The organism is Actinospica sp., assembly GCF_035552695.1.
Taxonomy (GTDB): Bacteria; Actinomycetota; Actinomycetes; order Streptomycetales; family Catenulisporaceae; genus Actinospica.
Window position 1 is genome coordinate 1 of sequence record NZ_DASZKT010000107.1, and the last position, 47,971, is coordinate 47,971.

37 protein-coding genes and 1 pseudogene are annotated in these 47,971 nt (G+C 68.1%); 12 read left to right on the forward strand and 26 right to left on the reverse strand.

The window, feature by feature from the left end:
- Positions 1 to 15: 15 nt before the first annotated feature.
- The gene (locus tag VG296_RS13010; RefSeq protein ID WP_325565934.1) at positions 16 to 873 is read right to left on the reverse strand and encodes an alpha/beta hydrolase; all 858 of its coding nucleotides are present in this window, start codon (positions 871 to 873) and stop codon (positions 16 to 18) included.
- A gap of 309 nt (positions 874 to 1,182) precedes the next feature.
- Here VG296_RS13010 and VG296_RS13015 point away from each other — a divergent pair, with 309 nt between their 5' ends.
- Together VG296_RS13015 and VG296_RS13020 are read left to right on the forward strand one after the other, a co-directional pair.
- Entirely contained in the window at positions 1,183 to 2,709 is a 1,527-nt protein-coding gene (locus tag VG296_RS13015) for a M48 family metallopeptidase (RefSeq protein WP_325565935.1), read from the forward strand.
- A 238-nt stretch (positions 2,710 to 2,947) separates the two neighbouring features.
- On the forward strand, positions 2,948 to 3,859 hold the full coding sequence (locus VG296_RS13020) for a hypothetical protein (protein ID WP_325565936.1): 912 nt from the start codon (positions 2,948 to 2,950) through the stop codon (positions 3,857 to 3,859).
- A gap of 202 nt (positions 3,860 to 4,061) precedes the next feature.
- On the opposite strand, the pseudogene VG296_RS32830 reads toward VG296_RS13020, so the two are convergent.
- A pseudogene (locus VG296_RS32830) lies at positions 4,062 to 4,250 on the reverse strand (transposase); the annotation flags it as partial.
- A 342-nt stretch (positions 4,251 to 4,592) separates the two neighbouring features.
- Here VG296_RS32830 and VG296_RS13025 point away from each other — a divergent pair.
- Entirely contained in the window at positions 4,593 to 6,824 is a 2,232-nt protein-coding gene (locus tag VG296_RS13025; RefSeq protein ID WP_325565937.1) for an alpha-galactosidase D, read from the forward strand.
- A 106-nt stretch (positions 6,825 to 6,930) separates the two neighbouring features.
- On the opposite strand, the gene VG296_RS13030 is transcribed toward VG296_RS13025, so the two are convergent.
- The 6 genes from VG296_RS13030 to VG296_RS13055 all read right to left on the reverse strand — a co-directional run bounded on the left by VG296_RS13030 (position 6,931) and on the right by VG296_RS13055 (position 11,453).
- A complete protein-coding gene (locus VG296_RS13030; protein ID WP_325565938.1) occupies positions 6,931 to 7,851 on the reverse strand; it encodes an aminoglycoside phosphotransferase family protein in 921 nt (306 codons plus the stop codon).
- Between the two features lie 97 nt (positions 7,852 to 7,948).
- Positions 7,949 to 8,302, reverse strand: a complete 354-nt coding sequence (locus VG296_RS13035) for a hypothetical protein (RefSeq protein WP_325565939.1) — start codon at positions 8,300 to 8,302, stop codon at positions 7,949 to 7,951.
- Positions 8,303 to 8,358: 56 nt separating this feature from the next.
- On the reverse strand, positions 8,359 to 8,769 hold the full coding sequence (locus VG296_RS13040; protein WP_325565940.1) for a class I SAM-dependent methyltransferase: 411 nt from the start codon (positions 8,767 to 8,769) through the stop codon (positions 8,359 to 8,361).
- A gap of 18 nt (positions 8,770 to 8,787) precedes the next feature.
- A complete protein-coding gene (locus VG296_RS13045) occupies positions 8,788 to 9,123 on the reverse strand; it encodes a hypothetical protein (RefSeq protein ID WP_325565941.1) in 336 nt (111 codons plus the stop codon).
- Between the two features lie 151 nt (positions 9,124 to 9,274).
- On the reverse strand, positions 9,275 to 9,700 hold the full coding sequence (locus tag VG296_RS13050) for a tautomerase family protein (protein ID WP_325565942.1): 426 nt from the start codon (positions 9,698 to 9,700) through the stop codon (positions 9,275 to 9,277).
- Between the two features lie 190 nt (positions 9,701 to 9,890).
- Positions 9,891 to 11,453, reverse strand: a complete 1,563-nt coding sequence (locus VG296_RS13055; RefSeq protein ID WP_325565943.1) for a multicopper oxidase family protein — start codon at positions 11,451 to 11,453, stop codon at positions 9,891 to 9,893.
- Between the two features lie 803 nt (positions 11,454 to 12,256).
- On the opposite strand from VG296_RS13055, the gene VG296_RS13060 reads away from it, so the two are divergent.
- A complete protein-coding gene (locus tag VG296_RS13060; RefSeq protein WP_325565944.1) occupies positions 12,257 to 13,963 on the forward strand; it encodes an arabinofuranosidase catalytic domain-containing protein in 1,707 nt (568 codons plus the stop codon).
- 22 nt (positions 13,964 to 13,985) lie between these two features.
- Positions 13,986 to 15,197, forward strand: a complete 1,212-nt coding sequence (locus tag VG296_RS13065) for an ROK family transcriptional regulator (protein ID WP_325565945.1) — start codon at positions 13,986 to 13,988, stop codon at positions 15,195 to 15,197.
- Positions 15,198 to 15,205: 8 nt separating this feature from the next.
- On the opposite strand, the gene VG296_RS13070 is transcribed toward VG296_RS13065, so the two are convergent.
- The 8 genes from VG296_RS13070 to VG296_RS13105 all read right to left on the reverse strand — a co-directional run bounded on the left by VG296_RS13070 (position 15,206) and on the right by VG296_RS13105 (position 25,275).
- Positions 15,206 to 16,015 carry an enoyl-CoA hydratase/isomerase family protein gene (locus VG296_RS13070; RefSeq protein ID WP_325565946.1) on the reverse strand — a complete coding sequence of 270 codons (810 nt, stop codon included), beginning with the start codon at positions 16,013 to 16,015 and terminating at the stop codon, positions 15,206 to 15,208.
- A gap of 146 nt (positions 16,016 to 16,161) precedes the next feature.
- Positions 16,162 to 18,066 carry an arabinofuranosidase catalytic domain-containing protein gene (locus VG296_RS13075; RefSeq protein ID WP_325565947.1) on the reverse strand — a complete coding sequence of 635 codons (1,905 nt, stop codon included), beginning with the start codon at positions 18,064 to 18,066 and terminating at the stop codon, positions 16,162 to 16,164.
- A gap of 432 nt (positions 18,067 to 18,498) precedes the next feature.
- Entirely contained in the window at positions 18,499 to 19,509 is a 1,011-nt protein-coding gene (hpaD, locus tag VG296_RS13080) for a 3,4-dihydroxyphenylacetate 2,3-dioxygenase (RefSeq protein WP_325565948.1), read from the reverse strand.
- Positions 19,506 to 20,987, reverse strand: coding sequence for a 5-carboxymethyl-2-hydroxymuconate semialdehyde dehydrogenase (hpaE, locus tag VG296_RS13085; RefSeq protein ID WP_325565949.1), 1,482 nt, complete (start codon positions 20,985 to 20,987; stop codon positions 19,506 to 19,508). The genes hpaD and hpaE overlap by 4 nt, the downstream gene beginning before the upstream one ends.
- Positions 20,984 to 21,916, reverse strand: a complete 933-nt coding sequence (dapA, locus tag VG296_RS13090; RefSeq protein ID WP_325565950.1) for a 4-hydroxy-tetrahydrodipicolinate synthase — start codon at positions 21,914 to 21,916, stop codon at positions 20,984 to 20,986. The genes hpaE and dapA overlap by 4 nt, the downstream gene beginning before the upstream one ends.
- Complete coding sequence (locus VG296_RS13095) at positions 21,913 to 23,337, reverse strand: fumarylacetoacetate hydrolase family protein (RefSeq protein ID WP_325565951.1); 1,425 nt, start codon at positions 23,335 to 23,337, stop codon at positions 21,913 to 21,915. Before VG296_RS13095 ends, dapA begins: the two co-directional genes overlap by 4 nt.
- The gene (hpaB, locus tag VG296_RS13100) at positions 23,337 to 24,788 is read right to left on the reverse strand and encodes a 4-hydroxyphenylacetate 3-monooxygenase, oxygenase component (RefSeq protein WP_325565952.1); all 1,452 of its coding nucleotides are present in this window, start codon (positions 24,786 to 24,788) and stop codon (positions 23,337 to 23,339) included. The genes VG296_RS13095 and hpaB overlap by 1 nt, the downstream gene beginning before the upstream one ends.
- A gap of 31 nt (positions 24,789 to 24,819) precedes the next feature.
- A complete protein-coding gene (locus VG296_RS13105) occupies positions 24,820 to 25,275 on the reverse strand; it encodes a flavin reductase family protein (RefSeq protein ID WP_325565953.1) in 456 nt (151 codons plus the stop codon).
- A gap of 233 nt (positions 25,276 to 25,508) precedes the next feature.
- On the opposite strand from VG296_RS13105, the gene VG296_RS13110 reads away from it, so the two are divergent.
- Positions 25,509 to 26,051 (forward strand): MarR family winged helix-turn-helix transcriptional regulator, encoded by a 543-nt coding sequence (locus VG296_RS13110; protein WP_325565954.1) that lies wholly within the window; start codon positions 25,509 to 25,511, stop codon positions 26,049 to 26,051.
- On the opposite strand, the gene VG296_RS33195 is transcribed toward VG296_RS13110, so the two are convergent.
- Together VG296_RS33195 and VG296_RS13115 are read right to left on the reverse strand one after the other, a co-directional pair.
- Positions 25,959 to 26,243: an acyclic terpene utilization AtuA family protein gene (locus tag VG296_RS33195; RefSeq protein WP_414641090.1), complete on the reverse strand. Its 285-nt coding sequence runs from the start codon at positions 26,241 to 26,243 to the stop codon at positions 25,959 to 25,961. The genes VG296_RS13110 and VG296_RS33195 overlap by 93 nt on opposite strands.
- 276 nt (positions 26,244 to 26,519) lie before the next feature.
- A complete protein-coding gene (locus tag VG296_RS13115; RefSeq protein ID WP_325565955.1) occupies positions 26,520 to 27,566 on the reverse strand; it encodes an aldo/keto reductase in 1,047 nt (348 codons plus the stop codon).
- 163 nt (positions 27,567 to 27,729) lie between these two features.
- On the opposite strand from VG296_RS13115, the gene VG296_RS13120 reads away from it, so the two are divergent.
- Positions 27,730 to 28,218, forward strand: coding sequence for a MerR family transcriptional regulator (locus VG296_RS13120; RefSeq protein ID WP_325565956.1), 489 nt, complete (start codon positions 27,730 to 27,732; stop codon positions 28,216 to 28,218).
- On the opposite strand, the gene VG296_RS13125 is transcribed toward VG296_RS13120, so the two are convergent.
- Positions 28,175 to 30,289 (reverse strand): hypothetical protein, encoded by a 2,115-nt coding sequence (locus VG296_RS13125; protein ID WP_325565957.1) that lies wholly within the window; start codon positions 30,287 to 30,289, stop codon positions 28,175 to 28,177. The genes VG296_RS13120 and VG296_RS13125 overlap by 44 nt on opposite strands.
- 528 nt (positions 30,290 to 30,817) lie before the next feature.
- Here VG296_RS13125 and VG296_RS13130 point away from each other — a divergent pair.
- Positions 30,818 to 31,006: a hypothetical protein gene (locus VG296_RS13130; RefSeq protein WP_325565958.1), complete on the forward strand. Its 189-nt coding sequence runs from the start codon at positions 30,818 to 30,820 to the stop codon at positions 31,004 to 31,006.
- Between the two features lie 259 nt (positions 31,007 to 31,265).
- Here VG296_RS13130 and VG296_RS13135 read toward each other — a convergent pair whose 3' ends face one another.
- The 6 genes from VG296_RS13135 to VG296_RS13160 all read right to left on the reverse strand — a co-directional run bounded on the left by VG296_RS13135 (position 31,266) and on the right by VG296_RS13160 (position 38,566).
- Positions 31,266 to 32,552 (reverse strand): MFS transporter, encoded by a 1,287-nt coding sequence (locus VG296_RS13135; RefSeq protein WP_325565959.1) that lies wholly within the window; start codon positions 32,550 to 32,552, stop codon positions 31,266 to 31,268.
- Between the two features lie 65 nt (positions 32,553 to 32,617).
- Positions 32,618 to 33,628, reverse strand: a complete 1,011-nt coding sequence (locus VG296_RS13140) for a LacI family DNA-binding transcriptional regulator (RefSeq protein WP_325565960.1) — start codon at positions 33,626 to 33,628, stop codon at positions 32,618 to 32,620.
- A 217-nt stretch (positions 33,629 to 33,845) separates the two neighbouring features.
- Complete coding sequence (rhaS, locus tag VG296_RS13145; RefSeq protein WP_325565961.1) at positions 33,846 to 34,949, reverse strand: rhamnose ABC transporter substrate-binding protein; 1,104 nt, start codon at positions 34,947 to 34,949, stop codon at positions 33,846 to 33,848.
- 11 nt (positions 34,950 to 34,960) lie between these two features.
- Positions 34,961 to 36,004, reverse strand: a complete 1,044-nt coding sequence (locus VG296_RS13150; RefSeq protein WP_325565962.1) for an ABC transporter permease — start codon at positions 36,002 to 36,004, stop codon at positions 34,961 to 34,963.
- Positions 35,997 to 37,043 carry an ABC transporter permease gene (locus tag VG296_RS13155; protein ID WP_325565963.1) on the reverse strand — a complete coding sequence of 349 codons (1,047 nt, stop codon included), beginning with the start codon at positions 37,041 to 37,043 and terminating at the stop codon, positions 35,997 to 35,999. Before VG296_RS13155 ends, VG296_RS13150 begins: the two co-directional genes overlap by 8 nt.
- Positions 37,040 to 38,566: a sugar ABC transporter ATP-binding protein gene (locus VG296_RS13160; protein ID WP_325565964.1), complete on the reverse strand. Its 1,527-nt coding sequence runs from the start codon at positions 38,564 to 38,566 to the stop codon at positions 37,040 to 37,042. The genes VG296_RS13155 and VG296_RS13160 overlap by 4 nt, the downstream gene beginning before the upstream one ends.
- Before the next feature lie 268 nt (positions 38,567 to 38,834).
- Here VG296_RS13160 and rhaI point away from each other — a divergent pair, with 268 nt between their 5' ends.
- From rhaI to VG296_RS13180, 4 genes are all read left to right on the forward strand, one after another.
- Complete coding sequence (gene rhaI, locus VG296_RS13165) at positions 38,835 to 40,001, forward strand: L-rhamnose isomerase (RefSeq protein WP_325565965.1); 1,167 nt, start codon at positions 38,835 to 38,837, stop codon at positions 39,999 to 40,001.
- 4 nt (positions 40,002 to 40,005) lie between these two features.
- Entirely contained in the window at positions 40,006 to 42,042 is a 2,037-nt protein-coding gene (locus tag VG296_RS13170) for a bifunctional aldolase/short-chain dehydrogenase (RefSeq protein WP_325565966.1), read from the forward strand.
- A complete protein-coding gene (locus VG296_RS13175; RefSeq protein WP_325565967.1) occupies positions 42,039 to 43,514 on the forward strand; it encodes a rhamnulokinase family protein in 1,476 nt (491 codons plus the stop codon). The genes VG296_RS13170 and VG296_RS13175 overlap by 4 nt, the downstream gene beginning before the upstream one ends.
- A gap of 298 nt (positions 43,515 to 43,812) precedes the next feature.
- Positions 43,813 to 46,227: a family 43 glycosylhydrolase gene (locus VG296_RS13180; protein WP_325565968.1), complete on the forward strand. Its 2,415-nt coding sequence runs from the start codon at positions 43,813 to 43,815 to the stop codon at positions 46,225 to 46,227.
- 376 nt (positions 46,228 to 46,603) lie between these two features.
- On the opposite strand, the gene VG296_RS13185 is transcribed toward VG296_RS13180, so the two are convergent.
- A partial coding sequence (locus tag VG296_RS13185; RefSeq protein WP_325565969.1) for a glycosyl hydrolase family 18 protein occupies positions 46,604 to 47,971 on the reverse strand: 1,368 nt, incomplete at its 5' end.

Below are 47,971 nucleotides of genomic sequence, written 5' to 3' on the forward strand. Positions count from 1 at the left end.
CCCCGGACACTTCCATCAGTCCAGGAAATCCCTGATGGCTTGGAGCCATGCCTCGGGTTGGTCGATGTGGGTCATGTGCCCTGCCTGGTCGAGGACGACTGCACGGGCGTTGGGCATTTCGGCCGCGGTGCGCTCGGCCAGGACTGCGGGAAAGGTCATGTCCTGCTGGCCGTGCAGGAGCAGTATGGGGATCTCGAGGGCGGCGAGTCGGGTAAGGGAGTTGTCCGGGCGGCCGGACGGGACGGGGCCGGCGAGGAGCGCCCGAGCCCACTCGGCGGAGAAGCGCACAGTCTCGAGTCGCCGGTGCAGTATTTCGCGGGATTCGGGCTTCCAGACGCCGGCCGGGATGGCGGCGAAGGCGTGGGCGCGGGTGGCTTCGGGGCTGGGGTTGGCTGCCAGGTCGGTCCAGGCGGCGTTTCCTTCCGCTTGGAGTTGCGCTACCTCGGGCCAGTGGTCGTAGGCGTCGTCGGGTACCGGCGGGATGCTGCTGGAGGCGATGATCAAGCGTCGGACTCGCTGTGGCGCGGTGAGGGTGAAACGCTGTGCGAGCAGCCCGCCGTAGGAGAATCCGAGCACGTCGGCGCGTTCGACCCCAAGGGCGTCGAGCAGCGCTAGCAGGTCGGCGGTTGCGGCGTCCGGATTGTAGGCGTCATCGGGAAGCCCCATGGTCGATCGACCACACCCGCGCAGGTCGGCGAAGACAAGTTGGCGAGATTCGGCGAGGTCCACGAGGGGTTCACGCAGGTAGGTGTGGTCCCAGTCGGGCCCACCGTGGATGACGAGCAGCGCGGTCCCGGTTCGTGCGGTACTGCGGGCGGTGAACAGGTCGACCCGCGGGTCTTGACGCACCGATACGTACGCTTCGATCAGCATCCGGTCAGTCTTTCAGCCCGGTGACAGGCACAGTCGGGAGATACGCCGGACACGCTCGCCCTCGGAGCGCTTACAGGCGGACTCGGGCAACCACGGCAGTCACTGTGTGGCTGCGATCGATAGTCGGCCGCTGGGATCGATAGGTGGCCCCGGATCCGCTCTCGTCTCGCTGTTCTCCACCTTTCAGGAGTGGACACGGTCTATCAGGGGTGCCGAGGTCGATGGGTGGCACTCAGCTCTCGCGCTGGTAGCCTTTCGCGCGGGAGGGTGATGGTTGTGGGCATAGGTGTACGTGCGGCAGCGGCTGTCATGCTGCTGATTGGCTTCTACGTTCTGGGCATAGGGTTGCTCGCCGCGGTGGTGGGGCTGAATGTGGTCATGCTGTACGGCCACGCACCCCTGTTCGACCTGCTGATGGGGGCGCCGTTCACCGCTGCAGCGTTCTTCCTGGTAGGCCGGGCGTTCCACGCCTCGCTCATGTTGCGTGGTCGCGAGATGACCGGCGTCGCGGTGCTCGAGTCGGAACAGCCTGCCCTGTGGTCCGCGGTCCGCGAAGCGGCGGCAGCGGCCGGAACCGCGCCGCCGGAGTTCCTGTGGATCGACTCGCGCTTCAATGCGTCAGTGTTCGAGCAAACCCGGTGGCTCGGATTGCGGTCGGGCCCACGGAATCTGGTCATCGGCGCACCGATGCTTATCGCGCTCTCCCCCACCAAGCTCGACGCCGTGCTCGCGCACGAGTTCGGCCACTTCGCGAATCGCGACACGCGCCTGCTGCCCGTGATCATGCGCGGCCGGTCAGGCCTGGCCGGGGCCTTGCACACCGCCAGCTTCTTCACCACCACCTCGGTGAACAACGGTAGATGGCTGATACACCTGCAGATGCTGATTGTCCGGCTGATCCGCGGTTACGCCGTCCGCTTCCTCACCGTCACCCAGAAGATCAGCCGAGCTCAGGAGTACGCGGCCGACCGGATCAGCGCCGAATTGTGCGGGCGCGACACCGCGGCCTGCGTGATAGCCGAGATCCCGGCGTACCACGCGGCCTACCGGTACTTCAGGGATCGCTTCGCCGATGCTGCCACGGGCCTTGGCCTCGTGCCGCAACCCGAAGCGCTGTTCGCGGGCTTTGGCCGCATGCTCGACGAGCCCCGCTGGCAAGGTGTCGTCGAATCGGAACGACGCAGTCCCTCGGCGCAGACGCCCACCCCCTTCGATTCCCACCCGCCGATCCCGGACCGAGTCTCCGCGCTTCGCGCATTGCCCGACGACGGCCGAATCCAGGACACGTCCCAAGCGCGGGCAGTCGACCTCTTCGACGGCGCACAGGCCCTACTCGCGACGGTCGCGCGCCGCGAAGCACACTTCGTCGACCACCGGCCCGTGGATTGGGACACGCTGGTAGACGCCGTGGCCAGAGCGCACATTCGCAAGGATGCACGACCCCTTGTCGATGCCATGCACCTGATCAAAGAAGCCCCGCCCGCCCTGGCCGATTTCTTCGACCACGTCGAAGCCGGCCAGATGGAAGCGGTGCTGTATTGCTTGCTGACTCCGACGCAAGCGGGCTACACGCGAGCGAACCCTTCGGTGGCACTCGAGATCGGCGCGAACGCCCTGGCGCCCGCGCTCCGGGCCTGGATCACGGTCGAACTGGCCGAACTCGGACTGGTGCGATGGAAGCATTCCTGGTCCAAGGTGGCGATCCGCGACCCGGAAGACGCACCCGAGGGTATCGGCGAGGCGCTCGACGCTCTTCTCAACACCCAGCCGTCCCAGGCCGCTCCCGCTGCCGCAGCCCTGCGCGAAATCCTCAAGAACGCGGGAGTTCCCGGGTAATCGGCGCCGGGCGCGCCAATCCGGGCCACCTATCGATCCCACGGACCAACTACCGGCCACAGGCTCAACAATGTGACCACCAGCGGTAGTTGCGAAAAACCAGCGATAGTTGGACTTGATCACCGCAAGTCATCGAGGGCATCTGACGACTGGCGGTCGTTGCAGAAAATGGAGACAACCGCGAAGAAGATTGACAGGCTGGCTGTGTCTGTGCAGCCGGGCTGGGATACTGGTCATCGTGCTCGATGATGCCTCGCTCGCCGACTGGTGTGACCGCCACCTCGGCGCCCGGCCGGCACGCGAACTGTTCCGCTGCGGGCATCTATCCCAGGTCTTCGCCGCCGAGCTCGCAGACGGCAGACGGGTGGTGATCAAGGGCCGGTCCTCTGATCCGCGGATCGCCGGCTGCGTTGCGGTCCAGGAGCACCTGTCCCGCACCGGGTTTCCATGCCCTGTGCCCCTGACCGGTCCTGTGGAACTCGGCGGGCTCACGGTCACGGCTGAGACACTTGTGCCCGGCGGCAGCCAACTTCCGGTGGACGGCGGTGCAGAGCCCTTCGCGGCGCTGCTCGCCCGCCTCATCAGCTGTGCACCCAGCGCGGCCGCTGTTCCCTCGCTTGCGCCGTCGCCGCCGTGGACCGGATGGGATCACCCGGGGGCACGGCTATGGCCGGACCGCGACGACCGGGGCGGCGATCTCAACACCAGCCCCGGGCCTGCGTGGGTCGACGACGCCGCCCGCCGTGTCCGGGAGCGGCTAAACGCCTGCGTCGCTCCCGTGCGGATCGGCCATGGCGACTGGGAATCCCAGAACATCCGGTGGTCCGGCAGCAATCCCTTGGCTGTGCACGACTGGGACAGCGTCATCGCCCAGCCCGAGCCGGCGATCGTGGGTCTGGCAGCCGCCGTGTGGCCGGCCGCCGGGGCACCAGGCGAGGCCGCGACGGTCGCCCAGAGCGCAGAGTTCATCGCCGCCTACCAGCGGGCGGCCGATAGGCGGTGGAGCGAGCCGGAGGTCCGAGAGGCCTGGGCGGCCGGGCTGTGGGTGCGCCTGTTCAACGCCAAGAAGGACGCGGTCGACGGAGGCGGACCGCAACTCGATCGGCTCGCCGACGAGGTGGGAGAGCGGCTGGCCTTGGCAGCCCTCTAACAGGCAATCGTGGGCACCACCCTCCCGACTTATTCTCTACGAGCGAGGCAGTCTCGGAGGTCACGCGGCGCCCGCAGGCGCCTGGGCCGTTGCGGGCGTACTCCGCGAGAGATCTCCGACTGGTGCAAGTGCTTAGCCCGACACGATCCGTCCCTCCCGCGCGCCGCGTGGGAGGGACGTGACCCGAACGGCCGCGGCGATGCCACGCCCCGTCCGGGTTGGCGGCGATGCCGAGCAGGCGCACGTACAGGGTCTCGAGTTCGATGACGAAGAACACGTAGACGCGCTTGAGGGTGACCGCGCAGTCGACGTGCACGAAATCGCGGGCGAGCGCGGTGGGTGCGTGGGCTTGGAGGAACCTGCGCCAGGTGATCTGGTCACGTCTGGGTGCCACCAGCTGGGCTGCGCCGTAGGCTCCGAGAACCTCGCCGTTATCCTGCTCGGCACCGGACGCCTGGCCGAAGCCCGCAAGGCATGGTCCCAACCCGAGGAACTGCTCCGCGAACTCGGCGACACGACCGTAGCCCGATCAGGACCAAGCCCCGCGCCCAGTTCACCCAACCCGGGCACGTGACGCCGGCCTTACGACCGGATACCCGGATCGCGGTGGTGGTGGAACGGAAATATTCACCCGCACCGCGGTGCATCCGCCCCGCCAGGCAGATACAACTACAAGGAGGAGGGCCGGGCTCCCACACGCCCGGGCCGCATACCCACGAGAGGCACCTCCACGATGAGGAAACGCAGCACACTCCAACGTTTCGCCGCCGCGGTGGTCGGCGGGGCGCTCGCCGCGACCGGGCTGGCCGCGCTCGGCGCCCCTGCGGCACAGGCCGGGACCGTGACCACTCCGGTCAGGGCCGCGGCTTCGACCGGCACGGCTCAGACCCCGTACATGGGCTGGAGCAGTTGGAGCCTGGAGAGCACCACGTACGGCAGCTACAACTCCAAGGGCACCGCCGGCTTCCTGACCGAAGCGAACGTGATGACCCAGGCCCAGGCCATGGTCAACGACGGGCTGACGAAAGTCGGCTACGACTACGTCAACATCGATTCCGGCTGGTCCGCCGACTTCAGCTGGAACGGGCACATCGACGGCTACGGCCGCCCCGCGCAGGACACCACTCGGTTCCCCGACTCGATGGCCACGGTCGCCGGCAACCTGCACTCCATGGGTCTCAAGGCCGGAATCTACCTCGCCAGCGGCATGGCGTCCGCGGCGTACAACGCCGACGACCCGGTCTACGGCAGCACCGACGGGTGCACCACCCAGAAGGCCGTACTCAAGGACTCCAGCGGCAACCCCGTCGCCCTGCACAACCAGTGGAGCGGCTTCTACGCCATGGACTTCTCATCCGGCAACGACTGCGGATACGAGTACGTCTACTCCCTCGCCCAGATGTTCACCAGCTGGGGCTACGACCTGATCAAGCTCGACGGAGTCACGCCCGGCTCGACGAACAACAGCCCGAGCCCGCTGACCGACAGCAGCTACTACGAGGTCGCCGCCTGGCATCAGGCGCTCGCCTCCCTCGGCTGGGGCGGTCAGCTCGTGCTGTCCTACTCCCTCCCCGTGTCGGACGCCTCCTACTGGCAGCAGAACGCCAACGGCGCCCGGATCGACAACGACGTGGAGTGCTACTGCTCCACGATCATCGGCGGCTGGACCGGCTCGCTCTCCGAGCGCTGGAACGACGTCGTGCCGTGGATCTCCTATGCCGGACCCGGCTTCTGGCCCAACCTCGACTCCCTCGACGTGGGCAGCGGCACCATCGACGGTCTGACCGACGACGAACGCCAGACCTACATGACCCTCTGGGCCCTGGAATCAGCGCCCTTGTTCACCGGAGACGACCTGACCCAGCTCGACCCCTACGGCCTGTCGCTGCTCACCAACACCGACGTCATCGCACAGGACCAGGAGGGGGTGCCGGGCAAGCCGGTGAATCAGAGCTCGAGCCAGCAGGTCTGGTACGCCAAGAACCCCGACGGCACCACGACAGTCGCGCTGTTCAATCTCTCCGGCTCCTCCACGAGCGTGACGGCCAACTGGAGTGATGTCGGCCTCTCCTCCAGCCAGTCCGCCGACGTCCATGACATGTGGAGCCACGCGGACCTGGGCGACTCCACCGGAAGCTTCACCGCCACCCTGCCGGCCTACGGCTCGAGGCTGCTCAAGCTCGCTCCGGGAGTTGGAGCAACCACCTACCACGCCGATGCCTCGGGCAACGCCCTCGCGGGCGGCGCCGCCGTGCAGACCTGCTCGGGCTGCTCCGACGGAAAGGACGTCGGATACATCGGTGAGAGTGGCACCCTGACTTTGAACAGCGTCACCGTGCCGCGGACCGGCGCCTATCAGGCCACGATCACCTACCTCGACGGCGACTCCGCCGGCAACGGGCGCACCGCGGACGTTGCCGTCGACGGCGGCAGCCCACTCAGCTTCACCGCCAACGGAAACGGCAGTTGGAGCACACCGCAAACCACCGACATCACCCTCAATTTAAACCAGGGTACGAATACCATCGAGTTCTCGAACCCGAGCACGTGGGCACCCGACATCGACTCCATCGTCATCAGCGGCCCGACCACTTACGTAGCCGACAGCACAGGTACGCTCGCCGGCGGCGCCATGGCGCAAAGCTGCTCAGGCTGCTTTGACGGCAAGGACATCGGATACCTCGGCGTGGGCGGCACCCTGACGTTCAGCAATGTCTCGAAAGCCGCATCGGGCACGTACCCGATGACCGTCACCTATGTCGACGGCGACGGAGCGGGCAACGGCCGCCCCGCGGACATCACCGTCAACGGTGGTACGCCCATCGCCGTCACCGCCAACGGAAACGGCAGTTGGAGCACACCGCAGACCCTGACCGTGAACGTACCGCTCAATGCCGGAGCCAACACCATCGAGTTCTCCAACCCCAGCACCTGGGCTCCAGACATCTACTCGATCACGCTCTGAACCTGAGTGCGTGCTTCTGATCCCGGCTTGCCGTTGCCGAGTTGAGTTTCGAGCTCCAGCTAGGGAGGTTACGTGGGTGCGAGCTTGGCGAATCCAGAGTGGTGCTCTAGGCGAGCACCTGCGCGAGGTGGTCGGCCAACTGTGTGAGCAGGTCGGGTGATGCGCTGCCCCGGGCACGAGGGAAACGGTGTCGTCGTCGCCAGAATGCTGACTCGACTGCGTGGAACTGGGCCCAGCGGCGCACGTGTTCGGCATCGAGCTCGGCGGCGTCGGCGAACATCTGTAGGCAACGCACCACGGCCCGATCGGGCTCGTCTTCTTGGAGCAGGGCGAACGCATGTGTCTTGAGGAATGTGCCGCCGTCGTAAGCCGGGTCTCCGACGAGCCCTTTCGGGTCGACAGCCAGCCATGGCTCGCGCTCGGAGTTGAGAATGTTGCGCGCGTGCAAGTCCCCGTGGATGACGAGGTCTGGTTGATCGCTTCCGAGTTCGCGGGCGGTCGCGATTGCTTTGTCCACGACGGGCCGCGGCAGCGCGTGGGCGAAATCCCCGGCATCTTGGTGCAGGGATTCCTCCGACTGCGCCATGCGGTCGCGCAAGCGTGGTAGGCCGGGAGGGGCCGGGATGGCCAGCCGCTTGTTGATCTGCCCGGCGATCCTCACGACCTCGTCTTTGTCGTGTAGTTCTGCGAGGGTGCGTGAGCCGGCTCGCTCGAGCAGCATCGCGAAGCACTCATCCGCGCGCTCGTAGAGGTGCACTGCCCCACGGCCCTTCCATGCCTCGTACGCGTCCGGCTCGCGGACGTTGCCGGGGTGAGGGACAGAGATCTTGACGACAGCGGGCCTTTGATCGTGGAGTACCGGGATGATGATGCCGATTTCGCCGTGCATGGCCGGACCGTCGCACAGACACCCCCACCGCTCGAACAGCGTTGTGACGAGATCCGGCAGCGCGGCCAACCATTGCGCACCGCGCTCTCCCTCGCGATCGAGCGTGCCTCGTACGAATGCTTCCGGGATCTCGATCACGCGAGCACCCTACGCGCGTAGAAACGTCCGAGAGCTGCCGCAAAGCAGAGCCGCCCCTGGACAGCGCCTTTGCCGTGCGGGTGGTGAGGAAGGGTCGTTACTTGCGTCCCCAGAACTGGCGGCATGCCCTCGGGAAGACGAAGGTGCCGTCCTCGGTTCGGCAACGTGACACCGCGTCCTCCAGTTCCGACCGGACTCGGCTGGTGGCGACGCCGTCGAGGGCGGCGAACGCTCTGGCGAAGGGAATCGGTGCGGACGCGACCTGCCACACGAGATTGAACGAGGGCAGCGGGATGGCCCAGCGGAACAGTTCCGAGTGCAGTTGCTCCAGTCCCGACTCGCGTAACACCTGCTCGCGCAGACCGGGCGCCGCCAACCGTGTCAGGTAGTCGAATTCCGGCAAGGTCTCCGGCGGCACGTGTCCGGCGAGAGTACGCACGATCGTGGACATGAGCGTGTTCAAAGCCATGTCGTCGAAGGCCGCGAGGCTGAACGGCGCGCCGGGGCTCAGTACCGGCTGAGCTCGTTGCTCGAGACCGCGATGTCGCCTTCCTGCAGCAGGCCGAAACGGGAGACCGCGGCTTGCATGCTCTGGTCTGCCGGGTCCAAATGGTCGATGGACATGACCTCGAAGCGGACGTTGCGCACTGAGTTCTCGCGCGCCGCGAGCCGAGCCTCGTCGATGAGCGCCGGAGTCACGTCAACACTGATGACCTGAAGTTCGGGACGGTCCTGGGCGAGCACGAAAGCGGGCTGGCCGGTACCGCAGGCGAGGTCGAGGACGAGCGCGCCTGCCGGTAGATCCTCCGGCAGCCGCTTGAGGATGGCCTGGACGACGGGGTTCGCAGCCGGGAGCGAGTTGTCCGTCGCGCCGCCCCCTCGTCCCCACTCGACCTCCGCTCTCGTGCGTTGGGGCACGGGACTGGTTTTAGCTCGTCATTGCGCGTTCCCTGTTCCTTCACGGTGGGTCTTCTGATCAAATGCGTGGCCGGGTCGGCCGAGAGCGTGCGGTGTCGGCCCGGCACCGGAAGCGGCGCGTTCGACAAGCGCGGCGATCACGTTCGAATACAAGCACCGGCGCACCCGCGCGGCCATGTTCGTCCGATCCTGCTGCATACGAGTTTGTGCGCATGCCGCGATAGCCTCGGTCCTGTGGATGTCATCAGCGAGGTCGTCGGCAGCGCCCGGGCGAGGCAGGCCTTCGCCCGCCGGATCGGCGAAACCGGCACCTGGGGCCTGCGATTCCCGGCCTTCGCGGGCGTCGGCTTCCATGTCATCACGGCGCGGCGGGCACCTGGTTCTGGGTCGACCCGGAACACGACCTCATGTACGTCGGCATGATCCAGCTGCTTTCGTACTCCGCTCCCCCACTTCAGGCCATCACCCAACGCCTCATGGCAGACGCGATCCTCGACCACGCCGACTAGCGGAGCTCGGCGATCTGCGCGCGGGCCGCGGCGACCAGTTCGGCGTTCGTGTTCGCGTGACCGGCCAGGCCCCAGCCGCCCTCCGGCGCCTCGGAGAGCAGGACCCAGGTGCGTTCCGCCTGGGACGGGTCACCGGCCGCCGTCGCGACCAGGTCGGTGAGCTGCCGCACCACCGCGAGCTGCTTGTCGCGGTCCAGGGCGCCGGCGTTGGTGAGTACCTGAACGCGCACGTATGTGCTGTCGCCGTCGACGTTCGAGAGGTGGTCCGCCGACAGTTCGTGCACGAATGCGGCGGTGTTCTTGCGGAACATCGGAATGTCGGGCACCTTCTCGATGGCCATCAGAGTGGAAGCGAGCTCCTGGGCCAGCTTCTTGGGGTCGCCGAACGTGCCGGCGGCGGCGTAGACGTCGATCATAGGCATGGAAGTTCGCTCCTCAGGCTCGGATGACGGAGTAAAGTCACCGATTCCAATTGTCGGGTAAGTGGCTCGGGTCGATCCCTCACGCGAATGTGTGAGAGCGCACTCAACCCAGAAGCCACGAACCAACACGAACACCACGAGCACGTCTCCCCCGCGCCGGCGAGCGAGGGGGAGACGTGAGCCGGCCGGCCTAGGCCTTCGTCTGGTAGCCGATGACGCCCATCATGCCGGTACTCGCGTGGTAGGTGTCGTGGCAGTGCATCATCCACTGGCCCGGGTTGTCGGCGTCGAACTCGACGGTGACGGAACGCCCGGGCAGGACGATGACCGTGTCCTTGCGCGGCCCGCCTCCGGCCAATTGGAAGGTGTGGCCGTGCAGGTGCATCGGGTGCCACATGGTGGTGGTGTTGGTCCACGTCAGCCGGACACGCTGTCCGGACTCGACGCGCATGAGCGGACGCTCCGGGTTGTAGACCGTGTCGTTGATCGTCCACGTGTAGCTCGTCTTGCTGACGGTCAGGCGCAGGTTCGCAGCGACCTGCGAGGCGGCGGGCTTCAAGCGGTAGGGCTCGGTGGGCTGCAGGGCGCCGTAGCCGATCGGGTCGGCCGCGAGTTCGGCGGGTCGCACGTCCGGGGAGGGCGCGCGGCCGGAGGCGGTGCGCACCACGGCAAGGGCGGTGGCGTTCTTGCCCTCGGCCGACGCGACCAGCGGAAAGACGCCGTCCCCGAGGGTGACTTCGACGTCGTAGCGCTCGCCCATGCCCAGGAGCAGACTCGTGGTTTCGACCGGTACGACGGGGTAGCCGTCCGTGTGGGTGACGGTCAGGGTATGGCCGCCGAGTGCCACCCGGAAGGCCGTGTCGGATCCGGCGTTGATGATGCGGATCCTGGTGCGCTGGCCGGGGCGGGCGGTGAAGGTGGCCGGGTCGGTGCGCAGGCGCCCGTTGATCAGGAAGTAGGGATAGCGCACGTCGCCCGCGTCCCCGCCGAGCAGGGGGCTGGTCGCGTCCATGAGCACCACTCCGTCGCCGCCGCCCGCCGTGCTGCCGGAGCCCATGCCCATGCCGGTGTCCATGCCGGATGCCGACGCGGTGGGCGCCGGCGTATTCTGCAGGGCGGCGAGGACCTGGTCGGGGGTATGGCCGGTGCCGTCGATCCAGTCGTCGAGCACGACGGTCCACTCGTGGTCGTAGTCGGCCTTCTCGCCGGGGTCGTCCACGATCAGCGGTGCGTATAGGCCGCGGTCCTGCTGTACCCCGACATGCGGGTGCAGCCAGTACGTGCCGGGATTCGCGGCCGTGAACGTGTAGGTCCGGGACGCGCCGGGGGCGACAGGGCTCTGGGTAAGCTGCGGGACCCCGTCCATATTGTTCCGGATCGCGACCCCGTGCCAGTGCACGGTCGTCTCCTCGGGCAGGTGGTTGACGAGGTGCGCGTTGATCAGGTCGCCGCGGTTGACCCGGATCTCGGCGCCGGGCAGCACGCCGCCGTAGGTCCAGGTCGACACGACGACACCGCCTAGGTCGATCTTGCCGGGGACGGCGTCGAGGGTGAAGGTCCGGGTGGCCCCGGAGTGGTAGCGGGCGGATTCGACCGCGGCGACGGCCGGGTCGGTCGGTCCGATCAGTGCGGATGAGGCGGCCGTGTGCGCGGAGTCGGCGCCGCACGCGGCGGCGCCCGCGCCCAGCAGCAGTCCGGCCCCGGTCGCGGCTCCGGCGCGCAGCAGCGTGCGGCGCTCGAGGTGCGTGTTCATGGTCAAGCCTCCGAATGAGAGCGTTGCGGTAATGGCGGATGAGGGTGTCCGGTGCGGGCACGGCGAGGCCGCGCCCGGACCGGCTTCTAGATCCGCAGCAAGCTCAGTTCGGAAAGGCTCTTAGGTACGGGCTCGGCGCAGCCCGTGGCGTTCAATCGCGCGGTGTACGGCGCGGGCGTCATGGGATTCGGGTCGGCGTGTGCGGTGATCGCCGCGACGTGGGCGGAGCATGTGACCGCGGCGCTGGTACAGGTACTCGATCCGTCGCAGCATTCGCATGGTGCACTCGCGGAGGCGGGCGCCTCCACCGAGGTCGAACGGTCGGCTGTTGTCGTGGCGGCCGCCACCGTGGAACGCGAGGCCGTCGCGGCTTGGGGCGTGCCGCTCGTACACACTAAGGCGCACGCCACCAGGGCGAACACTGCGACCAGGACACGCAAGGCCCTGCCCGGCATGTCCTCGCGCCTTGTGTCGCTTGCCCGCACTGGTCCTCCCGAAGTCAGTCCGACCATACCCCCATAGGGTATATAGCCGCAACGATAGGCGCGCCTACCGGCCCGGCCGCCGACACTCTCACCCGAACGCGTGAGGATCGCGTCAGGGGACTGAGCACTTACGATGACCTTAGGCAAAATCACCCGTGATTCTTGGAAGTCAGCGCTTGACTTCATTCCAATACTGGCTGAACATGCCTCGCGAGGGTCCCCAGAGCACCTGCGACGACGGAGGTACTGACACCCGTGATACCCACAGCTCGGCGGCGCTTGAGGAGTCTCGCCGCCATCCTTCTCGCACTCACAGCCGTGATCGCCGTGCCCGCTTTCGGCGCGGCTTCGCACGCGGCCGCGGCCACGCCCACTCTGCCCTGCGACATCTACGCCGCGGGGGGCACGCCGTGCCAAGCGGCGTACAGCAGCACGCGCGCCCTGTCCGCGTCGTATAACGGTGCGCTCTACCAGGTGCAGCGCGCCTCGGACAGCAGTTATCTGAACGTCGGGTTGGAGTCGACCGGCGGGGTGGCCAACGTCGCTCCGCAGGCCTCGTTCTGCTCCGGGTCCACCTGTACCATCACAAAGCTCTACGATCAGACCTCGAATGGCAATGACATGCCGATTTCCCAGGGCACGGCGTGCTCGGGTTGCTCGGGCGGATGGGCGGGTCCGGGGGCGAACGGTTCGGATATCGGCGCGCCTGCCTCGGCGCTGCCCGTGACGGTCGGCGGCCAGTCGGCGTACGGGATGGTGTTCGACTCCCACGGCACCGGCTACCGCATCAACGACGCCAAGAACGTGCCCACGGGCTCCCAGCCCGAGGGCATCTACATGCTGACCTCGTCGAATCTGACCAGCAGCAGTTGCTGCTTCGACTTCGGATCGGCCGAGACCAACGACTTCGACGACGGCAACAGCACCATGAACGCGATCTACTACGGCACCGACTGCTGGACCGGCGGCTGCACCGGCAGCGGCCCGTGGGTCGGCGGCGACCTCGAGAACGGCATGTACTTCAGCGACACCGGAGCCAACCCGTCGAGCATCCCCAGCGAGACCGGCTCGTTCCTATCGGCGTGGGAGAAGAACAACGGCACGACCAATTTCACCCTGAAGTACGGCAACGGGCAGCAAGGCGGGCTGAGCACGAGCTACTCCGGTGCGCTGCCGAGCGGTTATAACCCGATGAAGGTGCAGAACTCGATCGAGTTGGGTACCGGCGGGGACAACAGTCTGTGGGGCTTCGGTGAGTTCTTCGAGGGCGCCGTTGTCTCCGGCTTCCCCTCGGACGCCACCGAGAACGCCGTGCAGGCGAGTATCACCGACGCCGGGTACGCCGACAACAATGCCGTCTTCTCGCCGACCGCTTCGGTGATCAGCCTCAAGGCGCACGCCGACGGCGACTACGTCGACGCGGCGAACAGCAGCGCTTCGGTGATCGCGGATTCGAGCTCGATCGGGACGGACGAGACCTTCGACCTGCTCACTTACCCCGACGGCACCGTAGCGCTGCGCGCTCACTCGGATGACAGGTACGTCTCCGCGCAGAACTCGGGGTCCTCGCCGTTGCGCGCGTTCGTCACAGCCGTCGGTCCCTGGGAGAGCTACCAGCTGATCCACAACTCAGACGGCAGCGTCAGCTTCCGCTCCTACGCCAACGGCGAGATCGTCACCGCCGACAACGCAGGCGCATCGCCCCTGATCGCCAACCGCACGGCCATCGGCGGATGGGAAGAGTTCGACGTCGTCCACGACACCGCGACAGTGAGCCTGCGCTCCCACGCCGACGGCGATTACGTCACTGCGGACAACGCCGGCGCATCTCCGCTCATCGCCAACCGCACGGCCATCGGTCCGTGGGAGACGTTCGATCTCACCGGCAACGCGGACGGCAGCATCAGCCTCCGCGCACACGCCAACGGCGACATCGTCACCGCCGACAACGCCGGCAGCTCACCGCTGATCGCCAACCGCACGGCCATCGGCCAACAGGAGGAATTCGACCTGATCTACGATTAACCTGCGCTGATAACGTGAGCGCATGTACTCGACCCAGAGCGACCGCTCCGCCGAGACCGAGAGTCCCATCGGGCTGACCGACCTCGGGCGAGTACGGGTGCTGCGTGCGCTGACGGAGTCTCGGCAGCTCTCGCGATCTGAACTCGCCGGCCGGACGGGGCTGGCCAGGGCGACCGTGACCTCGATCGCGTACGAGCTGATCGGCGCCAACCTGGTGCGCGAGAGCGCCGCGGACGCGGCAGGCAACAGAACCGGCCGCCCGCCCCAGGTACTCTCGCTCGTCCCGGACTGCGCGTTCGCGCTGGGTCTGGACATCGCGCACGACCACGTTCGCGCGATTCTGACCGACCTCGTCGGAACGGTGCGCTGGGACCACACTCGGCCGATGGCGGTCGACGACGATCCGGAACGCGCGCTGGACGCGGCCGCGCGGTTGATCGACTCGGCGGTCGGCGACCTGGGCGTGCCGCGGGATCGGATCCTCGGAGTGGGAGCGGGATTCGCGTGCCCGGTCGCCAAGGACCGCCGGCACCTGCACGCCGAGGGGATCATGCCGGGCTGGGTCGGGGTGCGGCCGGTCGACGAGCTGGCCGGACGCACGGGTCTGCCGGTGCGGATCATCAACGACGCCAACGCCGGAGTGCTCGCCGAACGGCGCTTCGGCGCCGCGCGAGGCTGCGACAACGTGGTGTACCTGCGGCTGTCCTCCGGCATCGGCGCGGGCGCGATCTGCGACGGCCGGCTGCTGCTCGGCCACGGCGGCGTCGCCGGGGAACTCGGCCACGTCGTGGTCGAGCCGCATGGTCTGCTGTGCCGCTGCGGCAACCGCGGCTGCCTGGAGACGGTCGCCAGTCCCCCGGCGATCGCCGATCTGCTCACCAGGAGCCGGCGACGCCCCGTCACCACCGCCGAACTGCCCGAGCTCATGCGCGCGGCGGACCGCGCCACCGCACGGGCCGTCGAGGACGCGGGCGACGCCGTGGGACGGGCGCTCGCGGTGGCCGTGACGATGCTCAATCCGGAGATGATCGTGGTGGGCGGCGAACTGGCCGCCGCGTGCGAGACGCTGTTCGAGCCGATGCGCCGCGCTATCGACCGCAACACCATGGCCTGCAACGCCGAGTCCGTGCGGATCGTGCTCAGCGAGCTCGGCGACAGCGCCGGCGTACGCGGCGCCGCCGCGGTCGTGCTCGAGGGCGCGCCAGAAGCGCTGGTCCTCTCGTCGGCCGGCTGAGCCGGGACTCAGTGCTCGTCGGCCGCGCCGAGGTGGTATCCGAGGCGGAGTTCGAAGTCGCTGCCGACCTGTGCGGCCCGGCTGCGCAGTCTGGCGCGGCGATCGCGCGAGGCCACCGCGACGGATGGCAGCAGACTGATGGTCTCGCGCAGTTCCGCTTCGGGGATGTGCGCGTTCCGTGCGATCAGCTTCTTCGCCGTGGCCACCGCGACCGGATCCAAGGAGGCGATGCGGCGCGCCAGCCGGTCGACGAAGCCGTCGAGTTCCCGGTCGGGAACGGCGCGGTTGATCCACCCGTAGCGTTCGGCGGTGACGGCGTCGTAGTCGTCGCCGCTCACGATGATCTCGGTTGCTCTGGCCCGGCCCACGAGTCTGGACAGCCGCTCGATGCCGCCCCCGGCGGGCAGCAGGCCCGAGGGTACTTCGGGCTGTCCGAGCAGGCAGTTCTCGATGCTCGCGAAGCGCAGGTCGCAGGCCAGCGCGATCTCGCTGCCCCCGCCGCGGGCACGGCCGCGCAGCGCCGCGATGCTGATCACATCGCTCTGGCTCAGCCGCGCCGTCGCCTGCGCGAACGCCCGCAGCCCGGCGAACGGGTCCGCGGGATCCGGCGGCGCGGCGGAGAGGTCGTAGCGCGCCATGAAGTAGTCGGGATTGACGGTGCTCAGCACGAGCACGCGCAGATCGTGGTCGGTCTCGAGGGTGTCGCAGATACCGGCGAGCTCGATGATCGTGCTTTCGTCGAGCATGTTGATCGGAGGACGGTCGAATTCCGCCCGAAGGTAGCCGGGAGCCGGCCGACTCAGCACGAACTGCTTCATCCTCTGATTGTGGGCGTCGGCCGCGTACCGCTGCCTCACGTGAATGAGTGATTCACCGTCAGCCCCGGCTCGATTCGCGAACAGGCCGCGTTCACCGGAACCCGTGGTTCCGGTGAACGCGGCCTTGGACTTCGCGGCTCACCCGCTCAGCCGAGGATGAGATCGAATTCCTCCCACTGGCCGACCACGGTGCGATTGGCGATCAGTGGGTTGACGCCGGCGTTGTCGGCGGTGACATAGTCCCCGTTGGCGTGGGCCCGCAGGCTCACACTGCCATCCGCGTTGCCGACGAGGTCGAACTCCTCCGACGAACCGATCGAAGTCTGATTCGCGATCAGCGCCGAGGCGCCGGAGTTCGGCGCGGTCACGTACTCGTTGTTCGCGTGGGCCCGCAGGCTCACACTGCCGTCCGCATTGCCGATCAGGTCGAACGTCTCCCACTGGCCGATCACCGTGCGGTTCGCGATGAGCGGTGAGGTGCCGCCGTTGTCCGCGGTGACGTAGTCGTTGTTCGCGTGGGCGCGGAAGCTGACCGTTTCGGTGTCGTGGACGACGTCGAACTCCTCCCACGGCCCGATGGCCGTGCGGTTGGCGATCAGCGGCGACGCGCCGGCGTTGTCGGCGGTCACGTAGTCGTTGTTCGCGTGGGCCCGGAAACTCACGCTGCCGTCGGAGTTGTTGATCAAGTCGAACGTCTCCCACTGGCCGGCGACCGTACGATTCGCGATCAACGGCGAAGAGCCCCCGTTGTCCGCGCTCACGTAATCGTTGTTGGAGTGGGCTCGCAGACGCACCGTGCCGTCGGGCTCGGTGATCAGATCGAAGGTCTCGGCCGTGCCGTTCGAGGTCGAGTCGGCGATCAGCGAGGCGCTGCTGCTCGCGGCGTCGACGTAGTCGCCGTTGGCGTGGGCCTTCAGGCTGACGACGGATTCGGTGGTCGGCACGAAGGTGGTGTTGTCGGCGTACCCGGCAGCGGTGATGCCGGCCTGCACCGCGTTCTCGGTGGCGTCGGACGGGAACCCGGAGACGACGGCGCCTTCGAAGAACTCTCCATTGCCCCAGATGCTGTTGTCCCCACCGGTGCCCAGTTCGATCGAGGGCTGCACCTTCATCGGGTTGTAGCCGGTGGGCAGGGCGCCCGAATAGCTCTGGGTGAGCCCGCCTTGCTGGCCGTTTCCGTACTTCAGGGTGAAGTTGGTCGTGCCGTTGTTCTTCTCCCACGCGGACAGGAACGAGCCGCGCTCCGACGAGATGCTCGAGGGATTGGCTCCGGTGTTGCTGAAGTACATGCCGTTCTCGAGGTCGCCACCCACCCACGGCCCGCTGCCGCTGCAGTTCCGGGTCCAGCAGTCGGTGCCGTAGTAGATGGCGTTCATGGTGGCGTTGCCGTCGTCCGTGTCATTGGTCTCGCCGGCGCCGAAGTCGAAGCAGCACCCGTTGCTCGTCAGATTCGACGAGGTCAGCATGTACACGCCTTCGGGCTGGGATCCGGTGGGCACGTTCTTGGCGTTGTTGATGCGGTATCCCGTGCCCTGCTTGTCGAACAGCGCTCCGTAGGCCGGCTGCCCGCCGATGGTCACCGGCAACGCCGTGGCCGGCGAACCGATGTCCGAGCCGTTGGCGCCCGGCCCGCCGATCCCGTTCGAACACCCCGAACAGGACGTGCCGGGAGAGATGGGCATGTTGTTGCCGTTCGGGCTCTGATCGTAGAGCTCTGTGATCGTGCAGCTCGTGCCGGAGCAGAAGGAGACCTGCGGCGCCGCGTTGACCAGGCCGCCCGTGGAGGCCGGGCGGATGCTGAGGTAGCTGCCATCAGAAGCGCGCTGAACCTGGTAGAGCGGCCCGTCGTAGGAGGCGTACAAGGCACGAGTCGTGCTGTAGGCCGCCGCGCACGGCGTGCCTCCGTTCGCGAAGATGTCGCACGGCAGTGTGGGTGTAGCGGCGCGGGCCGTGGTCGCCCCCGCGGCGAGTGCGGGAACGACGATCGCGACGGCCATCAGGAATGCGGCGAACAGCCGCAATCCTCGCCGCGACGTGCGTAATCGGTGCATGTTTACCTCCGTCATTGCAGGCAAGTGCGGGTACTGCGGAACCACCGAGGTTCGCTGTCGCCGAGCGGTCCCGCCGTGGCGCAGCACACATGTTCTGCCAGCATTCAACTTAAGTCAAGGCCCATCGATACCAGATCGACGTGCATTACGACAGATCTAGCCTCGATGGCCACCAAGCTCCGAGAGGCCCCCCAATGATTTTGACTGATACCAGCAGAACGGCGACCCTATCCGAGCGCGGGTGAACCGGGTCCGGGCCTCGGTTCCGCGCTTCCGGGCAGGGTGCGGTCAGCCGTCCCGGTGAGACCAGGCAGCCGCAGTTCCCCGACCTCGACGAACCCGCCGCGGACTGACGAGCGGCCCTGCGTCGCAAGCGGACGGTGGCGAGCGCAAGCACACCTGCGCTCTCCACCACGTCCTTTCGCAGACTCCTTAGCCGAGGCCGTCCGCGCCCACTTTTGCGGCGGTCTCGTCGAGGAGGGAGTCGGCTACCGGCTGGGGGTTTCCGTCGAGATCGAGGACCGGGGTGGCGTCCTTGTACCAGGATTCGATGACGGCGTTGCCCCAGAAGTCGCGGCGCCGGTCGTCGTGGACGGACCACCGATAGGTCTCGTGGTCCGGGTCGCCGGTGTAGTAGTCGGTGGTGTACACCTCGACGCGGTGTCCGTCCGGGTCCCTGAGGTAGAGGTAGAAGGCGTTGGACACGCCGTGCCTGCCTGGGCCGCGTTCGATGTGGTGCTGTTTGCCGAGCGAGCCGAGCACGTCGGCGACCCGGAGCACCTTGTGTGATTCGTGCGTGGCCAGTCCGAGGTGGTGCAGGCGCGGGCCGGCGCCGCAGGTGAAGGCGACGTCGTGGACGGTCTGCTTGCGGTACATCCAGGCGGCGTAGAGCTCGTGTGCGTCGCCTTCGATGGTTTCCGAGCAGCCGAAGCCGAGGGACGTGTAGTGCGCGTAGGCCGCCGGGATGTCGGGGGTGGCGATGTTGAAGTGGTCAAGCCTCGCGATCTCCGCGCCGCGATGCAGATCAAAGCGCTGAATGAGGCGTTCGCCGTGCTCGATCTCGTAGAAGAACTCCACCGGGAAACCGAGCGGGTCGATCGTGCGCACCGCGTCGCCGACACCGGGCGTGCCCTTGCCCTTCAGCACGCGACGCACCGGCCCGCCGAGTTCACCGAAGAACCGTGCCGCCCGCTCCACATCCTCGGGCGTGCGCACGCGGTAGGCGATGTGGTCCAGCGCCGGCGCGGCAGCGCGTCGCAACACGACCGAATGGTGCGTGAGCTCATCGGTCCCGCGCAGGCAGAGGAAGTCAGCATCCTCATATTCGATATGGAAGCCGAGTATCCCGACCCAGAACCAGCGGGCCGCTGTGAGGTCGGTGACGGCCAGTTGGGCGTAAGCCGAACGCACGACGTCGGGAGCATCTGCTGGGACGGCGGTCATGATGGTGCTCCGAAGCGGGGGGTGTGCACCTCACCGAGAGCGACGTGCACGATCTTGGATTCGGTGTAGAAGTCGATGGAGTGCGCGCCGCCTTCCCGGCCGACGCCGGACGCCTTGACTCCGCCGAAGGGTGTGCGCAGGTCGCGGATGTTGTGCGAGTTGATCCACACCATTCCGGACGCGACGGCGTGCGCGATCCGGTGTCCTCGCTTGAGATCCGAGGTCCAGATGTACGCCGCGAGACCGAACTGCGTGGCGTTCGCGAGCTCCACGGCCTCGGACTCGTCGTCGAACGGCGCGACGGCCACGACCGGGCCGAAGATCTCCTCCTGGAAGATCCGTGCATCACGAGGGACGTCCGCGAAGACGGTCGGCTGCAGGTAGTTGCCCTCCGTCAGGTGCTCCGGGCGCACGCCGCCGGCGACGAGGCGCGCCTCCTTCGAGCCGATCTCGACGTAATTCAGAACCCGCTGATAGTGCTCCACGTGGACGAGGGCGCCGACTTCGGTGGACGGATCGGACGGGAGACCGACCCGGACGTTCGCGGCGCGCTCGGCGAGCCGCCGGGTGAATTCGTCGTAGATCGGGCGTTCAACCAGCACGCGTGACCCGGCGGTGCAGCGTTCGCCGTTGAGCGAGAACACTCCGAACACGACGGAGTCCAGGGCCGCGTCGAGGTCGGCGTCGGCGAACACGACGGCTGGGGATTTGCCGCCGAGCTCCATCGAGACCGTCTTCAGGTGCTGTGCGGAGGAGCGGATGATGTGGCGTCCGGTGTCGGTCGAGCCGGTGAAGGAGATCAGCGGCACGTCCGGGTGCTCGACGAGCGCTTGGCCTGCTTCCTCTCCGATGCCGTGCACGATGTTCGCCACCCCGGCCGGGAGACCGGCTTCGGCGAAGATCTCCGGCCACAGGGATGCGGACAGCGGGGTCCATTCGGCGGGCTTGAGCACGAGGCTGCAGCCGGATGCCAGGGCGGGCGCGAGTTTCCAGCTTTCCAGCATGAACGGCGTGTTCCACGGCGTGATCAGCCCGGCGACCCCGACCGGCGTGCGCACGACGTAGCTGAACTGGTCCTCGCCCTGCCGGAACGCCTCCTCGCCGAGCGCGGCGATCACGTCGGCGAAGTAGCGGAAGTTCTCGGCCGCGCGCCGGGCCTGTCCGCGAGACTGGGTGATCGGCAGTCCGGTGTCGAAGGTCTCGAAGGAGGCGAGCTGGTCGTGGCGGGCTTCGACGGCGCCGGCGATCCGGTAGAGGATTGCGGCGCGCGCCCTGTTGCTGAGCGCCGCCCACGCGGGGAACGCGGCGTGTGCCGCGGCGACGGCGCGATCAATGTCCTGCACCGAGCCGCGCGCGGCCTGCGCATACACGGTATTGGACACGGGATCGACGACGTCGAAGGTGCCTCCGATGATGGATTCGACCGACTCGCCGCCGATCCAGTGGCGGATCAGCTTAGGCAGGTTCTCGATGGTCATCTGCCGACTCCAATCGGTGCGGTCAGGTCGCCGCCCTCGGCCAGCAGCGCCCGGATACGGGACAGGCCCGCGTCGGTCGGGGTGATCAGCGGAGGGCGTACGTGCGGTGAGGCGATGCGTCCCTGCTGGTGCAGAACCCACTTGGCCGGGGCCGGGTTCGTCTCGACGAACAGCAGGTCCACGAGCGGGTGCAGCCGGTAGTGCAGGTCGCGCGCGCCTTCCAGATCGCCCGCTTCCCAGAGTTCGTACATGCGGGCCACGGCCGTGGGCGCGAGATTGGCGACGGCGGAGACGAACCCGGTGCCGCCCAGGGCGAGCAGCGGCAGGCAGAGCAGTTCGATTCCGCTCCACACCAGCAGCGAGCGGCCGCAGGCGTGCAGGACACGGGAGAAGTGCTCGAAGTCCTTCGTCGTCTCCTTGATCCCGACGAAGTTCTCGAAGTCGCTGAACAGGCGGGCGACCGTGGCCGGTGCGATGTCGACTGCGGTGCGCGAGGGCACGTTGTACGCGATGATCGGCAGGTCCGGGAACTCCCGGGCGATCGTGGCATACCACTGATACAGCGCTTCCTGCGTGGGGCGCGCATAGTACGGCGTGATGATCAACACGGCGTCCGCGCCCAACTCCTGCGCCTCGGCAGTCAGCTCCAGGGTCTCGTCGAGCTTGTGCGAGCCGGTGCCGGGCAGGAACGGAGCCCGGTCGGCGATCTCGTCGACCGCTGTGTGCATCGCGACCATGCGCTCGGCGACGCTTTGCGCGCTCGGCTCGCCGGTCGACCCGCCGAGCGAGATGCCGTGCGACCCGGACTCCAGTTGGAAGCGGATCAGGCCGCGCAGGCTGTCGAGATCGACGGCGCCGTCCGCGGTGAACGGCGTGACAACGGGGGCGATCGATCCGCGGATCGTGGACGGGTCACTGCGGAACTTCACTGCGGGTCTCCCTTGCACCAGGTCTCATACGGTTCTCGCCAGGCCGGCCCGATCGGATACAGGCCCTTGATGCCGACGCCGGCGGCGACCTGCTCGGTGATGAAGCGCTCCTGCCGCTCCTGCTCGCGGCAGTCCGCGATCAGGTCTCGGGCGAGTTCCGGCGGCACGACGACGACTCCGTCGGCATCGCCGACGATCAGGTCACCCGGCTGCACCAGCGCCCCGCCGCAGGCGATGGGAACGCCGGTATCCCACGGGACGTGGCGCCGCCCGAGCACGGAAGGATGCGGGCCTGCCGCGTAGACCGGCAGCCCGAGTTCGGCCACGGTGGCGCTGTCGCGCACCGCTCCGTCGCTGACGACCCCTGCCGCGCCGAGCTTCGCGGCACGCAGAGCGAGGATGTCGCCGATGGTGCCGGCGGTCGCGTCGCGGCGGGCGTCGATGACCAGCACGTGTCCGGGCCGCAGTTCCTCGATCGCCCGCTTCTGCGCGTTCATCCCCCCGCCGACCTGCTTGAACAGATCCTCGCGCAGCGGCAGGAAACGCAGCGTATGTGCGACGCCGACCATGTTCGTGCTCGTCGACCGGAGCGGCGCCACCCCGTCGATGGACATGTTCGGCAGGCCGCGCACCCGCAGCTGTGCGCTCAGCGTCGCCACGGCTACGGACTTCAAGCCTTCTTCGACCACTGAGTCCAGCAGCGGGAGCGTGGATCCGTAGGCTGCCTCGCGCTCGGCCGGATCGGCTTTCGGCATCGCCCCGTACGGCTCCAGCACCGGCCCAGCGGTGATCGCGTTGCGCAGGCGGCCGGTCGAGGACGTTCCGTCGGACACCTCGACCTCGACCACGCCGCCGGGCACGACGACCGAGGCACCTGCCGGAGTCCCGGTGAGGATCACGTCGCCCGGCTCGAGCGTCATCAGCCGCGACAGGTCCACGATCAGCTGCCCGAACGGAAACAGCAGGTTGTCGGTCGTGTCGTCCTGCGCCAACTCGCCATTGACCCAGGTGCGCAGACGCAGCCCGGCCGGGTCGAGTTGGCGGGCGTCCAGCAGCCGCGGTCCGATCGGCGTGAATCCGTCGGCGCCTTTCGAACGGAGGTTCGAGCCTCGGTCGGCGTATCGCAGGTCGTAGACACCCGCGTCGTTCGCGGCCGTCACCCAGCGCACGTGCGACCAGCCGTTCTCCGGCGTCACGTTCCGCGCGCGCTCACCGATGACGAGCGCGATCTCACCCTCGAAGCCGAGCAGCTCGCATCCCTGCGGTCGCACGATCGGCTCGTCCGTTCCGGACAGCGACGACGGCGGCTTGAGAAAGTACGAGGGCTGCGACGGGATCCGTCCCCGCTCCCGGGCCCGGCTACGGTAGTTGAGGTGAACCGCGACGATCTTCGACGGCGTGGTTCCCAGCGGGTGCGGCATCAGGGACGCTCCAGGAACGCCTGCACCCGGGCCTTGTACGGCTCACGGTCGTACGACTTCACGTACGCGCCGGCCATGCGCACCGGGTCCCCGAAGAAGTAGTACTCGTACAGCGCCTGACGACTGGCGAAAGCCGAGATACAGGTGTCCCACACCAGGCGGAACAGCTTCACCCGCTCCGCACCGGTAAGCGTGGCAGCCTGCAGATACATCTCGATATCCGCCGCAGCCGGTCCGTTGATGTCCAGTTCGGTCGGCGTCGCCATCAGCCCGGACGCGCCGAGCTTGCGCAGGATCTGCGGGAAACGCTGGTAGAGCTTGGGGTAGAGGTTGCGCGCGGCATTCAGCGGAGCGAAGGCCGGAGTCAGGACCCCGTACTCGTTGAAGGTGGCGTCTGCCTCCGCCGCGCGCAGGAACGCGCGCAGCGTCTCGAGCGTGGTGATGACCTCCGCGACGTCCTCCTGCACGTGCTGGAACCCCTCGATGCCGATCGCCTCGGTCAGCAGCGACACCAAACCCAGGATGTACTCGGTCTTCGCGGACGTGCGCGTCACGACCTGGTGCGTCATGTGCACGACCGCGCTGGTCTGGGAGTAGAAACCGTTGCACAGCTCGGGCTCGCCCAGCACGAAGCAGCGCTCGTACGGCACGTGGACGTCGTCGAACACCACGACGCAATCCGACTCCTCGAACCGCGAAGCGAGCGGATGGTCATGACGCGGACGGTCATAGTCGAGCGGCTCGCGCGCGATGTAGCGCAGGCCAGGCGTGTCGTTCGCGATCGCGAAGGCGTACGAGAACTGCTTGTCCTCCGGCGTGTTCCGGAGCACGCTCGACGGGAAAACCAGCATCTCGTCCGCGAACGGCGCGATGGTGGCGAGCATCCGCGCGCCCCGGATCACCACTCCGTTGTCGTCCTCCTTCACGATCCGCGCCGCCAACTTGCCACCGGCCTGCTCGGCACCGGAGACCGCGCGGTTGGTCTGCGGCGGAATCAGCGTGTGCGTGCACAGCAGGTCCTGCTCACGGACCTTCTCGTAGTAGCGGCGGATGTTCTCCCCGAATGCCGGATCGGATTGCCCGAACCAGTCGGCGGCCGAGGCGAGCGCCATCAGCGAACTGTTCATGTAGTCGCCGGTGCGTCCGAGCATGCCGTTGCTGTAATCGGCCCACACCTTGAACGCACTACGGCGCTTAACAAGATCCTCGGGAGTCTTCGGCACGAGGAACGAGGTGGCGACGCGATCGCCCGAACTGGGCGAGGTGTACGTCATCGTGTCGCGGTGCTCGTCAGTGTGCTGCAGGTCGTACAGCTCGGCATAGGTCCGCACCACGTTGCGGAACGCAGGATGCTCCTGGATTCCGCCGGTCAGACTCTCGCCCTGGATGTGCACAGTGGGACGGGACGCGTCGAGTCGCTCGAGGTATTCCTTGCCGGTACGTGCAGGCATTTCCAGGCTCCTGTAATGGTTCGGTGGTTGCTCAGAAGAGATGTTCGATGCCTTCGGTGGCCTCGGTGGCCGCGCCGAAACGGCTCCACGCATAGGTCAGGGCATCGCCCTCACGGTGGTCGAGATCCGTCACCCGACCGAGCACGAGCGTGTGATCGCCGCCGTCGTACGAGCCCCACGGCTCGCACTCGATCCAGGCGAGCGGGTTCGCCAGGCGCGGAACGCGCGCATGGGGTGTCCAGTACGGGACGACTGTGGCCGGGGCGCCGGCGAACAGCCTGGCCAGCGGCTCCTGCTCCGCGCCGAGGATGTTGACGCAGAAGGGGCGGTCCAGCAGATGCTCATGGCAGTGCGCACGGCGGGCAACGCTGATGAGCACCAGCGGCGGCTCGGCCGAGACGGACGTGAAGGAGTTCATCGTCGCCCCGCGCGGCCCGTCGTAGCCGTCGAAGGTCACGACGGTCACGCCCGTCGCGAACCGCGACATGCACGCACGCAGCGCACCCGGCGCCGGCGCGTCAGATGTAGCAGGTAGAGCTAAAGATTCGGACATAACAAGTCCTCGGGAGAGCGCGGACGAACCACGAAGTGGCTGACCAAAGCAAGTAGTAAAACCTTTGTCTAATTTCGAACCATACTCATCCGCGGACGCGTTGGGAAGACTCTGTGGCGAATAAGTCGCCAGCCCGCGGGGCGCGACCCACCGCCTACACTCGGGGAATGACCACCGAACAGCGGCCCGACACCGAGCACCTGCACTTCTGGTCCTTCATCGACCACGCCGTCGACCAGGTGAGCGCGGAACTGCCGGGCGTGGACCCGCTGGCCATGCGGCTGGTGCTCACCCTGCACCGCGCCGCCAACATGGTCGTCTACGACCTGGAGTCCGCCGTGCACCGGCCGCGCGGCTGGTCATGGCCCGGGTTCCGGGTGCTGTTCGCCCTGTGGCTCTCGAGCCCGGTCGAGGCCAAGAAGGTCGCGGAGCTCACCGGCATGAGCCGCGCTGCGGTGTCGGCTCTGGTGACCACACTCGAGAAGGACGGGCTGATCAAAAAGGAGCGCGCGGCGTACGACCTGCGCGCGGTCCAACTCAGCCTCACCGACGAGGGCCTGGAAGCGATCACCTCGGCCTTCCGCGCCCACAACCAACGCGAACAGGAGTGGGCGGCATCACTCAGCGAGGGCGAGCAGCAGACCCTCATTGAACTGCTGAACAAGCTGACCGCCCACTCCGTGAACTTCGACGCGCGCCAGCGCACGTGACCACGCGCCGTCCTCGGGCACGGAGTCCGCGACGCGCCCGGTGACGACGACATCTGCCCCGTGCGTGAGCGCCTGCACGATCGCCTCGCACCCGAGGTAGGCGTTGGCCGAGACGAGGGACTCGCCGAGTGACGCGATGGTTCCGGGCCGATCGATCAACGGCAGTTCACTTCCCGCGCCCAGGTCCAGCACGTCGTCTCCGCCTTCGCGGTGCCCGGAACCACGTGCTGCGGCACCGGGTTGCCCGGAGCCGGGCTCACCGTCACCTACGAGGTCGTGGTCGCCGCGACGGCCAGGCCGCCACCGCTCAGACCGGCCGCGCCGATGATCATCTTGGCCTTGCCGGAGAGCTTCATGGACTATCTCCCAAGCTGGATTGGCGCCCCGATCGGGGCGATGAGACCAGCGAACAAGAGATACAGAACTCAGTCTGGTTCAATACAAGAACCTTGAGACATCACGCAGCTGTCAAGGGCTGACCGCGCGCTCGGCCGGTGGCAGCCGTCGCAGGGCCGGGGTGGTCAACTCAGGGGGCTGCCAGGCGCTGTCGGCGCGGAAGAGATCGATGCCGGGGGGCGCGATCGCATCGATGCGGTCGAGGGTGTCGTCGTCGAGGAGCAGATCGGACCCCGCGAGCAGGTGTTCCAGCTGTTCGGGAGTACGCGGACCGAGGATGACCGAGGTGACGTCCGGGTGCGCGGCGGCGAAGGCGACGGCCAGGTGTGGGAGGTCGCGCCCGAGCTCCTCGGCGAGGTCGGCCAGTTGGGCGGCGGCGGTGAACTTCGCGGCGTTCTCCGGCAGAGTCGGGTCGAATCGGGCCGGGGTGAGTGCCGCTCTGGCCCCGGGCTGCTCTCCGGCGGCGGCGCGCCGGCCTGTCAGAAAGCCGAAGGCGAGCGGGCTCCAGGTGAGCACGCCCATTCCGTAGTGGCGGGCGGCGGGCAGCAGTTCGCGTTCGATTCCGCGCGCCAGGATGGAGTAAGGCGGCTGCTCGGTACGGAAGCGGTGGTGGCCGCGCTGCTCGGCGATCCGGTGCGCGTCGGCGACCTGCCAGGCCGGGAAGCTGGAGCAGCCGAAGGCGCGGATCTTGCCCTGGCGCACCAGGTCGGTCAGCGCCCCGAGCGTTTCCTCGATCTCTGTTGCCGGGTCTGGGCGGTGGACCTGGTAGAGGTCGATCCAGTCGGTGCCGAGCCTGCGCAGACTCTCCTCGACCGCGCGGGTCAGCCAGCGGCGCGAGTTGCCGCGCCGGTTGCGGTCCTCCCCCATGGGAAAGTGCGCCTTGGTCGCGAGCACGACGTCGTCGCGGCGGGCGCCGAGGGCCTCGCCGAGGATCTGCTCCGCCTCTCCGGCTGAGTACATGTCGGCGGTGTCGACGAGGTTGATCCCGGCGTCCAGCGCCGTGTGCACGATCCGGGCGCACGCGGCGCGGTCCGTGTTGCCGATGGCGCCGAACATCATCGTGCCCAGGCAGTAGGCGCTGACCTGTATTCCGGTGCCGCCGAGCGGGCGGTATCTCATGAGATTTGTCCTGTCCTGAAGGAGCGGTACTGCGGGCTGCCGTGTCGCACGGGCCCGATGCGCCGAGGCTAGGAGCTAGAGTCGGCTCTAGCGCAAGTTCTGATCTTCAGGAGCGAGGTCAAGTTCGGTCCGGGCATGCGCAGGTTGATTTATGCTGTCGGGTGTGGACGAGGCCGGGGAGCGGTTGGGGATAGGCGAGGTCGCTCGACGCACGGGCCTGAGCGTGCACGCGCTGCGGTTCTACGAGCGGCAGGGGTTACTGCCCGGTCCGGTGTTCCGCGACCACAGCGGGCGGCGCGTGTACACGGAACAGGATGCGGACTGGCTGATCCTCTGTGTCGTGCTTCGGGGCTCGGCGATGCCGCTGCCGGTGGTTCGCCGCTATACCGAACTGGTTCGAGACGGAGACGGCAATGAGCGGGAACGCCTTGAACTGCTGCGCGGACACCGCGAGGCGGTGCTCGCGCAGATGGCCCAGTTGCAACAGAGTATTGATCTGATCGACTTCAAGGTCGCCGTCTACGAGGACCTGCTTGACGGCGGAGACAGCGGGCTGCCGGGAGAGAACGGCAAATACGCGGTCGCGCAGCCAGCCCCCAGGGGCGGAATCAGGGTGCGATCGCCACGGCCGTCGGATAGGTGCCGACGGTGAGAGTGCTGGTGACCGTGCCGGTGGCGGTGCTGATGACGGACACCTGGCCGAAGGCGCCGTCCGTCACGTAGGCCTCGGCTCCGTCTGGGGTGAACGCCACGGCGTCCGGGTCCTGGCCCGTTGCGATGGTGCCGGTCTCCGTGCCGGTGGCTGTGTCGATGACGGCCACGGAGTCGGCTTCGTCGACGACGTAGGCCTTGGATCCGTCAGGGGTGAACGCGATGGCCCCCGCCCTGCCACCCAAGGACACGCTGGAGACCGCGTTGGTGGCCGTGTTGATCACAGAGACCGACGTGCCGACCACGGGCGACGTGTAGATCAGCGTGCCGTTGGGGGACACGGCGATCTGCCTGGGGATCCCGCCGACGGCGATCGTCGAGATGACGGTGTCGGTGGCAGTGTCTACGACGGACACCTTGGCAGTGCCGGTGGCGTAGAGCTTCGTGCCATCGGGCGAGAGCGCCATGGCGCGATATGTGGCCGGCGACGCGGATTCGTCGGCGGTGTACGGCACCGTGAACGTATTGATGATCTTCTCAGTTGCGGTGCTGATGGCGTAGACCGCGCTGCTGTTCCCGTCGGACACGTAGAGGGTGGTCCCGTCGGGGCTGACGGCGAGAGCCTCGGGATCGCCGGGCACCTGGATGTACGACGTGGCTTCGGCCGCGGTGTCGAGGGCGATGATCTCACCGCGACCCACGGCGTAGACCGTCTGGCCGTTCGGCGTCGCCACCAGCTGATCGGGGGTCTGCTTGATCGGCTCGACGGCCGTGATCTCCTTGTAGGTGTCGGCGTTGAGCACCCACACCTCGCTCGGCGTCGTCCCGGTGCCGTCTCCGACGGATACAAAGGCCTGATCGTTTGCGAACGTCACGTCGCCGATGTGCTGCATCCCCAGGGGAATCTGCCTGGTCACCTCGCCGGTGGCGGCATGGATCGCCAGCAGCGTGTCGGTCTCGTTCGCGCTGGCGTAGACGGTGCGTCCGTCGGGCGAGAACGAGATGAAGTTCGACGGAGATTTCAACGACGCGGCGACGGTGACCGCGCGGGTCGTGAGGTTCAACTTCACGACCCGGAACGGGTTCTTGATCCCGACGTGCTGGACCTCGATGTACGCGGTCGAACTGTCCGTGGGTGAGGACTCGAGCTGCGACGCGTCGGTACCTCCGAGGACGATGTCCCCGGTGACCGTGTTCGTCGCGGTGCTGATCTCGTACAGGTTCTTGCCTCGGGCGGGAGCGGCAAGGAGCGTGCTCCCGTCGGCGGTGAGAGCGAGCTGGTTGACGCGGAGGCCGAGCGAGATGGTCGCGGCGACGGTGTTCGTCGTTGTGTCGACGACGGCGACGCCGTTGAACAGGCCCGCGTAGACGTGCGTGCCGTCCTTCGACACAGCGATCGCGTCGCTGTCCCGGTTCACGATCCCCTTGAGCGGGATGGTTATGGAGACCGTGTCGGTTGCGGTGTCCAGGACCATCAGGCTCTTGTCAGCGGTCACGAAGAGCTTGGTGCTGTCCGGCGACGCGGCGATGTTCAGCGGCTTGCTCACCGCGGCGACCCTCGTGGCCCTTCGGGTCGTGGAGTCAATGTCGAACAGGGCGGCGCCGGGCACGCTGTTGGCGTTGCAGATCATGTATGCGCGGGAGCCGTCCGGCGTGAAGACCAGCGGGTACAAGGTCCCCGGGTTGATGCAGACGTGGATCATGTCGATCGCCTTGTGGGTCTTGGCGTCGATCACCGTGATGTTGCCGCTACCGGCGTTCTGCACCCAGACCGTCTTGCCGTCCGGCGAGACGTACTCGCTCTGCGGGAACGTGCCGGCGCCGTGCTTCGGAGCGGTGGGGACCGTGCCGGTAACCGCTCCCGTCGCCGTGTTGATCTCGGAAATGGACTCGCTGGTGTAGTTGGCGACGTACGCGATCGGTGTCGCGGATGCCGTGGCGGCGGCTGGCCGAGCCGAGGCGTGGGCAGCGCCGGTCGTGCCGAGCGTCAACGTGATTCCGGTGAGTACGGCGATGGCGCTGAGTGACAGCGTACGAAGACGCCGTCGCGTGAACGTTGTGCAGCTGGACATGTGGCAGCCCTTCTGGGCGCGCTCAAGCAGCATGCGAGCGCAGTTGGCAGGAGCCGAACATGACATGACATGGCATGACAATGAGGCCGAGGCCGTGGTGTGGGTGACGCGGATCCCCGAGACGTACCACGCCCTGACGATCCGTTACAGGGTGCTGATCCGCAACAGGGTACTGATCTAGCTACCGAGTGTAGCCGACTTCTCGAACAATAGAAGTGGCGGCTGAACGCCGAGAGTTTCAAGTTGCGAAGATCGCCACACCTTACGCACCCAGATCGGCGCCGCCACATCCGTCGACTTCAACGTGCGAATTGCTTTCCCGAGCGCCGGCGATTCCACTCAGCCGCAGCTCGCCCTTCTCGCACTAGGCGCGTGATTCGGCGGCCGCGGGCGCATCGGCTAGATAGTCGTCGAATGAGGTTTGGGCTTCGGCGCGGCGCTCGGCCAACACCCGCAGGGCGCCTTCCCGGTCCCCGCTGCCGAGCATGTCGGCGATGGCCGTGTGCTCGCGCTGGATCCGGTCGTGTCGTGCTGCTGCCGGTGCCGTTCCTGCGCAGCATCGGCGTCGGCGGCATGCTCATCCCGCTGGTGGCCACCGTGGCCGCCCTCACCCTGCTGCCGATCACGCTCGCCGTGGGGGACCAGCGCTCGACCGCCGCCGTCTGGGGCGGCGGTCGAGCTCGCACAGCAGGGGCTGGGAGCGCTGGGGACGCCTGATCGTGCGCCGGCGATGGATCGCGGGCGTGCTCGGGCTCGGCATCGTCCTGGCGCTGGGCGCGCCCGCCCTGTCGATCAACACCGCCGAACCGCTCATCGGCTCACTGGCCGCCACCGGACCGTCCGCCACCGCTTTCCAGGACCTCGAGCACGCCGGCGTGCCCTCAGCGGTCGACTTCCCGATCCAGGTCCTCACCCACGACGGCGCCACCCGGCGCGCGGCAGGCAGCCGCACTCGCCCAGGTCCGCGAGCCCTCCATCAGGCGTTCGCGGTGACCTCGTCGATGGGGCGGCCGAGCACGTGCAGGCCGCTCGCGATGAACGTGCTCATGGCGACGGCGGCTTGGACACCGGCGAAGACGAGTGTGGCCACCGATGGGCTGAAGACGGAGGCGAGGGTGCCCGCGGAAAGGGGGCCGAGCCAGCGAACCGAGGAGGCGCCGAAGCTGATCGCGCTCGAGACGCGGCCCATCAGCGCGTCCGGGATCATCCGTACCTCATAGGTGCCGAAGACGACGTTCAGTGGCGCGATCAGCACGAACATGAGCGCGATCAACGCTCCGATCGCCCAGGGGTTGGGCACGAGCGCGATGCCGACCGTCGCGGCGACCATGATCCACGACACGGCGATCACCAGCGGGCGCCCCGGGATCCGCTTGGCGATGCGGCTCGACACGGAGGCGCCGATGAGGCCGCCGACAGCGCCGAGCGAGCTGACGGCGCCGATCAGGGTGGCGCTGCCGTGGCGGGAGTGGATCAGCACGATGACCAGGATGAGCAGACCGTTGATGAGGCAGTTTTCCAGCCCTGTCCATATGGTCAGGAACCGTAGGTAGGCGTTCGATCGGATGTACCGGAAGCCGCCCGCGATGCTCGCGAGGATCGACTCGCGCTCGTCCGCATGCTCGTCCGGGTCGGGGCCGAGCGGCTTGCGGATCAGTAGTACGCCGAGCGCACTCGCGAGGAAGGAGACGGCGTCGCCGAGGAACGGCAGCCAGCGTGCGACGCCGAACAGCAGGCCCCCGGAGGATGGACCGGCCAATCTGATCGCCCACGTCCGGCCCTGCGCGAGCGCGAACGCGTTCGGCAGCATCTCCTCCGGCACGACGCGGCGCAGCGCGGCGAAGTCGGCGCCGCCGGACAACCCGCCCACCAGGCCCTGGATCAGGCCGACGACGGCGACGTGGGAGACGTATACGTGACCGGTCAGGACCGCCACCGCGACCGTGCTGACCACCGCCGCCTGAACCAGCGGGCTGGCCAGCAGAAGGGCGCGGCGGGAAACCCGGTCCGCGAGCGCGCCGCCGATCAGCATCGTGATAAGCCCGCCGATGCTCTCCGCCGCCGCGACCACGCCCGCGCTGGTCGACGAGCCGGTCACGAACAGGATCAGCAGCGGATAGGCGACGGTCGACAGGGCCGTGCCGTACTCGGAGACGGTAGCGCCGATCCACCAGCCCGTGTAGTCGCGGTTGCGGAACAGCAGCCGGTTCGACTGCTTGACCTCAGCGGGCGCCTGTTCGCTCGCGCCGTCCGCAACTGCCATCCCGGGATCCTACGGCGATCGGCGCGCGGCCCGCGAACGATTAATGCGCTCCGGCTCCGGCTTCGCTAGCCGCGGCTGACGCGGGAGGAACTGCGCACGACGAGCTCGGGCTGGAGCACGACCTGCCGATGTTCGTGCTCGCCGCCGCCGTCGGTCTCCTCGAGCAGGAGGTCGGCGGCCAGGCTGCCCATGGCGAGCGCGGGCTGGCGGACCGAGGTGAGCGGGACGGCGGCGGCGGAGGCGAATTCGATGTCGTCGTAGCCGACGATGGCCATGTCGCGCGGGACGTCGACGCCGGCGGCGAACATGGACTGCAGCACGCCGAGCGCGAGCAGGTCGTTGGCGCAGAACACGGCGGTCGGGCGGGGCGAGAGGCCGAGCAGGCGGGCTCCGGCGTCCCGGCCGGCCGCGACGTCGAGCGTCTCGGTCGGCAGTTCGGTCAGCGCCTCGGGGCCGAGTCCGGCCTCGGCGAGGGCGGCGAGGGCGCCGGTCTTGCGGTCGCTGATCTGGCTCAGGTGGCTCGGCCCGCTGACGTACGCGATGGCGCGGTGCCCGGCGGTCACCAGATGACGGACGGCGAGGGAGCCGCCGGCCACGTCGTCGACCGAGACCGAGCAGACGTCGTCGCCCGAGCGCACCCGGTCGACGAGGACGAGCGGGATGCCGTGCCGGCGGAACGCCTCGAGACCGCGCCCGCTGTCGTCGGCCGGGGTGACGAGCACGCCGCGCACCCGCTGCTCGGCGAACAGCGCGAGGTACTCGGCCTCGTCGCGCGTGCTCTGGTTGCTGTTGCAGACCATCACGCCGATGCCCGACTTGCGTGCCGTGCGCTCGGCGCCGCGTGCGATGTCGACGAAGAACGGGTTGCCCATGTCGAGCACCAGCAGGCCCAGGATGCGGCTCTGCCCGGCGCGCAGCTGGCGCGCGGATTCGCTTCGCACGTATCCGAGTTCGGCGATCGACGCCTGGACGCGGATCCGGATCGCCTCGGTGACCGTGTCGGGCCGGTTGAGGACGTTCGAGACGGTGCCCACCGACACCCCCGCGTGCCGCGCGACGTCTTTGATCCCGACCATGGAAGTTCTTCCGTTCCTACCTCGTCGGCGTGACGTTCAGTAGCGCCCGCCTCGCCGTTACCGAGTCATCGTATGTGGTGTCGAGCCCTTGACGTCGCTCAGCGCGATGGAAGATCTCCGGCAATGGCTCCACCTCCGCGTCGGGAGCTGTGCCGGCAAGCTTGGAAACGACCGGATGCGCCGCCCGGCGAGCCGCGGCGCATCCGGTTCCCGCGGACTAGAAGTCGAACTGGCCGATGTTCGACTTGTCGAACACGGTCGGCTGGCCGAGCGTGACCACGCCCTGCGCGCCGATGGTGAAGGTGCCGAGGCTCCCGGCCGTGAACGTCTGCCCCTGGGCGCCGGAGATCTGTCCCGAGGCGAGAGCGACGGCGGCGTACGCGGCGAGTTCGCCGAGCTTGGCCGGGTTCCAGAGCTCGAAGGCCTGCACGGTGCCGTCCTGGACATAGGCGCGCATGTCGTTCGGCGTGCCGAGGCCGGTCAGCAGCACCTTCCCCTTGTACTGCGAGCCGTCCAGGTACTGCGCCGCTGCCTTGATGCCGACCGTCGTGGGGCTGATGATCCCCTTGAGGTTCGGATACTGCTGAAGCAGGCCCTGCGTCTGCTGGAACGAGGTCTGCGCGTCGTCGTTGCCGTACGCGATCTTCACCAGCTTCATGTTCGCGAACTGAGGCTTCTTCAGCTCGTCCTCCATGAAGCCGATCCAGGTGTTCTGGTTGGTCGCGGTCTGCGCGGCCGAGAGGATCGCGATCTGCCCGGAATAGTTGAGCTCCTTGCCCAGCAGGTCGACCTCGGAGCGGCCGAGGGCCTCGGCGCCGGCCTGGGAGATGAAGAGCTGCCGGCAGTCGGTGTTGGTGTCCGAGTCGTATGTGACCACCTTGACGCCGCTGCTCATCGCCTGCTTCAGCGCCGTGCACAGCGCGCCAGGGTCCTGCGCGGACACGGCGATCGCGGACACCTGCTGCTGGGTTAGTGTATTGACGTACGAGACCTGTCCCGCAGTGTCGGTGGCGCTGGTGGTGCCGACATCCTTGTAGGTCTCGCCTAGGGCGGTCAGCGCGGTCTTGCCGCCGCCGTCCGAGGTCGTGAAGTAGGGGTTGTTGACCTGCTTGGGCAGGAACGCGACGGTCAGCCCCTTCTTCGTCGGCGCGTTCGGGTCGGCCGACGCACCCGAGCCCGCCGCGGCCGAGGACGCGGCGGCGTCGGTGGAGGTCTTGGTGGCTCCGCCGCACCCGGTCAGGCCCAGCGCGAGCAGACTTCCCGCGGCGGCCGTCGCGATCAGGCGCGGGACGAGCCGGGGCCGATGGAAGGTGGAGGTCATGACGGTTCCTTTCACAGGACTGACGACGGTGTCGGTGTCATGGAGCGGTTGGTGCGCCGGGCGCGCGCGTCGGCGAGCTGCCTGGCCGCGCGCGGACCGAGGACGGAGATGACGAGCAGCAGTCCGGTGACCACGGTCTGGGACTGGGCCGAGACGTTGACCAGGCTCATCACGTTCTGCAGGGTGCCGAGCAGGAACACCCCGGCGATCGCGCCGCCGAGGGTGCCGCGGCCGCCGTCGAAGTCGACGCCACCGAGCAGCACGGCCGCCACGACGGACAGTTCGAGCCCGGTCGCGTTGTCGTAGGTCGCGCTCGCGTAGTGCAGCACCCAGAAGACGCCGGTCAGCGAGGAGACCAGGCCGGTGGTGACGAACAGCGACAGCTTGATCCGCTTGACCCGGAGCCCCGCGAACCAGGCGGCCTCCCGCGAGGCGCCGACGGCGAAGACCGAGCGGCCGAAGCCGGTGGCGTGCAGCACCACGACGGCGAGCACGGCCAGGACCAGCCACGGGATCGCGGCGTCCGGGATGAGGCTCCCGGCGATGCGTCCCGAGCCGAAGTCGAGGTAGTTCTGCGGGAAGTCGGTGACCGAGTTCGAGCCGAGCACGATCTGCGCGATGCCGCGATAGGCCGCCATGGTGCCGATGGTGACGGCCAGCGAGGGCAGTCCCAGCCGGGTGACCAGCAGGGCGTTGACGAGTCCGCAGACGATGCCGAGCAGCGCGCAGATCAGGATGATCATGTTGATGTTCATCCCGTCGTTCCACAGCACCCCCATCACCGATCCGGAGAGGCCGACGGTGGAGCCGACGGACAGGTCGATCTCGCCGGAGGCCACCAGCATCGTCATCGGCAGCGCGATCGCCGCGATGGGCAGCGTGTTGCCGATCAGGAAGCTGATGTTCAGGGCGTTGCCGAAGTCTCCGACGAAGGAGAACGACGCGGCGATCAGGACCACCAGCAGGGCGCCGACGACGGTGTCCCAGCGGACGGCGCCGCCGAGCCTCGGCCGGGTGGTGGCCAGCGCGGCTGGGGCGGTCGGCTGCTCAGCCATTCTCGGTGCTCCTCGGCTCTCGGGCCCGCCTGCTTCGCAGCAGGCCGGCGACGCGCAACGCCACGACCCGGTCGAGGGAGATCGCCAGGAGCAGCAGGATTCCGTCGATCGCCTCGACCCAGACCGAGCCGACGCCGATCGCGGGCAGGACGCTGTTGATGGAGGTCAGGAGCAGGGCGCCGAGTGCGGCCCCGTAGACGCTGCCCGTCCCTCCGGTGAAGCCGACGCCGCCGACGACCACGGCGCTGACCACGGTGAGCTCGTATCCGGTGCCGGTGCTCGCGTCCGCGTAGCCGAAGCGGGCCAGGTAGAGCGCTCCGGCCAGCCCGGCGAGCGCGCCGCAGAGCACGAACGCGCCGAGCGCCCGCTTGCGCGTGGGCACACCGGCGAGCGCCGCCGCCTGCGGGTTGGAGCCGAGGGCGTAGCACTCGCGGCCGCTGCGATAGTCGCGCAGGTAGTAGGCGACCGCGCTGAGCACGACGGCGGCGAGGATGCCGAGGTACGGGATCGCCCACAGGCCGTCGTGCCCGAAACTGACGAAGCCAGGCGACAACTGACCGGCCGTGATCTCACGCGAGCCGACCCACACCGAGTCGAGTCCGCGGATGATGTAGAGCGTGCCGAGCGTGACCACGAGCGAGGGCACCCGGCCGATGCCGACGAGCAGTCCGTTGAGTACGCCGAATGCCGCGCCGACCAGGACGGCGATCACCATTGCGAGCATCGGGTTGCCGCCGCCCTGGATGAAGTCGCCCGCCGCGAACGCGGCGACGCCGAGCACCGAGCCGACCGAGAGATCGACGTTGCGGGTGATGACGACCACCGCCTCGCCGACGGCCACCAGGACGAGGATCGTCGCGTTCAGCAGCAGGTCCTTGATGCCCTGCTCGGACAGGAAGGCGGTGTTGTCGGCCTGCGTGGCGGCGAGCATGAGGACGAGCACGAGCAGGATGCCGAGCTCGCGCATGCGCAGCACGCGGTCGAGCAGCGGGCGCGGTGCCTGCCCGGCCACGTGCACGGGTTCGAGGGTGGCTGTCACGCCTGACTCCTGTTCGTCATCCCGGTGGCGGCGGCCATCACCGACTGCTCGGTGGCCTCGGAGCGCGGGATCTCGGCGGCGATCCGGCCCTCGTGCATGACGAGCACGCGGTCGGCCATCCCGAGAATCTCCGGCAGGTCGGAGGAGATCATCAGGACCGCGACACCCTCGGCGGCGAGATCGGACAGCAGACGATGCACCTCGGCCTTCGTGCCGACGTCGATGCCGCGGGTGGGCTCGTCGACGATCAGCACGCTCGGCTTGGTGGCGAGCCACTTGGCGAGCACGACCTTCTGCTGGTTGCCGCCGGACAGCGTGTCGACGAGGTCGCCGAGCCGCGCGTACTTCACCTGGAGCTTCGTCGCCCAGTCGAGGGCACGATCGCGTTCGGCGCGGCGGCTCATCAGCCCGGCCCTCGACGTGGCCCGCAAACCACTGAGACCGATGTTGCGCTCGATCGTCATCTGCATGACCAGGCCCTGGGCGCGCCGGTCCTCCGGCACGAGCGCGAGCCCGGCGGCCATCGCGAGGCTCGGCGAACCGGGCCGCAACGCACGTCCGCCGACGGTGACGCTTCCGGCGTCCCATCGGTCCACGCCGAACACGGCGCGCGCGACCTCGCTGCGCCCGGCCCCGACCAGGCCGGCCAGTCCGACGATCTCGCCGCCGCGGACGGTGAACGAGACGTCGGTGAACACCCCTTCCCGAGTCAGCCTGCTGACCTCCAGCGCGACCTCGCCGACAGGCGTGTCCTGTTTCGGGTAGAGCTCGTCGAGCGTGCGGCCGACCATGCGCTCGACCAGGTCGGACTCGGTCAGCCGGGCGACCGGTTCGCCGGCCACCCAGGCGCCGTCCCGGAGCGTCGTCACCCGCTGGCAGAGCTCGAACACCTCCTCGAGCCGATGCGAGATGAACAGCACGGCCGCGCCCTGCTCGCGCAGCGTCCGGACCACGGAGAACAGCCGGGCGACCTCGCTGCCGGTCAGCGCGGCGGTCGGCTCGTCCATGATCAGCACTCGCGCGTCGAAGGAGAGCGCCTTGGCGATCTCGACGAGCTGCTGGTCGGCGATGGAAAGCCCGCGCGCGGGCCGCTCCGGATCCATCGCGACGCCGAGCCGCTGGAACAACGCCGCGGACGCGTCGTGTACGGCACGGTGGTCGACGCGGCCGAGGGAGCGCCTGGGCTGACGGCCCATGAAGATGTTCTCGGCGACCGTGAGGTCGGGGAACAGCGTCGGCTCCTGGTAGATGACCGCCACACCCGCGTCCCGCGCGTCGGCGGGCCCGGCGAACTCGACGGGCCTGCCGTCCAGCAGCACCGTCCCCTCGTCCGGGCGGTACACGCCGGCCAGCGTCTTGATGAGGGTCGACTTCCCGGCGCCGTTCTCACCCGCCAACGCGTGCGCCTCGCCGCCGAACAGCTGCAGGGAGACCGAACGCAGCGCGCGCACGGCGCCGAAGGACTTGCTCACCCCCTCGAGCGCGAGCACCGGAGCCCGCGGTTCCGGGTCGGGGAGCGTCATAAGACACCACTCCTGCGATCGGCCCGTCAACACTGACGGGTGGTGAAATGTTTCAGCGGAATGGGCGCGAGGCTAGCCGCGCCAGTCGGGCGCGTCAAGAGATTTCGTTCGAGGTCAGGGTCTGTAGCTCCAAGGCGTGCGGGTCGCGATTTCATCTTGACGGCGCGGACGGGGCCGAGTAGCTTCCCCGCTGGTAAAACGATTCACGCATTTCACGAGCGCAGCGCGGCATCCCTGCACGCAGGGCGATGACCCGAGAAGAGTGAGCATGTCTGAGATTCCGGCCGCGAAGTCGGCGCTGAGGGCCCAGATGATCGAGACCCCGTCGTGGGGTTACGGCAACTCCGGGACGCGGTTCAAGGTGTTCGCCCAGCAGGGTGTGCCGCGCGATCCGTTCGAGAAGCTGGCGGACGCGGCGCAGGTGCACGCGGCGACCGGCGTGGCCCCGACCGTGTCGCTGCACATCCCGTGGGACCGCGTGGCCGACTACGCCGAACTGCGGGCGCACGCCGAGGCTCTGGGCGTGCGCATCGGCATGATCAACTCGAACACCTTCCAGGACGACGACTATCGGATCGGCAGCGTCTGCCACCCGGACCTGAAGGTGCGGCGCAAGGCGATAGACCATCTGCTCGAGTGCGTGGACATCATGGACTCGACCGGTTCGAACGCGCTGAAGCTGTGGTTCGCCGACGGCACCAACTACCCGGGCCAGGACGACATCGCGGCCCGCCAGGACCGGCTCGCCGAGGCTCTGGCAGAGGTCTACGCACGGCTGGGCGACGAGCAGCGGCTGGTGCTGGAGTACAAGCTGTTCGAGCCCGCGTTCTACACGACGGACGTACCGGACTGGGGAACGAGCTACGCGCACTGCCTCAAGCTCGGCCCGAAGGCGAAGGTCGTCGTGGACACGGGGCACCATGCTCCGGGCACGAACATCGAGTTCATCGTCGCTTTCCTGCTGCGCGAGGGAAAGCTCGGCGCCTTCGACCTCAACTCCCGCTTCTACGCGGACGATGACCTGATGGCCGGCGCGGCGGATCCGTTCCAGCTGTTCCGGATCCTGCACGAGGTGGCCAAGAACGGCGGCCTCGATCCCGCGGCCGGGGTCGCGTTCATGCTGGACCAATGCCACAACATCGAGGCGAAGATCCCGGCCGCGATCCGCTCGGTGATGAACGTCCAGGAGGCGACCGCCAAGGCCTTGCTGGTGGACCTCTCCGCGCTTCGGGCGGCACAGACCGCGGGTGACGTGCTCGGGGCGAACGCCGTGCTGATGGACGCCTACAACACCGACGTGCGTCCGCTGCTCGCGGAAGTGCGCGAGGAGATGGGTCTGAACCCCGACCCGCTGGCCGCCTACCGCGGCACCGGATACGCCGAGAAGATCATCGCCGAGCGCGTGGGCGGCACCCAGGCCGGTTGGGGAGCGTGACCCGATGGCCGACCACACCATCAGTGAACTGATCGAGCGCTCGAACCGGCTGGGTTCGGACCCGCGCACCACCAACTACGCGGGCGGCAACACGTCGGCCAAGGGAACCGACGTGGATCCGGTGACCGGCGCCGACGTCGAGCTGCTGTGGGTCAAGGGCTCCGGCGGCGACCTCGGCACGCTCACCGGGTCCGGTTTGGCCGTGCTGCGGCTGGACCGGCTGCGGGCGCTCGCGGCGGTCTACCCGGGTGTGGAGCGCGAGGATGAGATGGTCTCGGCGTTCGACTACTGCCTGCACGGCAAGGGCGGCGCGGCGCCGTCGATCGACACGGCCATGCACGGTCTGCTCGACGCCGCGCACGTGGACCATCTGCACCCTGATCCAGGCATCGCGCTCGCGTGCGCCGCGGACGGCGAGAAGCTCACCTCGGAGTGCTTCGGCGACGCGGTGGTGTGGGTGCCGTGGCAGCGTCCCGGATTCCAGCTGGGCCTGGACATCGCCGCGATCAAGACCGCGAATCCGCAGGCCATCGGCTGCATCCTCGGCGGACACGGGATCACCGCATGGGGCGAGACGAGCGAGGAGTGCGAGGCGAACTCGCTGCGGATCATCCGCACCGCCGAGCAGTTCCTCGCCGAGCGCGGCCGACCCGATCCGTTCGGCGCGCTCGTCGCCGGGTACGGAGCTCTGCCGGACGCCGAGCGGCATGCGCGTGCCGCCGCGCTCGCTCCGCATCTCCGGGCGATCGCGTCCTGCGACCGTCCTCAGATCGGGCACTATGAGGACGGCGAGGTCGTCCTCGACTTCCTCGCGCGCGCCGAGCACCCGAGGCTCGCGGCGCTCGGCACCTCGTGTCCGGACCACTTCCTGCGCACGAAGGTGCGACCGCTCGTCCTCGACCTGCCCGCGGACGCCCCGATCGACGACGTGATCGCGCGGCTGCGGGAGCTGCACGCGGCATATCGCGCCGAGTACGCGGCCTACTACCGGCGTCACGCCACCCCCGACTCGCCCGCGATGCGCGGCGCCGACCCGGCGATCATCCTGATCCCGGGCGTCGGGATGTTCAGCTACGGCAAGGACAAGCAGACCGCGCGCGTTGCCGGCGAGTTCTACATCAACGCCATCAACGTGATGAGCGGCGCCGAATCAGTGTCCGTCTACGCGCCCATCGAGGAATCCGAGAAGTTCCGCATCGAGTACTGGGCGCTGGAGGAGGCGAAACTTCAGCGAATGCCCAAACCGAAGGCGCTGGCCACCCGCGTGGCGCTCGTGACCGGCGCGGGCTCGGGCATCGGCAGGGCGATCGCGCGGCGGCTCGCCGCCGAGGGCGCATGCGTCGTGGTCGCCGACCTGAACGCCGAGGCGGCCGCATCGGTCGCGCGGGAACTCGGCGGACGCGACGTGGCCGTGCCGGTGACCGTCGACGTGACCAGCGAAGACCAGATCAAGGCCGCGTTCGACGCGGCGGTACTCGCCTTCGGCGGAGTCGACCTGGTCGTGAACAACGCGGGCATCTCGATCTCGAAGCCCCTGCTGGAGACCACGGCCGAGGACTGGGACCTGCAACACGACATCATGGCCCGCGGCTCGTTCCTCGTCTCGCGCGAGGCGGCACGCGTGATGAACGCGCAAGGGCTCGGTGGCGACATCGTGTACGTCGCGTCGAAAAACTCGGTGTTCGCCGGGCCCAACAACATTGCGTACTCCGCGACGAAGGCGGACCAGGCGCATCAGGTCAGACTGCTGGCAGCCGAGCTCGGCGAGCACGGCATCCGCGTCAACGGCGTCAACCCGGACGGAGTCGTGCGCGGCTCGGGCATCTTCGCCAACGGCTGGGGCGCCCAACGCGCGGCGACGTACGGGATCGAGGAATCCAAGCTCGGCGAGTTCTACGCCCAACGCACCATCCTCAAGCGCGAAGTGCTGCCCGAGCACGTGGCCAACGCCGTATTCGCGCTCACCGGCGGCGAACTGACGCACACGACCGGGCTGCACATCCCCGTGGACGCGGGCGTGGCGGCGGCGTTCCTCCGATGAACACGCGGGCCTTCGGCGCGGTCGACCTCGGCGCGACCAGCGGCCGCGTCATGCTCGGCCGCGTCGGACCCGGAGTGCTGGAGCTCACCGAGGCACACCGGTTTCCCAACACCCCGATCAATCGCGCCGATGGACTGTACTGGGACTTCGCCGCACTCCTGAGGGGAACGGTGGAAGGGCTCTGCGCAGCACAAGAGCTTTCCGGAGAGCGGCGGCTGGACTCAGTCGGCATCGACAGTTGGGCCGTCGACTACGGCCTACTCGACGCCGACGGCACGCTTGTCGAAGACCCGCACCACTATCGGGATCCGCGCACGAGCGCGGGCCTCATCGCCTCGGTACACGAGCGCATCACCGCCGAGCAGCTCTACGAAGTGACGGGCTTGCAACACCTGCCGTTCAATACGGTCTTCCAACTCGCCGCCGCCATGAACGCGCCTCGATTCACGCTGGCGCGGACGATCCTGCCGATCCCCGACCTGGTGACCTACCGGCTCACCGGTACCGTCGGGGCCGAGGAGACGAACGCCTCGACGACAGGGCTCTTCGACGCGACCACGCGCACCTGGTCGAAGACCGTTGTCGGCGCGCTCGGGCTCGATCCGACTCTCCTGCCACCGCTGCGTGGCCCGGGAACTTCCGCCGGCACACTGCTTCCCGGACTCGTCGGCGATGCCGGTCTCGCCGCGGACACACCGGTCACGGTCGTCGCCTCACACGACACCGCCTCGGCTGTCGCGGCCGTCCCGGCGACCGGGCCGGGATTCGCGTACATCTCGTGCGGAACCTGGTCTCTGGTGGGCCTCGAACTCTCCGCGCCGGTGCTCACACCGGCGTCGCGGCGGGCGAACTTCACCAACGAACTCGGCGTCGACGGCACCGTGCGCTACCTGCGCAACGTCATGGGCCTGTGGCTGCTGAGCGAAAGCCAGCGCACCTGGGCGGGCCGCGGTCTGCGGGCCGACACCGAGACTGTCCTGCGCCAAGCCGCGGCGGCTGAGCCCTTCGGACGCGTGGTCGATCCGGATGATCCGGCCTTCCTCGCGCCCGGCGATATTCCAGGCCGCATCGAAGAGTTCTGCCGACGCAGTGACCAGCGCCCGCCGCGGTCCCCGGGCGAAACCGTGCGCTGCATCCTCGAAAGCCTCGCGATCGCGCATCGGCAGGCGCTCCGGCGGGCCGCGGAACTAGCCGACCAGGACGTCGACATCGTGCACCTGGTCGGCGGCGGCAGCCGAAACGAGCTGTTGTGCCAGTGGACCGCCGACGCGACCGGCCTGCCCGTCATCGCCGGGCCGACGGAAGCCGCCGCCATCGGCAACGCGTTGGTGCAGGCCCGGGCCCAGGGCGTCATCGGCGATCTGTCATCGATGCGTCGACTGGTCGCCGAGACCCAGCAATTGCGGCGCTACGTGCCGAGCGGCGACCGCGCGGCGTGGGATGCCGCGGCAGCCCGGGTGGCCGTGACGTGAGCGTCAGACAGGCCCGAGCGGAGCCGCGGGTCGCACGTCGCGCGCAGTGCCACCGCATCCAGGATCGCAGTGGAGAACCGGCTGATGACTGATGACTGACTACTTCGCGGGGTCCTCGGACCCACGCGCCTGGCTTCGGGCCGACGAGGTGCACTCCGGCCCCGGGGATGGCGGCCACCAGTTCGTCGATACCGATGACTCCCCCGTGGTCGATCACCACGGATGAATCGTTTCATTCTCTCTGTCCATGCACGGCACCGCATCAACACCCACCGTCCCAGCCTCCCTGGAGCGAGCGATGCAACAACAGAGATCCACCCTGCCCGTACTCGTCATGACGCTGATCGCGTTGCTGGTCAGCGGTCTGACCGCGGGATCCGCCACGGCCTCCGCGACACCTTCCCACGCGACACCCTCCTCTGCGGCGGCCGCAGCCGCCGGATACACCACGACGGTCACCAACTTCGATTCCAACGGCGACCAGGTCGTCAGGTTCGACACCGACGGCAACGCGGTGGACGCGCACGACGGCATGATCGCCCTGTTCGACGGCACGTACTACCTGTACGGCACCGCGTACGACTGCGGATTCTCCTGGCAGACGACCGGCACGCCCTTCTGCGGATTCAAGGTCTACAGCTCTCCCGACCTGGTCCATTGGACCGACCGCGGGCTGCTGTTCGACCCGACCGGCAGCGTCTGGCAGACCCGCTGTAACGGATCGACGTACGGCTGCTTCCGTCCGCACGTCGTCTACGACGCCGGCACGGGCATGTACGTGCTCTGGGTCAACGTGTACGACAACAGCGTCGGCTACCGCGTCTTCACCAGTTCCAGTCCGACCGGCCCGTTCACGGAGCAGGCGGCGCCGACGCTGGCCGTGAACAACAACGCACCGGCCGGCGGCGTGAACAACGGCGACGAGACCGTCTTCACCGACGACGACGGCACCGGCTACATCGTCTACACCGACTGGCGCAGCGGCGGCGACCTGGTCGTGGAACGCCTCGACGCGAGCGACCTGTCCGGAACCGGCGCGTACGTGCGACTGGGCCAGAGCGCGACCGAGGCCCCGTCCCTGTTCAAGCGCAATGGCGTCTACTACCTGACGTACTCGGACCCGAACTGCGGTTACTGCTCCGGCACCGGCACCTCGTACCGCACCGCGTCGAGCCCGCTCGGGCCGTGGTCCGCGTCGACCAAGCTCACGACGAACTCCTGCGGCGGGCAGCCCTCCTTCGTCTCGGCCATCCCCACCACGACCGGAACGGCCTACCTCTACGCCAGCGATCTGTGGGACGGCGGGCACAACGAGGCGCTCGCGAACTATTACTGGACGCCGCTGAGTTTCGCGGCGGACGGGTCGATCTCGCCGATCACCTGCCAGAACTCGTTCTCACTCGACCTGGCGACGGGGTCGGCCGGCAGCCAGAACCAGCCGCCTGGCGTCGATCAGGCCGACGGCGTCGACGGATTCCGCACCTTCTGCGATCTGCGGACCGGCATCGCCCGCTTCCAGACGTTCGTGCCGAGCCGCAGCGGCACGCTGTCAGCGCTCTCCTTCACCAGCTTCCAGAGCGGCAACCCCGATGCAGGGCTCGAATTCGATGTCTACCAGGCCGACAGCTCGTCTCAACCTACTGGGACGGTGCTGAGTTCGACGGTGCTGCCGGCGTCCTCCGTCGGCTGGTCGCCGCGCGCCGTCACCGTCACGCCGAACATCTCGGTCACGGCGGGCACCCGCTACGGCTTCCTGGTCAAGTCGGTGACGAACAGCGGGTGCTTCGGCATGGCCTACAGCGACGCCAACCCCTACCCGGCCGGCAGCGAGTCTTACAGCAGCAACAGCGGCTCGACCTTCAGCGCCGAGAGCGGCAGGTCGCTCAAGTTCTCCACCAGCGTCACCACTTCAGCGGTGCCCGCCGCCTCACCGTTGGAACTGCCTGCCGGATTCGCCCGGTGTGCCTCGGAGAACGGCACGTGCACACCGTCCGGCACCGCGGTGATCGCCTTCGGCGCGGGATCGTATCTGTATAAGACAGTCAGCGGCAGCACGACGTGTTCCGCGTCCACGTTCGGCGGCGATCCGGCCGAGGGGGTGCTGAAGTCGTGCTACCTCGCACCATCCGGCGGCCCGTCCGGCTACACGAGCTGCTCCGCTGAGAACGGCACCTGCTCGTTCTCGGGCACCCAGATGGTGGCCTTCGGGACTAACGGCGCGTTCAACTACCAGCTCGCGAGCTCGAGTATCGGGTGTTCGGACTCGAACTTCGGGGACCCGATGCCCGGAGTGGTCAAGGCCTGCTACCAGCCACCGGCCGGCGGTCCGACCGGTTCGTGGACGCAGTGCTCAAGCGAGAACGGATCGTGCGGCGTCACTGGCAAGCAACTGATCGCGTTCGGGGCGGACGGCGCGTTTGTATATGCGCCCTCGAACGGTCCGCTCACGTGCTCGAACACTGTTTTCGGCTCCGATCCCATCCCGGGCGTGGCGAAAGCCTGCTACCAGCACGGCGCCGCGCCATCCGGGTTCGGCACGGCGTGCGCGAGCGAGAGTGGCACCTGCACGTTCACCGGAACGCAGACAGTGGCCTTCGGCGCGGGCGGTGAGTACACCTACAAGACCTTCACCGGCAGTACGCCCTGCACCGTTGCCGCCTTCGGCACCGACCCGGCGTACGACGTCGCCAAGGCCTGCTATCTGACCCCCTGAAAGCCCTGATGAGAAGTCCGCGCGTCTCCCCCGACAACGAGGAGACGCGCGGACCATTTCGCTTTCAAGCGGAGATGTGATTCAGACGCGGCTTGTCATCATTGGACGTAGATCATTGGACGTAGATCATTGAACGTAGCAAGCCTTGGCCACTCCGCTGTCGGGGTCGCCGAACACGGAGTTGCCACAGCCGGTGCCACCGCTGAAGGAACCGTAGAAGTACTGGCCGTTCGCGCCGTAAGCAACCTCGTGGGTGCCGCTGAACGAGCACGTACCGTTCTTCGCTGGCGGTTGGGCGACAGTTCCGTGTACCTCTCGCGGATGGAACGATCCAAATCCGGCCGTGAGTGACGCACCTCAAAAATGACTGCGTGCTCTAGCCGTGCGTGGCAGGCACGGTGATCTTGTCGATGTCCGGCACGTCGCCGGTCGTGTGGGTGTTGCTGAACAGAATGCTGTTGCCGCCCGCAGCTAGGGCGAGCGTGAGCGTGCCGGTGGCCGGAGTGTCCCAGTTCGCGCTGGGCGCACCCGTGAAGGTGACCGCGGTGCCGCCGTTGGCGCTCACCATGAGCTTGAGGCTGCTCGCGTCACCGTTCGTGTACGCGACCGTGATCGCGTAGTTGCCGGAGGTGGAAACGGTGACGTTCTTCATCGTCAACGTGCCGCTGCCGCCGAGATAGCCGATGCGACCGCCGCCCGAGCATGCTGAGCAGGCGATCGCCTTCGCTCCACCGGCCAGCGCACTGGACGATGCTTCCGCCTCGTAACTGGTCGATGTACCGACCCCGTTCACCGACAACGTGTACGTCGCGGTGCGCGAGCCGGAAGCCGCCGTCCCGGTCACGGTGATCGGGTACGTGCCCGCGGCCACCGACGATGTCGTCGCCACCACCGTCATCGTCGACGACGAGCCCGCGCCCACCGAGGCCGGCGAGAACGACACCGTCACACCGGCCGGTGCGCCGGACGCCGTCAACGCCACCGCTTGCGGGCTACCCGACGCCACCGCCGTCGAGATCGTCGAAGTCGCCGAACCTCCTGCGGACACCGAACCCGAACCCGGACTGTCGCTGATCGAGAAGTCGTCGGCCTGCGACGTGACCGGAATCGGGTCGGACAGGTCGAGCGCCCACAGGGCCATGCCGTGCAGTCCGTACTTCTGCGCGAGCGTCACCCGGAGCGGCCAGGACTTCGCGTCCGACCACCACAGGACCGTGCCGTCCTGCAAGGTCGCGGTCCATTCACCCTGGGTGCTGTCCCAGGTCGCGGTCGAACCGTCGCTCTGCACCATCTGCCGGGCCTGCGCATCGGTGACCTGGACGCCGGTTCCGCTCTTCGGCCAGGTGTATCCGTATCCTGCGACACCGAGGTCGACCTTGGCGGCCGAGACGTCGGCGAGCACCTGTCGCAGACACGACTCCTGCCAGGGCAGACCGCCGATCGGACCTACGCCGTTCCAGGTCGGGCCGTGCTCGTCATAGGCCATCAACGCGATGCGGTCGGCCGCGTTGCCCAGTGCGGTCAGGTCGTAGCCGTTCGCCGGGTAGTCGGCGGCGTCGGGGAACGCCGTGACGTCGACCGAGACGGTCTTTCCGGTCGGCATCGCGGACTTCAGTGCCGTGACGAAGTCGACCAGGCCCTGTGCGTCCTGGCTCTGGATCGATTCGAAGTCGACTGTGACGCCGTCCCAGCCCTGCGCGTTCACGTCGCCCACCAGCGAAGAGACCACTGTGCCGATGTTGCT

Excerpts from the sequence above, each read along its gene's own strand:
- VG296_RS13010 (WP_325565934.1), bottom strand. The coding sequence starts at position 873 with ATGCTGATCGAAGCGTACGTATCGGTGCGTCAAGACCCGCGGGTCGAC.
- VG296_RS13015 (WP_325565935.1), top strand. The coding sequence starts at position 1,183 with ATGCTGCTGATTGGCTTCTACGTTCTGGGCATAGGGTTGCTCGCCGCG.
- VG296_RS13025 (WP_325565937.1), top strand. The coding sequence starts at position 4,593 with ATGAGGAAACGCAGCACACTCCAACGTTTCGCCGCCGCGGTGGTCGGC.
- VG296_RS13035 (WP_325565939.1), bottom strand. The coding sequence starts at position 8,302 with ATGTCCACGATCGTGCGTACTCTCGCCGGACACGTGCCGCCGGAGACC.
- VG296_RS13045 (WP_325565941.1), bottom strand. The coding sequence starts at position 9,123 with ATGGAAGCCGACGCCCGCGAAGGCCGGGAATCGCAGGCCCCAGGTGCC.
- VG296_RS13050 (WP_325565942.1), bottom strand. The coding sequence starts at position 9,700 with ATGCCTATGATCGACGTCTACGCCGCCGCCGGCACGTTCGGCGACCCC.
- VG296_RS13055 (WP_325565943.1), bottom strand. The coding sequence starts at position 11,453 with ATGAACACGCACCTCGAGCGCCGCACGCTGCTGCGCGCCGGAGCCGCG.
- VG296_RS13065 (WP_325565945.1), top strand. The coding sequence starts at position 13,986 with ATGTACTCGACCCAGAGCGACCGCTCCGCCGAGACCGAGAGTCCCATC.
- VG296_RS13070 (WP_325565946.1), bottom strand. The coding sequence starts at position 16,015 with ATGAAGCAGTTCGTGCTGAGTCGGCCGGCTCCCGGCTACCTTCGGGCG.
- VG296_RS13075 (WP_325565947.1), bottom strand. The coding sequence starts at position 18,066 with ATGCACCGATTACGCACGTCGCGGCGAGGATTGCGGCTGTTCGCCGCA.
- hpaD (WP_325565948.1), bottom strand. The coding sequence starts at position 19,509 with ATGACCGCCGTCCCAGCAGATGCTCCCGACGTCGTGCGTTCGGCTTAC.
- hpaE (WP_325565949.1), bottom strand. The coding sequence starts at position 20,987 with ATGACCATCGAGAACCTGCCTAAGCTGATCCGCCACTGGATCGGCGGC.
- VG296_RS13095 (WP_325565951.1), bottom strand. The coding sequence starts at position 23,337 with ATGCCGCACCCGCTGGGAACCACGCCGTCGAAGATCGTCGCGGTTCAC.
- hpaB (WP_325565952.1), bottom strand. The coding sequence starts at position 24,788 with ATGCCTGCACGTACCGGCAAGGAATACCTCGAGCGACTCGACGCGTCC.
- VG296_RS13105 (WP_325565953.1), bottom strand. The coding sequence starts at position 25,275 with ATGTCGCGGTTCGCGACGGGCGTGACCGTCGTGACCTTCGACGGCTAC.
- VG296_RS13110 (WP_325565954.1), top strand. The coding sequence starts at position 25,509 with ATGACCACCGAACAGCGGCCCGACACCGAGCACCTGCACTTCTGGTCC.
- VG296_RS13115 (WP_325565955.1), bottom strand. The coding sequence starts at position 27,566 with ATGAGATACCGCCCGCTCGGCGGCACCGGAATACAGGTCAGCGCCTAC.
- VG296_RS13125 (WP_325565957.1), bottom strand. The coding sequence starts at position 30,289 with ATGTCCAGCTGCACAACGTTCACGCGACGGCGTCTTCGTACGCTGTCA.
- VG296_RS13135 (WP_325565959.1), bottom strand. The coding sequence starts at position 32,552 with ATGGCAGTTGCGGACGGCGCGAGCGAACAGGCGCCCGCTGAGGTCAAG.
- VG296_RS13140 (WP_325565960.1), bottom strand. The coding sequence starts at position 33,628 with ATGGTCGGGATCAAAGACGTCGCGCGGCACGCGGGGGTGTCGGTGGGC.
- rhaS (WP_325565961.1), bottom strand. The coding sequence starts at position 34,949 with ATGACCTCCACCTTCCATCGGCCCCGGCTCGTCCCGCGCCTGATCGCG.
- VG296_RS13150 (WP_325565962.1), bottom strand. The coding sequence starts at position 36,004 with ATGGCTGAGCAGCCGACCGCCCCAGCCGCGCTGGCCACCACCCGGCCG.
- VG296_RS13160 (WP_325565964.1), bottom strand. The coding sequence starts at position 38,566 with ATGACGCTCCCCGACCCGGAACCGCGGGCTCCGGTGCTCGCGCTCGAG.
- rhaI (WP_325565965.1), top strand. The coding sequence starts at position 38,835 with ATGTCTGAGATTCCGGCCGCGAAGTCGGCGCTGAGGGCCCAGATGATC.
- VG296_RS13170 (WP_325565966.1), top strand. The coding sequence starts at position 40,006 with ATGGCCGACCACACCATCAGTGAACTGATCGAGCGCTCGAACCGGCTG.
- VG296_RS13175 (WP_325565967.1), top strand. The coding sequence starts at position 42,039 with ATGAACACGCGGGCCTTCGGCGCGGTCGACCTCGGCGCGACCAGCGGC.
- VG296_RS13180 (WP_325565968.1), top strand. The coding sequence starts at position 43,813 with ATGCAACAACAGAGATCCACCCTGCCCGTACTCGTCATGACGCTGATC.